The sequence below is a fragment of the Mesorhizobium sp. M0217 genome (assembly GCF_040321955.1).
In the GTDB taxonomy this organism is placed as follows: Bacteria; Pseudomonadota; Alphaproteobacteria; order Rhizobiales; family Rhizobiaceae; genus Mesorhizobium.
On sequence record NZ_JAMYSN010000035.1, the window covers coordinates 1 to 40,895 of the forward strand.

The following is a 40,895-nucleotide window of genomic DNA, read 5'->3' on the forward strand; positions in this document are numbered from 1 at the left end:
GAAGCTGTTGGCCTCCGTGCACAGCGTCGAAGGTGTCGTCAATGTCGAGTACGATCCGCTTCGGCACTTGCCGGAACGAGGCGCAATAGAGATCGGCCATCGCCCGTCCCATCGCGACCAGCTCCCGCACCCCGGGTAGGTTCTCCAGCCGGCACAGCGTCGATTGCGACGCCAGATCCCGACCCGACGGCAGCGCATCCTGGGCCATCTTGAAGACCGGATCGCGGCGCAGCCGGTTGGCGTCGTTGCCGTCCTCGTAGCCGGCGCCGATCATCTTCATGCGAAAGTCGATCATGTCCGCCAGGCTGTGGACGACCTGGTCCGGGCAGCGCGGATCGTCGATGCAACGCGCCAGACGCTCGGCCACCCGCAACCGCTTTTCCACCTCGGCCAAGGCCAGAACGCCGCTGTTGGACGCAGCATGCCGCCGTCGAAACGGGCGACGACGGACTAGCCGCCGACTGATGACAAACCGCTCAGCGGCAGCGCAAGATCGTTCATGGTGCGTGTGATCTCCGGGAAATTTCGGATCGGCTTAAGCAACCAAATCCTACGTCATTTCAACGGGCTTGCGCCACATCCACCAACCCCCATGAATTTTTCAGGCTGGCAGAGAGGGTGCTTGCGGTGCACTCACTGACACGAGATCGCAAATGGAGGCGCGTGACCACCAGAACTGGCGACACCCAAGGTGGTCCGCTGGACCCGCAGGAGGAACCACAAGGTGTCAGCGGGCAGAGCGCAAGCGAGTCCCTACTTCGATCTTTCTAGAAGCGCGCCGGCAGCCTGGGCGGGGGGCTTGGGGGTGAGACTGCCGGCCCACGCCACTCACGAAGAGCGGCCCCTTTTCCTGGTTCGAACGCCCATAGTCAACCCGGAAACGTCAGGATGCCCGCCATGTTACTTTCAGAGCGGCGCGACTTCGCCATGGTGGACGATTCAGCCTAGGAGTAGCCACTCTCGTAGGCCGAGTTGATGCTCAAGCCAGCATCGCCTTGCCGAACTAGGAAGAGTTCGCCGTTAGTCCTTCGTCGCGAGCCGATGCCGTCGTGCACGTTTCGTAGCACTCCGGGCGGCTATATCGCTTTGTTGTTCGGTGAGCTGCGCCAGAAGGCATCGCATCAATCAATCAAGCGTCGACATCAGCCGCAAGCTTCACATCACAACAGCTAGTCCACCCATTGCAGATCATCCGATCTGTTCAGGCGGCGTCCGAAATGTCCAACTCCGACTCAAGAATTCCCACAGGTATGGAAAGCGATTTCGCTATCCGATCCCGATAGCCCTTGCTGTACCTCAGACCTCGCTCGATGTTTTGGATTTCCTCAGCGGCCAGCCCGCACGCGACGGCCAGGTCGTCGATCGAATATCCAAGGTGCTCGCGATAAGCGCGGACGATGTGGGTTCCCTGGGACATAGCCGTCAAGACTGGTTCGGGAATGCGCGAATCCTTCATAAACATCTCCAAGAACTGGGAGCTCCCTCGGAGATTCCTCCCGAGGCGCACACCTAGCAAATAAAAAAAATGGTCGTCCATTCGGCCGAACCGGCCTCATGCATGGGATGGGCCGCTGAATTGGCCGGGCTGGAATATGGCGGCTCACCTGCTTCTGATCAAGTATCAAGACTGCCCGTGCTGAGAGCCTGGTCGGCGTAGCGCATGCGACCTGCGATCCTTCGTGGACCATTCTCGCCGATGGCTTTCTTGAACAGCAACTCGAACTTTCGGCACGGACACTGCTTCCTTCGGCAATCTCCACCGGCGAGGCAGCGAAAGACCCGCTCGTAACCGCTACCGAGTTTCGCAATTGCAGCAAACAATGGTCATCTGGTTTCATCCGGGCTTCGGATCCAGACAAGGGGTACCGCTTTCCTGGAGGCGCATCGCCACCTGTACAGGTTCACAATCATTCGACCGTGACCGATTTTGCGAGATTGCGCGGCTGGTCTACATCCGTCCCCATGAAGAGCGCCGTGTGGTAGGCTAGAAGCTGTATCGGGAGCGAGAAGATCATTGGCGCGATAATCTCGTCGACAACCGGCAGCACGAGCGTGTGCATGGTTTCGAGTTTCGATACGGCTGCCCCTTTTTCATCGGTGATGAGGATAATCCGCCCTCCACGGGCAGCCACTTCCTGCATGTTGGAAACGGTCTTGTCGAAAAGACGGTCATGGGGCGCGATGACGATCACCGGCATGTTCTCGTCTATCAAGGCGATCGGCCCGTGCTTCAATTCACCCGCTGCATAGCCCTCGGCATGGATGTAGGAAATCTCCTTGAGCTTCAGCGCACCTTCCATCGCTAGCGGGAAACTGGTGCCACGGCCGAGATACAGGACGTCACGACACTTTGACAGTTCGCGCGACAAGAACTCGATTTCCGGCTGGATGCTCTCGAGTACGTGGCCCATCACGCGCGGCAATTCGGCGAGGCTCCTGACGAGCTCCTGCAGCTCGTCTTCGGGGACCGTCCCGCGGGCTCTGGCGGCGCCGATGGCGAGTGCTGCTAGAACGGCAAGCTGGCAGGTAAAAGCCTTGGTAGAGGCGACGCCGATCTCCGGTCCGGCAAGGATCGGGAAAACCGTATCGGCCTCGCGAGCGATGGTCGATTCGCAGGCATTGACGATAGCGCCAATTTTCAGCCCACGCTCCTTGCAGTACCTCAATGACGCAAGCGTATCGGCGGTTTCGCCGGACTGCGAGATGAAAAGAGCTGCCGACTGCGGCGGCAACGGGATCTCGCGGTAACGGAATTCGGACGCAACGTCGATTTCAACCGTCAGGCGCGCATAGCGCTCGAACCAGTATTTTCCGATCAGTCCGGCGAAATAGGCGGTTCCGCAGGCAGAGATCGCCAAGCTCGGGACCTTGGCGAAATCAATGCCAGGAACCATGTCGCGACTGTCTATGATGTTAATGTAATGACGGAGAGCATGGGCGATGACCTCGGGCTGCTCGTAAATCTCCTTCTCCATGAAGTGGCGATGGTTGCCCTTGTTGGCCAGATCGGCCGCGGCCGTGGAGATATGGAGCGGACGCTCGACGGGACGGCCGTTGACATCGAAGATATGGGCGCCCGAATTGCCGACAACGGCCCAGTCGCCGTCGATGAGATAGGTAATTTCATTGGTGAAGGGAGCAAGGGCGATCGCGTCGGAGCCCAGGAACATCTCGCCGTCGCCGTGACCGATCGCGAGCGGTGGCCCGTTGCGCGCCGCCGTGATGGTCGACGGTTCATCTTCGAAGAGGATGGCAAGCGCATAGGCGCCCTTGACGCGTTTCAGCATGGCACGCGTGGCCTCTTGCGGCCTCATGCCCTCTCGGCGGTATCTTGCCAAGAGATGCCCAACGACCTCGGTGTCGGTGTCGGTCTGGAACTCGGCGCCATCCGCCGCCAATTCGTCCTTCAGCTCGGTGAAGTTCTCGATGATGCCGTTATGGACTACGGCGACACCGTCGCTAAAGTGCGGGTGCGCATTGCGTTCGGTCGAGGCCCCGTGGGTTGCCCAACGCGTGTGGCCGATGCCGACGTTGCCGCTCAGCGGCTCTTCCTTCAGTCGCCTCTCGAGGTTGACGAGCTTGCCCTCGGCGCGCCGGCGGTGCAAGGCACCCTCGATGATCGTCGCAACGCCGGCGGAATCATAGCCGCGATATTCCAAACCCTTCAACGCGCCGATCAACCGATCCGACACCGGCTGTTGCCCAACGATGCCAACAATCCCGCACATGTTCGTCTCCGCATCTTTGCGGGCAGCACCAGCCCACGCGAGACGGATACCCGTCCGGCCGCTTTAAGTGGCGGCCTTGTAGTAGAATTCCATAATATTGGTAAAATTGATTGTTGTGATAACTACCATCCACCCGATGGATAGGTCGGCCGCTGTGGAGCCACGACCCAAACTTCTATTCGCGCCTGACGCTCTTATGAGGATCGCAGACTCACACCCGCGGCAGGATCACGGCCTCGGAAAGGCCAGGAGGCCTTGGACAGTGGACGGACGACGGGCCTGCGGCCCCTTGTCAGGCAGTCGGCATCTAGGAGCATGGTGCCGCCGACTTGGGCATCGGCGATGGTCTGTCTTGGCGACAGCCTGAGTTCGCTTCAGGACCGTCGTCGTCTCGCGCGGCTGCCGGTGTCAGTTGACGATAACAAATGTCCGCCGGGGGCGAGCGCCTCGCGCACGGCACGTGCCAGCCGCGGTCGGTCCGGGACGCCGTCGAAGGCGTTGGCCGTGAAGACTCACGGGGCGTGACACCAGAGTAGCGAGTTCGTAGCGCGTAGCCGGCGACGAATTCGCAATTGGTCGCGCCGGCGCCGGTCAGCCGGCGCTGCGCGGCCTCCAGCTGGTCGGCGTAGTGCGACGACATGGCGGGTGATCGTGGCGATCGGCACAGCCGCCCCGCAACAGAGGTCGACCACCTCCATGCCCGGCTTCAGCCCGGTTGTCGCAAGCGCCATCTTCGCTGCGGTCGCGCTTGTCATGCTGCTCTTTCCTGGCCTTTGCAAGAACACGAACCTCGGCTTCGGTTGGAATGGCAATGTGGCGAAGGGCGACCCGATCTGCGTCAAGCTCATCGCCAGGGAAGAGGCGAATGATGAGCAGCCCCACTATCGCCTGATCACCACCGGCGGCCGCCGATGTTCCCAGCATTCGCGTTCCAAGGTCGGCATGTCGTGCTCCTCGCTGGCATAGCCAAGGCAGAAATAGCCGATCAGCGTCCATTCGGGCGGCGTGTCGAGAATTTCGGCCATCTCGGTCGCATCGAGGATCGACACCCAGCCCATGCCGATGCCCTCCGCCCGCGCCGCCACCCACAGTGTGTGCACTGCCATGACGGCCGAATAGTCGATGGTCGCCGCCATGGTCATGCGACCGAGCCCATGGCCTTGTCGGGTCGTGCGGTCGGCGAAGACCGCGAATTGACAGGGCGCCTCGTCGAGCCCGGCAAGCTTCAGCCGGGCATAGAGTGCGGCGCGCTCTCCCGAAAAGCGCGTGAGCGCCTCAGCATTGCAGCGCTCGAAGCAGTCTCTCACGGCAGTGCGCCGCTTGAGGCTCTCGACGACTACGAAGCGCCAGGGCTGGCTGAGGCCAACGGAGGGCGCAATGCTGGCGAGCTCGAGCAGGCGTTCCAGCGTACCCTCTGGCAGAGCCGTCGGCTCGAAGCGCCGCACATCCCTGCGCCAGCGCAGCAGCGTGATCAGCTCGGCGCGAAAATCGTCGGTGAAATCTGGAGGTGACGGCATGGCGGTCTCGTTAGGTATGGATTGGCATTAGGGAGTACAGTGTGGACAGCCTCTGCCTATTGCCAAGCTGGCTTGTTGCGTCCGACAATCGCGTCATGCGACCCCGACCGCAAACGATAGAAAAATCTTTCCTCGTGGGCGGCGCTATTACGATGCAATCGACCAAGCCAGTTTCGATCAGCTCGCACCGCGGTGAATCGTGTACCAGGCCGTTGCTAAATGCGCCATTGACACTCAGGCGCACCCGTATCGCTCACCAGGCCTCCGAATGCAGAGAACGTCGGCCTGGAACGCGGAGACAGCGACAGGCATCTCAGCTTGCATATACTCGTTCCTGCCGCATCGCCCGCAACTCAGTTTGCTTCCGACCACGTCGGCCTCGACGTCCCCGAAGATTCCCCAGGTCATTCGGCAGATACCATCGTCTGACGTCATAGCGCCGCAGCGGACAGCACCAGCTGCCCAGTTCCATTTGGTGCATCGCTGAGCTTCCAGTCGCCACCGCAATTTCGTCTTCCACCAGCGTCAGGCATGACCCAAATTGGAGCTCATCCCTCTCACAGTCGATTCGCGCTTGAACTATATGTTCTACTTTCGTTCACTGTTCGGACGGCACATTAGAAAGAGCTGGAATGGAATCTATCATCAGCCCTCGACAGCCGCCAAAGGTGGCCGCTGTTCAAGCCCGCCGAAAAGTTTGGATGCCGTTCACAAGGGGAGAGCATTGGTGGGACCATGCCGGCACCATCTACCTCTTTGTTCTTCTCGGGGAACATCGCCCGGGCCAGTGGTCTCAATCGTGACCGGAGAGTAAAAATAACTGACGCGCATCAGGGCTCGCGCATGTGGAACGAGATGAGCATCCCAGTTACTGGCACATTCTACAATCAGCTACCAATTGACAAAACGTAAGGCAGGAGACGGTTGAGACGTGGAAGGTGTTCGACCGTCGTACCGCAGAGTCGCCATAAGTCGCATTTACGAGGTCCTGATATTTGATGCAAATGGCTGGGAACGTTGCTCACCCTCAACTCGGAGGTGACCGTTACCATCAACAGCGGATGGGCTGGTGCCGTCATGAAGTTGGAGGGCGACTTTCCTCCTCTAGCCGTTTTCGCAACCTATTCCGTCGCCGTCTCGGTCAAGATCATAGATATCGGTGCCTACGACAGAGACCGGCCCGTGTACGTATGCGGGACCATTGCCCTTTCCGGAGGAACAGTCGACATCGCTGGCGATTGGAACACAGGCGCCTGTGTAGTTAGGGTCGCAGGATTCTTGGCCATGAGCGCTGCTGATGAAGGACGCCAGACCCAGAGCGACCGCGCCTAGACGATGAAACCGCATCAAACACCCGCCAGCCAACACCCAAGAAATCTTAGCGGGCATTTTAGCTCCATGCAATATTAGCGCTGGCTTGGGCGCCTATATATCACCACCAAGCTCCAAAGAGATAAGTTATTGCCCCACTGCAATGATCAAGATCGCGTTGAGGGTCGCGCGATGGCGGGCTACTTGATTTCGGTTTGGCAGATGCGCGGCCAAAGACCGACGCGTGCTGCCAGGCATATGCATCTGCGGCGGGGTTTGACTTTTGATATTGCGAGGCAGGAAGGTCGCTTGCTGTACAGAGGAGCTTATTGCCGAGGTCGAGAATCTTAGTGCCGATCGATGGTAGTGCATCCACATCAGTCTGATTTTCGACAGCCGTCGTCGAGCCGGAGTGCGCATCTCCCTCTGCGGTGAGGCCTCCGTAAGCGTCTGCGACGACCGACAGAGTCGACAACCACGCGCTTCGTTCAGCCCCCGAGGTGATCATGGCTGAAAGCGGTCCTACAAGGGCGGGCGATGTTAGCCGTCAAGGCCGACAAAAGGCAAACGCTGTGGGATCGTGTGCAGGGCGAGGTCGGCGTCCCGGTCCCGAATGAGCATAAGAAGGACAAGGCGGAATGGCTGAAGCCGGGACTGGTCGGCCGGGTCAGGAGGTCGAAGAGCGAAGAGAAGCTGCGCCACGCAAGGCTACCGGATTTCTGGGAGGATAACCAAAGAGCGCGGTCAGTCTTGGGTATATTGTACGATTGTTACCCAAGCGGCGGCCGGCATGGAACTCTCATCCTCGTGGAGCTAGGGTTGTGCTATGGCACAGCCCTTTCAATCCGCCCCAATGAGCGCTTCATTTCAGATGATCGTGGACCACTATGAGACAGCGGTTTCACTCCAGGAGCGCATTGTAACTCGCGCTCGACAAGTCGGCTTGGCGACCAAAAGCGATGACGAATTTCTGGAGCATCTGAATGCCGCGTTAGAGCGGGTGCGCCAAAGCTTGGCTCGGGCCGATTAACGTAATTGATTAAAAAATGGGACATCCGCGGTCGGCAGGCATACAGTGTGCCATCGACGGCAACTCTAAGGGCGTCCGTCGGCTGTGAGCGATCAACATGCTTCCGCCCCAATAGGGAGAGGGAGCTATGACAGACTCCAGTTCACAAACTCACACTGCCGCGCAACGCGACACCGGCCAAAATTCGATCTATCGCAATTCGCTGCTGCTACGAATGTGCTCGGCAGATTTGGCATTGCTGCAACCTCATTTCGAAAGCGTCTCCCTTGGGCTGAAGACGCATCTCGAAGTGGCGGGGTCACCAATCAGCACCGTGTACTTCTTCGAGAGCGGTCTCGGGTCAGTGGTGGGCGAGCTGCGGCCTGGTATCGAAGCTGAGATCGGAATCATTGGTTGTGAGGGCATGACCGGCTCAGCGCTTATCATGGGCGATGACCGGTCAACGCACGATTGTTACGTCCAATTAGAAGCCCGAGCCTTTGTTATCGACGCGGGCCTCTTCACCAAGGCGCTTCTGACAAGCCCAACCTTGCGAACCTTTCTGCTCCGCTACGTTCACTACTTTCACCTCCAGGCAAGCTTCACCGCGCTCAGCAATGCCCGGATGAACATAGTCGACAGGCTCTCAAGATGGCTGGTGATGTGTGATGATCGCGTCGACGGGAACAGCTTTGCGATTACGCACGAGTTCTTATCAGTTATGCTCGGTGTCAGGCGGCCCGGCGTCACCATAGCGCTGCAAACCTTGGAGGGCCAAGGTCTGATACGCTCAATGCGAGGAGAGGTAGTCATTCTTGATCGCGCGCGTCTAATTGCGCTGGCAGATGGGTCATATGGCAGGGCTGAAGCCGAATACGCTCGGCTAGTCGGCAAACTGCATTGATCGCAGGCGCCGCGGCGTCCGTAGCGCCGCGACGGTGATCGCCAACGAATGTGCTCGACAGGAGATGGTCGATCTCCTGCATTGGAGTCACGTAAGCCGCCTAGACAGAGCCTTCACCGCCGACGTTGCCGAGCATCGGGATCCAAGACGAAGCTGTCATGCCGGCACCGCTGCATGCGCCCCGCGAGGAACAAACCGCCCCTCGCCTTCGTTCAGGATCCCGAAGCACGATACGGCTGTGCACCACCTTCCGGCCACTCAAAGGAGACCCGAGACGACTTGGTCCGTAAAGGAGGTTTTCGAAGAGCATCTGAGGCTTCGCGCGGCAGGCGATATCGAGGAGGATCTCTTGGGCGCACTGCCATCTAACCTCGATTAAACAGGCACTGATGCGCTGGCTGGAGCAATGGCGAGACTCATTGCACCAGCCAAGTTCAGGGCATGTGCAGACAACCGCTTTTGGCCCGGAACAGATCGATTGGCGGCATAGCCTTATCTTTCCCTCACAACGGGAAGGCTGTTTCGGGACTTTTCGAAATCAGCGGATCACAGGCTCGCCATGGAAGCGGCGGCGCGATGGAGGAGAAACGCCGAAGCCAACTTCCATCATCAGCCGTGGCCTGTGCGACGGCACGGTGCCCATATGGAACCCGAACGGATCCTCGACGAAACCGAAACCGGCCATGCCGGTCAGCGTGACCGGACTCTGCTTGCCGTAGACGTCCAGAATCTCTTGCGCTGGATGGCCGACGACAAGCGTAAATTGGTGCTTGAGGGCACGGCGATCATGGCTGCCGCGAACATAGATATGCGGGCCGGTCCCCTCGTCGACGGGCACCAGATAGAAAAAGAACTTCAGCATCCGCCAGTCGTCCAGGTCGAAGTGGTATTTGCCGAGCGAAGCCAGGTTCTTGTCCGCGTCAGACGCCTGGCCGGTCGGGAAGCTCCACCAGACGCGCGTCGTGATCAGCGTCGCCTGGCCGCCGAGATAGTGCGCCGCGATATCCATGAGCAGCGGATCGTTTTGGATGGCAACGGCCGACTTACAGCCCAGAATGCGCTCGAAATAATGGCCGCTGAGCAACGGACGGCCAAATCGCGCCTCAGCCTCCGCATGCTCCGCCGGCATGAACTCGAGTCGGCGATCGAAATTGCCGAAACAAGGTGTGCACCTGGCGAATGCGGCTACATCTTCAGCCACCATTGCAGGCAGGACAAGGCCGGGAAAAAGCCCATCCATCCGCAGCGCGTCGACAACGTCGTGGCAATTGACACCGGCAAACATCGTGTCCTGGGCTCTTTGCGGCCTTCGGACCGGCTTTGCACCACGCCAGTGCATTCTCCGTGCCGGCATGGTGCGCGCTAACATGAACATGGGCAGCCACGCCGGGTTCTCGCGAATATCCGACAGGTAGGTCGGAATGCGTACGGCTATGCGACGCAGCATGCTGCCGTTTCGCGCGATTGTCTCAAGGCTTGCAGCGCCGGCTTTGTCGGAGTTCATAACGGTCATCGGGGTCCTCAGGTCATGAATGCACTTATCGACGAAGTTGGGTCCCGGTGTTTCGCCGAAACCCGATTCGCCGCGGAAGAACTAGGCGCTTGCCACGTTTTGTGCAACGCACCATTGCAGTGAGAAAATGGAGGTTGCGCGTTCGTATAAGACAATCGCAACCACTCCAATTACCTCAGGAACTGTCTGTAGCCGCCGCCCATCAGGTAGCGGCCGCGTTGGATGGCGCGACGTACCTGATCGCGAAGATGGCCGCCTGGATGACGCCAATCTTCTTCGACACGGCGTCTCCCGAACAAGGCAATGGCGACCTCCTGATGAGATGCTCCCGCCAGCGAGCCATCCAAAGCCTGCAGTACAATACGCAGGCGCGCTCCGCGGTGTTCCGGCGGAAAGCAAGCAGCTGACACGCGGCGGCAATCATTGATGTCGTTCAGGAACTGAAGGGCAGCGACATGGAACTTGAGGTGCTGCGGCTGAAGGATTGCGTCGACATATAGCCGCAACGGGCGGAGGACGGACGCACCGGAAACGGCGATCTGCAGACTCCGGCAGTTCTCCCTCAGCAGCACGTGCTGCATGCCCGCAGCTGTCAGCAGGATGTCCTTGCAGCATGAGAGCGAAGAAAGGTGAAGCGGTTCAAAATCGTGGTCGAGCCCCAGCGGCTCCGCGGCCGCTCGTAGAATACAGGCGCAATCGCGCGGATCCCAAAAGACCCTCGCCGATGTAGCGTCCGACTGTGGCGCGTCCGCGAAAAAGGAGGCTCCATTGTCTTAGGAAAGCTGATTCTGTCGTCAACTCGATTATCTTCATGTCGGCCTGGGTTCCGACGAAGCAGGCGGACGGTGCCATTTTGGCGTGGTCGCGCTGGAATTGTGGATTGCGCCGAAGAAACTCCCAGGCCCAGCCAGTGCGTGGCAATCGTCTGGCGTAGTGGTAAGCGTCCTGGCGACGCCAGTCCGGCCAGCATACAAGGCCGACCGTCGCTTCCTTGGGCAAACCAGCATCCTTCATGGCACAGGTGTCCACAATGGCGCTATGCTGACGGGCCTAGAACCGGTTGCCACAGTACCGGTCCGCTCAGACGTCCCCTGCTGCGGATGCGCAAAAGGCTCGCGTGGGAAATCTCGAGAAACCCAGCCACCGCCTCCGTTTTGCCGACGCACTTGGGTTCTCCGATGCGCGACAATGGCCACGTAGCAAGGCGGAGGATCCGCTCCATGCGCGTGTCCGTCACCGTTACGATCCGGGTCAGATCCTTGGCCAAGCCGAACTCGATCATGCCCGCGAAGAGCTCGTAGGTCGCCTGGGCCAGCCCGCCCGCTGCCTTGGGCGCCGACGGAGGAAGATCGAGCGCGAAACGACTGCTCTCCCATATGTCGGTGGTCGAGGGCACGACGTCAGCACCCAGCAGCACCGGGAAGGTGTCGCGCAACATTGTGGGTCCGGTGCTGGGCAAAAGACGCACGCAACCGCGAATTCGCCAGTCGGATCCTTTGAGGAGCAGATAGACAGGCTTGAGAGCATCAAACGGATCGGATTCCATCTGGTCTTCGGTATCAACTTCCCAATCGAGCCTTTCCTTGAACACCCGAAACCTGAGCCCGTGCATCTCTTTGAGCTCGCCTGCAAAATCACTGTAAAAGTCTGGTGCTATCAGTTGCATCATGGTCGCCTCCATGTGGGATGTGTTCCCGCCATCGAAGGGCAAAGCTGACAGCGATGCAGCCTGTAGAGGTTTACAGGTATCGTGGCTGAGAATCAGGATCTCGTCAGGCCGGAGGCAGCCATTCGTGCAACGGCTTGGTTGATCGTTCGAACGCCAAACTTTGCCTTGGCGTTTTCCAGATGAAAGGTCACGGTGCGCTTTGAGACGCCGAGAAGCTGGCTAGTATCCCAAGCCGACTTGCCGCGCGCCGCCCATTTCAGACACTCGAACTCCCGCGGGGTGAGCGTTACACCATCCACCACGCGATGATCGGCGAGCCTTCGCCGGACATGGATATGAAAGTTGATGGCCACCAGCTGCAATGCTTTTTCGTAACGTGCCAGTGACCGCAACAGAGGCGGACGGGACTCGTCGGAAGCAAAGGTCAGGGCAGCAAACCGGCCGAGATGATCATGCATGGACATCGTCAGGCCGCCGCAGATGCCAAACTCAGCCGCACTCTCTAGAATTTGTTGCTGCGAATTCGGCAGACCGTGCCGAGCGCGATCCACACCCCAATCGAATGTATCCCAGCCTTGCAGCCCGCGCAGGATGACCGGATCGAGACTGTGGTACCGCTGTTGCAGATAACGTGACGTCCAGGATGAAGGATAGTTTGAAATCAATTGGGGGGCGTCGCCGGAGGCTGACGGGTAGGTGAAATAGGCGAATAGCGGGAAGTCGAAGCCGGCTGCAGCGGAGGCCATTGCCTCACAGAGATCGGCAGCATCAACACTTGCAGACAGTTGCTCGACGAAGTTCTCAAACACGCGATGCATGTGTCCTGTGCGTAACCTCCGTAACGCTCAATGCTAGGCAGAGACCTTGTTTTAGATGATCCCGGACGAATACGGCGCGTGCCGAGAACGTGGCTAATCTGTTGAACCAATCCGAAATAGTCTGACGTTGTCTATGAGCCGTGTGCCGCCGAGCCAGGCGGCGGCAAGCAACCGTGCCGGTCGATCGAGGCTTGTTATCGGGTGCAGATCTGCCTCATCGCGAAGTTCCAGGTATTCGACCTCGCGATAGCCTGCAGCCAGAATTGCTGCGCGAGATTCTGCAAGCGTTGGCAGGATGGGTGAGCCGCGCTCAAGCCGCTCAGCCGTCTTGAGCAGGACCGATGATAGCTTGGGAGCAACAGCGCGTTCCGCTGGCGAGAGCCGCACATTGCGCGATGATAACGCAAGACCGTCGGCTTCGCGGACTGTCGGACAGGCAACAATGGTGATTGGAATATCCAGATCCCGGGCCATGCGCCTGACCAGGTGAATTTGCTGAAAGTCCTTTTCGCCAAAGAAGCCGAAGTCAGCGCTGGTCTGCAGGAAGAGCTTGGCGACGACGGTCGCCACGCCGTCGAAATGCCCCGGCCGGAATGTACCGCACAGGCCTTCGCTGACACCGCAAACCGAAACGGTGGTGGCGAAGCCCGCCGGATACATCTCCTCTGCATCTGGCGCATAAAGCAGGTGCGCGCCAACCGGTGCCAGTTTGGCGGCATCCTCGTCCTCGGTGCGGGGATACGCGGCAAGATCGGCCTGGCTGTTGAATTGCTTCGGGTTGACGAAGAGCGTCACTATCACACGGTCTGCCTTCTCGAGTGCAGCGCGCACCAGGCTGAGATGGCCCTCATGCAGGACGCCCATCGTTGGCACCAGGGCTATCCTCACACCTTCGCAGCGCCATGCGGCGACGCTTTCGCGAAGCTGGTCAACGCTCCTGACGATCGGCACGCTCACGCTGCTTCTCCGCTCTTGGTGGCGTCCGTGTCGGCGGGCTTGGGCGCATCGGCAAACACGTGCTCTGCGGCGGGAAACTGGCGCTCCTTCACCTCGCGCGCATAGGAAGCGATCGCAGCCGCAGCCGCCTCCCGGAGTTCAGCATAGCGCTTGACGAACTTGGGCCGGAAGTCGCCGAAGAGGCCCAGCATGTCGTCGACGACGAGAATCTGGCCGTCACAGGCTGCCGAGGCACCGATGCCAATGGTCGGGGTCGCCACCTCCTTGGTGATCCGGCGGGCGAGCGCCTCAGGAACCTTCTCCAGGACGACCGCAAAGGCGCCCGCTTCGCCCACCGCAATTGCGTCGCGCCTGATGCGCTCGGCATCCCCGCCCCTGCCCTGTACGCGGTAGCCACCGATGGTGTTGATGGCCTGCGGCGTCAATCCGACATGGGCCATGACGGGCACGCCGCGTGCGACGAGGAAGCCGATCGTCTCTGCCATCGCTTCGCCGCCTTCGAGCTTGACGGCCGTGCAGCCGGTCTCGGCCATGACGCGCGCGGCATTGCGGAAAGCCTGCTCTGGGCTTTCCTCGTAGGAACCGAACGGCAGGTCGACCACCATCAGCGCCTGCTTGATGCCACGGCGCACCGCCTGGCCGTGCGTGATCATCATCTCCAGCGTGACGCCGAGCGTCGAGGGCAGGCCGTGGAGAACCATGCCGACGCTGTCGCCGACGAGCACCACATCACAATGGGGATCGACAAGCCGGGCGACTGGGGTGGTGTAGGCGGTAAGGCAGACGAGCGGCGTCCCACCTTTGCGCGAACGAATATCCGGCGGTGTGATCGCCCTGGTGTCACCATAAGCGCTCATGGGACCCTCCTTCCCCTACGTTACCAGCTGCGGCTGTCGCCTTTGGCACATTTTTGTGCAGGTGCGAAGAGCAAAAAAATGGCCATGCAGCTGCGGGGTGTTGACGTGCCAATTGGCACGCTTACACTAAATCGATTAAGGTGCCCCCGAGTTGGCCAAATAATGGACGATCAGGCAATAGGACTCAGGAAAGACAGAGCCGCCGGCAAGGCCGACAACGTCAAAGTGGACTTGATCGCCTTTGTGGTCGCCGTAAACGGCAGTCAACCCTGTGTCCTCACCATCGGCCAGGCGGACACCTTGCCCTCCGGTCCCTTTGCGCTTGAGCACCGATCGCTGCAATCCGGCTTGAGGGGGTGGGTCGAGCAGCAAACCGGCCATCGGCTGGGGTACATTGAGCAACTCTACACGTTCGCGGATCGGGATCGCATCGGCGCCGAGCGCCAGCAGCGCGTCATCTCCATCAGCTATCTCGCATTGACGCGCAAGGAACAGGCAGCGGGCTCGCCCAAGTGCGGATGGCAGAGTTGGTATGAATATTTTCCATGGGAGGACCACCGCTCCGGCACGCCTGCGGTCGTGCTGGACGTTCTGCGGCCGCGCCTGATCGAATGGGCAAACGGGGTTGGCGATTCGGCCACGCGACGTGAACGCTGGCAGCGGGCGACGATAGCCTTTGGCTTCGACGACCGCCTTTGGAACGAGGAACTCACGCTTCAACGCTATGAGTTAGTCTACGAAGCAGGCCTGGTCCAAGAGGCCGTAAGAGGGCGGGACGCAGGACCCCCGCCGCTGGTGCCCAGCAAGTCCATGGTCGCCGATCATCGCCGCATCGTGGCGACCGGCATTGCGCGGCTGCGCTCCAAGATCAAATACCGCCCAGTCGTCTTTGAGCTGATGCCGCCGGTCTTCACGCTTTTGCAGCTGCAGCGAACCGTGGAGGCGCTCGCCGGCAGGCTCATCCACAAGCCGAACTTTCGCCGACTGATCGAACAGCAGGAGCTGGTCGAGGAGACCGGAGAGGCCACCACTGAGACCGGCGGCCGGCCAGCGAAGCTTTTCCGTTTCCGCCACGCCGTTCTGGACGATAGGCTCATCGCCGGGACAAAATTGCCGCTGGCGCGGGGTTGACATCCCTTATACTCACAGCAAGTATATGCTGGTTATTTTCAGTTAGAGTATAAGCGGGAGGGGGTCGATGGGCGCCATGCTGCCTACGGCCGCGTTGCTCTACGAGCGCGTCCGACGAGTGATCCCGCCGATTGAATGGCCGGCTTTCGCCGAGGATATCGAGGCGATCCTTGCGCTGAAGCGCGAGCGCAACGCGATCATCCTGGCGCACAATTATCAGACGCCCGAGATCTTCCACTGCGTGGCCGACATCGTCGGCGACAGCTTGGCACTAGCCCGCACGGCTGCGACGGTCGAGGCGCAAGTCATCGTGCTGGCCGGCGTCCATTTCATGGCCGAAACGGCCAAGCTCCTCAATCCGGGCAAGACCGTGCTCATTCCGGATCTCAGCGCCGGTTGCTCGTTGGCGGACTCAATCACGGCAGAAGACGTGCGCTTGATGCGCCAGCGTTATCCCGGCGTTCCGATCATCACTTATGTAAATACGTCCGCCGAAGTGAAGGCCGAGTCGGATATCTGCTGTACATCCGGCAACGCCAAGGCGGTCGTCGAATCCCTTGGGGTTCTCCGGGTGATCATGTTGCCGGACGAATATCTGGCCCAGAATATCGCCGCTCAGACAGATGTGCAGATCATCGCCTGGAAAGGGCGTTGCGAGGTGCATGAGCGCTTTACACCGGCCGACATCCGCGAGTTGCGCGAAAGCCATCCCGGCGTGGTCGTGCTCGCCCATCCCGAATGCCCGCCCGACGTCGTGGCTGAAGCAGATTTTTCCGGCTCGACGGCTGCCATGTCCGACTATGTCGAAAGGCAAAGGCCGCCACGTGTCGTGCTGATGACGGAATGCTCAATGAGCGACAACGTCGCGTTAGCGCACCCAGAGGTCGAGTTCATCCGGCCCTGCAATTTGTGCCCGCATATGAAGCGGATCACGCTTGCCAACATCCGCACGGCGCTCGAGCAGAACCACCATGTCGTAACCGTCGAACCCGGGATCGCCGGGCGCGCGCGGCTAGCGGTCGAACGGATGCTGGCAGTTTGAGCGCCGACCTCCGCAGCTTCTTCGGGCGGCCCATCATCATCGGCGGCGGCATCGCCGGACTGATGACCGCGCTTCAACTGTCGCCGGAGCCGGTGCTTCTTCTGTCAAGGTCGCTGCTGGGAGCTGACAACTCGAGCACCTGGGCCCAGGGGGGCCTGGCTGCAAGTTTCGGCGAAGACGACGATCCGGCAATGCACCTGGCCGATACGATTGCCGCCGGGGATGGTCTCTGCGACAGAGACGTGGCGAGCCGCATCCTCCAAGCCGCGCCCAAGGCCATAGAGGGGCTTGCGGGCTTTGGGGTTCGCTTTGACCGCAGGCCGGAAGGATCACTGTGCCTCGGATTGGAGGCCGCACACAGCCGACGTCGCATCGTTCATGCGCATGGGGACGGCACCGGGCGTGAGATCATGCGTGCGCTGATCGCGGCTGTGCGTTCCACTCCGTCGATAGTTGTCGTGGAGGGCGTGGAAGCGCGCCGGCTCGCAGTGCGAGAGAATGCGATCCGAGGCGTCTGGGCGAGCTGTTCGATCGCACCTTTCTTCTTCGGCTCACGGCGGGTGGTTCTCGCCACCGGTGGCATCGGGGGACTGTTTCTCGACACCACGAACCCTTGGGGCAGTTGCGGACAAGGCCTTGCGCTTGCGGCCCGCGCTGGAGCTGTCCTAGCCGACCTCGAATTCATTCAGTTCCACCCGACCGCGCTTGACGGCCCAGAACGCCCTATGGCGCTGGTCAGCGAGGCTGTGCGAGGCGAAGGTGCTGCCCTGATCGATGAAACCGGCCAGGCTTTTCTCCAGAGCGTGCCCGGGGCGGAACTTGCGCCTCGCGATGTCTTGGCCCGCGCCGTGTGGAACCATCTTGCGGACGGCCACCATGTTTTTCTCGATGCCCGACAACGGCCAGGCCCGGCATTCGCTCGACATTTCCCGACAATCGCATCAGCCTGCCTTGGAGCGGGCATCAATCCCGCGCGCGATCTCATCCCCATTCGTCCGGCCCAACACTACCACATGGGTGGCGTTGCCGTGGACAGCTCGGGCAGGACCTCCGTCAAGGGGCTGTGGGCCTGCGGCGAAGTCGCTTCGACAGGACTGCATGGCGCCAACAGGCTCGCCAGCAATTCCTTGACGGAGGCAATCGTGTGCGCCCGCTGGGTCGCTGAAAGCGTCGCCGGAACGCCTGCGCGCAGAACAAGGCCTGCGTTTGCGAACGTTTACCCACCGCCCGCTCCGATAGCCGTGCGCGTTTTTCTGTCGCGCGCACTCGGCATCGTCCGGGATGGTCAAGCGTTGAAAGCAGCCGCGCGTGCCTTATTGCCGCTCGCCGAAAGCAAGGATGCGGTCTCGGATCCGGCGGCTGTCGGGCTAATGATTGCTGTTGCCGCCTTGTTGCGCGAAGAAAGCCGCGGCGCTCATTACCGGACAGATTTTCCTCATCATGCGACTGCCGCCCGACGGTCCGAAATCACGCTCGAAGCCGCCTTGGCGGCTGCGCGGGAACTCGGACACTCGCCAAGCTCCGAAGGTGCAAAGGGATGATGCTCTCACCGCTCCCCACGGTCCTGCTTGAGCCGCTTGTACGGGCATCTCTTCTTGAAGACCTTGGCAGAGCCGGCGACTTGACCACGGACGCCATCGTCCCGAAGGAATGCCAAGCGGGAACCGTGTTGGTGGCGCGACAGTCCGGAGTTGTCGCCGGCATCGATCTGGCGATGCTCGCTTTCGGCTTGATTGATCCTGGTGTCGAAATCTCCGTGGAGCGGGCAGACGGCTGCAATGTCGTGGATGGAGAGGTCATTGCATCAGTGGTTGGCCCGGCCCGGGCCATTCTCACAGCCGAAAGGACGGCACTCAATTTTTTGTGCCATCTGAGCGGCATCGCCACAGCAACGGCATCGATGGTCGCTGCGGTTCGTGGATATGGCGCGAAGATCGTCTGCACCCGCAAGACGACGCCCGGATTGCGGGCAGTCGAAAAGTATGCCGTGCGCGCAGGTGGCGGGTCCAATCACCGCTTCGGCCTGGACGATGCAATTTTGATCAAGGACAACCACATCGCCATCGCAGGCGGCGTCCGGCCAGCGCTCGAGCGAGCACGAAGAGCGGCCGGTCATCTCGTCAAGATCGAAGTCGAGGTCGATACTCTGGCCCAGTTGGAGGAGGTACTTGGCTTCGCTCCCGATGCGGTTCTGCTCGACAACATGTCCCTCCCCGATCTTCGCCGCGCCGTCGCAATGGTCGGTGGCCGCGCTATCACCGAGGCTTCTGGCGGGATCACGTCGCATACAGCGCGAGCGGTTGCCGCGACCGGCGTTGATCTGATTTCGGTCGGCCGACTCATCCACAGCGCGCCGATCCTGGATATCGGCCTCGACCATCGGGGCTCATGATTGTCTGAGTAACGAACAGGATTGGGTCAACTGTCCTTTCCGATCATCATAGTCAGATAGCAAAGACCCGCAAGACAGACCGGAGGAACAGCATGGAGATGCAAACGGCAAGTTCAACGCAGACACCGCCACAGGCCAAATCTCTTGACCCCCCTGACCCTGGAGCGTGGACCTTGGAGAAGGCTCAGGCACTTTACCATGCCCCCTTCAACAATCTCCTCTTCCTGGCGCAAACGGTGCACCGCCAGAATTTCGATCCAAACAAGGTCCAGCTCAGCCGGCTGCTCAGCATCAAGACCGGAGGATGCCCGGAGGATTGTGGCTATTGCAGCCAGTCGGCGCGTCACGAAACCGGGTTGGAGGCGTCCAAGCTGATGGATGTCAGGCGCGTCATCGCCGAAGCGACCAAGGCGCGTGATGCCGGCGCCACCCGTTATTGCATGGGCGCGGCCTGGCGAAACCCCAAGGCGCGCGACATGGATGCGGTGGTGGCGATGGTCGAAGGCGTCAAGGCGCTGGGCCTGGAGACCTGCATGACACTCGGCATGCTCGATCTTGAGCAAGCCGCTCGACTGAAGCAGGCGGGCCTCGACTACTACAACCACAACATCGATACGTCAGAACGCTACTATAGCGAGATCATCGGTACGCGGAGCTTTGCCGAGCGGCTCGAGACGCTTGACCACGTTCGCAAATCCGGCATCAAGGTCTGCTGTGGAGGCATTGTCGGCATGGGCGAGGAGCCGGTGGACCGGATCGACATGCTGGTGACGCTGGCCAATCTGCCGGAACATCCGCAAAGCGTTCCGATCAACATGCTGATCCCGATCGCCGGTACGCCGCTTGCAGACGCCAAGCCCATTGAGCCGATCGAATTCGTGCGCGTGATCGCGCTGGCGCGCATCATGATGCCGAAATCGCATGTCCGTCTGTCCGCCGGCCGCACCGCGATGACTGACGAGATGCAGGCGCTGTGCTTTTTTGCCGGCGCCAACTCGATCTTCTTCGGCGACACGCTGCTGACGGCGGACAATCCCGGTGAGGACAAGGATACCCTGCTGTTCCGGCGCCTTGGCATCGATCCGATGGAACTCGAGGCGCAATGAACGGGGCGCCGCTTGCCCGTTATGATGCGACCTTGCAGGGGCTAGCGCGCAAGGACCGGCTGCGGACGCTTTCGCCCCGCGCCGGGCTGGACTTCTCGTCGAACGACTATCTCGGGCTGGCCGCGTCCAGAAGACTTGGCGATGCGGTTGTGGCGGCGATTGCGCGGGGCACGCCGGTTGGCGCCACCGGGTCGCGGCTGTTGCGCGGCAATGCACCGGAACACGAGCAGCTCGAGGCAGACGCGGCGGCATTCTTTGGAGCCGACCGCGCGCTGTTCTTCGGCAGCGGCTACATCGCCAACTTCGCTCTGCTGAGCGCCCTGCCGCAGAAGGGCGATCTTTTGGTTGTCGATGAGCTCGCCCATGCCAGCATGCATGAGGGTGCGCAGGCCGGGCGCGCACAGTTCGTGCTGGCCGCGCACAACGACGCCACCGCTGTCGAGGATGCGATTACACGTTGGCGCGTCGCAGGCGGCATGGGATGCGTCTGGATCGCGGTGGAAAGCCTTTACAGCATGGATGGCGACTGCGCGCCTTTGGAGAGCCTGGTCGCACTTGCCGATCGGCACGGCGCATTCATCGTCATTGATGAGGCGCATGCCACCGGCGTCTGGGGACCGGATGGCCGGGGGCTTGCCGCCGATTTCGAGGGCCGCGACAACATCATAGCGCTCCACACCTGCGGCAAGGCGCTCGGCGCATCTGGTGGGCTCGTCACCGGGCCGAGGGCACTGTGCGAATATCTGATCAACCGTTGCCGGCCATTCATCTACGCAACCGCGCCATCGCCACTGATGGCGGTCGTGGCGCGCGAGGCACTCGCAATGCTCGCCGACGAGCCTATGCGGCGTGTTCAGCTGCATGAACGCGTCGCCAGCGCCGGCCGGTTGGTCAATCGCTGGGGTGTGACACCAAGTGGCTCTCAGATCCAGCCCTTAGTAATCGGCGATGTCAGGCGCACCATGGCAGTGGCGGCGCGCCTGCAGGCCCGCGGCTTCGACATACGCGGCGTTCGTCCTCCGACCGTGCCCGAGGGCACGTCGCGGCTGCGCATCTCACTGACGCTCAATATTGGCGAAGCCGACATTTCCGCCATGGTCGAGGCGCTGGTCGAGGTGTTGGCCGAAACATCACCGGAGGCGATATGACCCAACGCATCGTCATCACCGGAACGGATACCGGAGTTGGCAAGACCGTGTTTGCGGCTGGGCTCGCCGGTTTGCTGGACGGCTTTTACTGGAAACCGGTGCAATCGGGCCTCGACGGCGAGACCGACAGCGAGGTTGTCGCGCGGCTTGCCGGCTTGCCCTCAGAGCGCGTGCTGCCGGAAGCCTACCGCTTGCGGAGCCCGCTGTCGCCGCATCGTTCGGCCGAGATCGACGGCGTGGCGATCAAGGCTGCCGATCTTGCTTTTCCCGTCCTACCGACGCCGCTCGTCATCGAAGGCTCCGGCGGCCTAATGGTGCCGCTCAACCGGCGCACAAGGTTAATCGACATCTTCGCTGAATGGCGGCTGCCCGTTATTCTGTGCGCCCGCACCACACTCGGCACCATCAACCACACCTTGCTATCGGTCGAGGCGCTCCGCGCCCGCTCCATCCCGTTGGCGGGCATCGCTTTCATCGGCGATGAGATGGCCGATACGCAACGGACCATCGTGGAATTCAGCGGTGCCCCGCAGCTCGGCAGGCTGCCGCACCTCGATGTGCTGACGGGGAAAACACTGAGGGACGCAATGGTTGCCGGCTTCGCCTTCGCCTCGATTACTGGAGGTGACTGATGTCGCAGTCTCATGTGTGGCATCCCTTCACCCAGCACGCACTCGAGCCTGCGATCCCAGAAATCGTCCTGACTGAGGGCGCCTATCTCCACAGGGCCGACGGCGCCCGCATCCTGGACGCCATCTCCTCCTGGTGGGTCGTCACACATGGCCACCGCCATCCCCGCATCATGAAGGCAATCGAGACAACCGCGTCGAGCCTCGACCAGATTATCTTTGCGGGCTTCACGCACGAGCCGGCAGAGCGCTTGGCCAAGGCGCTTGTCGGCCTCGCTCCCGCTGGACTCGACTGGGTGTTCTATTCCGACAGTGGCTCGACCTCAGTCGAAGTCGCGCTGAAGATGGCGCTCGGTTATTTCCGCAACATCGGCGCGCCGCGCTCGCGCATCGTCGTCATGGAGCACAGCTATCATGGTGACACGATTGGAACGATGAGCGTCGGTGCGCGTGGCGTGTTCAACGCCGCCTATGAACCCTTGCTGTTCGAGGTCGACATCATCCCCTTTCCGGCCGCGGGGCACGAGCAGGAGACGCTGGATCGTTTCGAGGCTGTGACCCGCGATCGACGAGCCGCAGCCTTGATCGTCGAGCCGCTGGTGCTGGGCGCCGGCGGCATGCTGATGTATCCAGCATCGGTTCTGGCCGAATTGAAGAAGATCACTGAGGCCTCCGGCTCGCTGCTGATCGCCGACGAGGTGATGACCGGCTGGGGACGCACCGGAACCATGTTCGCCTGCGAGCAGGCATCGATTTCTCCAGATATCCTGTGCACCTCCAAAGGCTTGACCGGCGGCACCATCCCGCTGGCCGTAACGCTTGTCACCGATGCCATCTTCCGGGCGCACTATTCCGAGGACCGGAAGAAGACGTTTTTCCATTCGAGCTCCTACACCGCCAATCCGATTGCCTGTGCGGCAGCACTCGCCAATGTCGAGATCTGGCGCGACGAGCCAGTGGCCGGGCGGATCACGGCCTTGAGCGTGATGCAGGCCGTCGGGCTGCAACGCTTTCGGGACAATCCATATTTTGCCGACTGTCGAGCCACGGGAACGATCGCGGCGCTCGACCTGCGAACCGGTTCAGCAGGTTATCTCGCCGAGATTGGTCCGAAGCTGCGCGCTTTCTTCCTCGAGCGCGGCCTACTTGTGCGCCCGCTCGGCAATGTCCTCTACCTTCTGCCACCCTATTGCATCGCAGGCGACGAGCTCGAACGACTATATGACGCCATCGAGGAGGCCGGGGAACGCTTCGGGTCAAGGCCATGAGCAAGTCGTCGCGCATTCTCGGACTTGGCCATCGCGTGCCTGGGCGCAAGGTGGCTAATGGCGAGATCGAGAGCAATCTCGGCCTCGAGCCGGGCTGGATCGAAAGGCGTACCGGAATCCGTTCGCGCTTCTGGGCAACGGACGAAGACACGCTGTCGGGTCTTGCCACCCGGGCTGGCGACATGGCGCTGGTGAACGCCGGTATTGCGCGCCACGACATCGGTCTGCTGTTGCTTGCCACCTCGACGCCCGACCATCTTCTGCCGCCAAGCGCGCCGCTGGTCGCACACAAGCTTGGCCTTGGCCGCGCAGGCGCGGTCGATCTGACCGGCGCCTGCGCCGGCTTCATCTATGCGCTCATGTTTGCGGACGGGTTCACCCGCCTGCATGGCAAACCAGCGCTGGTCATCGCCGCCAACATCCTCAGCCGCCGCATCAATCCAGCCGAGCGCGCGAGCTCAGTCTTGTTCGCCGATGCCGCCGGCGCCCTGGTGATCGGTCAGTGCGATGATGCTGATCGGGGCATTCTCGGTGCCTCGGTGGCTTCGGACGGCTCGCGCTACGGGCTGATCCAGATTCCCGCAGGAGGAAGCAACACGCCGTTCCATGGCGACCTCGACCTCGGGCAGACCCGGATGACGATGACCGACGGGCCCGAAGTGTTCGCAAAGGCCGTCGAGATGATGACCGATTGCTCGACAGCCGCGCTAGCCACTGCGGGAGTGCGGCCACACAATGTCGGCCGGTTTGTGCCGCATCAGGCCAATACTCGGATTTTCGGCGCGGTCGGAAGAAACCTCGGCATTGCGGACCAAGCAATTGTCAAGACGATTGCCGAATACGGCAACTCTTCGGCCGCGACGGTCCCGCTGTCGCTCTCGCTCGCCAACCAGATGAAGCCATTCCAGCCAGGAGAGAAAATCCTTCTGGCGGCGGCGGGTGCGGGTCTCAGCGGCGGCGCTCTCGTGGTTGGAATCTAGCCGGCCGGCTCACGCGCGCAGGATTGGTCATGAATGGCAATAGGAGCAACAGAACCAATGCCAAAAAATGGCCTTCTGAAGCTCGACATGACCAAGCTGACGCAGCACGACCCGTGCGAGCCTCTGGATGAGTTCAAATGCAACACCCGTTGCACCAATCGTACCATCTGAATAAAGCTCAATTACAAAGGGTGAGCCGCCCCATATATGTCGGATACCCGACATTGTTCACATAAAAGGCTCGATGCTTACACGCTCTTTGCTGGCTGCTCTTTGCTGTCTTCTCTTTTCTCTTTGCTCTTTGCTCTTCGGTCTTGACTAGCAGGAGCCTGCGGCTTATCTCATTGCCGCGTTAGCACTCGCTTCGGCTGAGTGCTAGGCATGCTCCGGCAACGGAGCACCGTTCAACATCCGCACCAAGGAAATCCAAAAATGGCAAAGTCGAATTTCCGGCCGCTGCATGACCGCGTGGTCGTACGCCGGGTCGAATCCGAATCCAAGACCGCCGGCGGGATCATCATCCCGGATACGGCGAAGGAAAAGCCGCAGGAAGGCGAGATCATCGCCGTCGGCTCCGGCGCTCGCGACGAAGCCGGCAAGCTGGTCCCGCTGGACGTCAAGGCCGGCGACCGCATCCTGTTCGGCAAGTGGTCGGGCACCGAAGTCAAGCTCAATGGCGAAGACCTTCTGATCATGAAGGAATCCGACATTATGGGCATCATCGGCTGATCATCGGCCTCACCGTCAACTGAATTTCGGGCTTGATCGCAAGCCCCTGCCAGGAGCTAAAAAATGGCTGCCAAAGACGTAAAATTCTCCCGCGACGCGCGCGAGCGCATGCTTCACGGCATCAACATCCTCGCCGACGCGGTGAAGGTCACGCTCGGCCCCAAGGGCCGCAATGTCGTCATCGACAAGTCGTTCGGCGCACCGCGCATCACCAAGGACGGCGTCACCGTCGCCAAGGAAATCGAACTTTCCGACAAGTTCGAAAACATGGGCGCGCAGATGATCCGCGAAGTTGCTTCGAAGACCAACGACATCGCCGGTGATGGCACCACGACCGCGACCGTCCTGGCGCAGTCGATCGTCCAGGAAGGTAACAAGGCCGTTGCCGCCGGCATGAACCCGATGGACCTGAAGCGCGGCATCGACCTGGCCGTGACCGAAGTGGTCGCGGCTCTCGGCAACGCTGCCAAGAAGATCAAGACCTCCGAGGAAGTTGCCCAGGTCGGCACGATCGCCGGCAATGGCGACGAGTCGGTCGGCAAGATGATCGCCGAAGCGATGCAGAAGGTCGGCAATGAAGGCGTCATCACGGTTGAAGAAGCCAAGACCGCCGAGACCGAGCTGGAAGTCGTCGAAGGCATGCAGTTCGACCGCGGCTATCTCTCGCCCTACTTCGTCACCAACGCCGACAAGATGGTTGCCGAGCTCGAGGACGTCTACATCCTCCTGCACGAGAAGAAGCTGTCCAACCTCCAGGCCATGCTGCCGGTTCTCGAAGCCGTCGTGCAGACCTCCAAGCCGCTGCTCATCATCTCGGAAGACGTCGAAGGCGAGGCTCTGGCCACGCTGGTCGTCAACAAGCTGCGCGGTGGCCTGAAGATCGCCGCCGTCAAGGCGCCGGGCTTCGGTGATCGCCGCAAGGCCATGCTGGAAGACATCGCCATCCTCACCGGTGGCCAGGTCATTTCGGAAGACCTCGGCATCAAGCTCGAGAATGTCGGCCTCAACATGCTCGGCCGCGCCAAGAAGGTGTCGATCTCCAAGGAGAACACCACCATTGTCGACGGCGCCGGCAAGAAGGACGAGATCCAGGGCCGCGTTGCCCAGATCAAGCAGCAGATCGAAGAGACCACGTCGGACTACGACAAGGAGAAGCTGCAGGAACGTCTGGCGAAGCTCGCGGGCGGCGTCGCGGTGATCCGTGTCGGCGGCGCGACGGAAGTCGAAGTCAAGGAAAAGAAGGACCGCGTCGACGACGCCCTCAACGCGACCCGCGCGGCCGTGGAAGAAGGCATCGTTGCAGGCGGCGGCGTCGCTCTCCTGCGCGCTTCGGCCAACATCAAGGTCACCGGCGTCAATGCCGACCAGGCTGCCGGAATCAACATCGTTCGCCGTGCACTGCAGGCTCCGGCCCGTCAGATCGCTTCGAACGCAGGTGCTGAAGCTTCGATCGTTGCCGGCAAGATCCTCGACAACAAGGGCGCGACCTACGGCTACAACGCCCAGACCGGCGAGTATGGCGACATGATCGCCATGGGCATCGTCGACCCGGTCAAGGTCGTTCGCACCGCTCTCCAGGACGCGGCCTCGGTCGCCGGCCTGCTCGTCACCACCGAAGCCATGATCGCGGAGGCTCCCAAGAAGGAGTCGGCCGGCGGCGGCATGCCTGGCGGCATGGGCGGCGGCGGCATGGGCGGCATGGGCGGCATGGGCGGTATGGATTTTTAATCCAGCCCCTATCAACTTACAGCGGACAGGGCGGCAGCAATGCCGCCCTTTCCTTGTGTGCCGAACATGATCGAAACCTTGGAGTGCGTCCCGAGGATCTCGTTCGAGCCTCACCGCATGGTCGAGAATTAGGATCTTGTCTGATCGAGCAATTCGCGGGCTCAACCTGGTCAAACCGGCGCCCCCTACGAACTGCCCGATCCTTGAGGATTCCGCTGCGCGACAATCACGATGATTCATTCAGTTGGTAGCTATAGGCGGTGAATCATGAGGGGCATTGAGGAGCGTGGCAAGGCGCCCATCTCGGCATTTAACTCCATCGAGCGTGATATCAGGGACAATTCTCTCATCGGAACCGGCGGCTGGCGTTGAAGGACCCGGTGAATCATCCTGATCTATACTGGAGCAGACGCGCTCTGAGCCTCAAGAGCGTTTCCTCCTCTGAGTATCCTTGATCTGCCGCTGGACATTCTCGTTGATATTGCTGAGCGGCTCAGCCCGATGGATCTGCTGAGGATTTCGCACACAAATCAAGAGCTGCGGTGTCGCCGCGATGATAGTCGCAACGCCTCAAGAAAGGCGGATTCAGGTTCAGGCCATCTGTGGCAGCCCTTGCACCGGGCTCCAGCAACGTCTCGTCGTCGTGGCCGAGGGGCCTCGTGACCCCGACGACTGCGCTTCGGCCTTGTGGGGCCTCGGAGCGGGCGTGGCAGCGCTTGCACCCGAGCTCCAGCGGCGTCTCATCCTCCTCGCCGAAGACCACTGCCCTGGAGGGCCTCGGAGCAGGCGTGGGTGGCGGACATAGCAGCCTGTCCCATACCTATGAATACGTTTGGCTGAAGCAGACCGATGGCTGCGCGTCGAAGCCGAAGCCGTCGAGTTCGCGGACAAACGGGAACTGCGCGATCTTGCTCGACATGAGCGTGTCGAGCTGGTCGCGGATCGCCGTCAACTTCAGCCGATCCAGGATTGCGATCAGCAGGTCATGATCTAGGGTCGTCATCACCAGCTCCCTCCGGCCACCGCTCCGTACTCGGCGAGTGGCCGCAGCAAGGTGGCCGGGGGTGATCTTGATCCGCTCGGCGCGCACCGGCCCTTCGAAGCCGGCAACGCCGACAAAAGGCTCTGTCGCAAACCTGGAAATGGGGTTGTGAACGGCCATTTCGGCCTGTCCGTCAGGCAGCGAGGAGATCGAAACAGCGATCGACAGACTTGTAGGCATACCTCGCCTGTCGCTTGCCCATCATGTGGATCATCTCGATGCCGGAGAGGATAACCACGTCGTTCGCATGCGACTTGAAGCCGAGCATGGATCGAATGCGGCTTGATACGCCGGTGATCCTGTTCGATCCGATTGTTGAGATGCCGGCTATTGCGGAGCGGATCGGCTTCAGCGGTCGCCGCGATCGCTGCCGCAGCCGGCTTTCAGCGTCGCAGGAAAGGATTGCTTCGTAATTGGTCTGGCTGCCGTCGATGACGATGCGCTCCGGCCGGCCATGGCGCGTCAGCGCCTTGCGGAGGAAGCGTTGGGCCGCCACCTGGTTACGGTTTTCGCTAAAGAAGAACTCGACCGTATCGCGGAGGATGTCGATAGCGCGGTAGAGATACCGCCGCGGACCTTGATGTACGTCACGTTTGCTGCCGACCACACGCTTGCGCCGGTTGAAGCGCTCCAGCAGCTGCGGCGAGAAGCGGGCGACCCAGCGATGCACAGTGGAGTGGTCGACCTCCAACGCGTTCGGCCATCATCTCTTCCAGATCGCGCAGGCTCAGAGTGTAGGCCAGGTACCAGCGCACGCACAGCAGGATCACCGACTGGTCGAAATGGCGGCCCTTGAACATCACGTGCTCCTCCACAGCTGAGGCGTTTTTCTTGCCATGCTCGCTTACAAAAAGGTTTGCGACAGAGCCGTTCGAACCGCATGCCGACACCATCGTCAAGGGCGGCCGCGGTGTCCATTATGGCCACAAGCTCAACCTGACGACGGCAGGCAGTCTGTTCTTTCAATTTAGACCAACTATGCGGATGCCGCCTCAGTCAATTCAAGAATGTAACCAATGCCGCGCATGGTCGTGATACGTGGCGTTGCACCTGACCTACTCAGGTGTCCACGTAAGCGATAGATTCCGACTTCAAGCGCGTTGGCAGATACCTCGTCGTTGAACGAATAGAGGTGATCTTCCAACTGCGCACGAGGCACGATGCGGCCTGCACGGATAAGCAGATGCTCTAAAATACATAGTTCGCGGCGTGCGATCTTCAGAGGATGACCCGAGACGGAAACCTGTCGGCCGATCGGATCGAAATTGAGATTGCCAAATACAACGATGGGGTCGGTCACCTGTGTCGACCGGCGCAGAATGGCTCTCATTCTGGCGATGAGCTCATCGAAAGAGACGGGCTTGAGCAGAAAGTCGTCCGCGCCACCGTTGAAAATTGCAATCCGCTTCTCGAGATCGTTGATGCTACTCATAATGAGGGTTGGAACTGAATGCCCGTTGCTCCTTAGCTGTCTCAGCCAGCCCAAGCCATCGCCATCTGGCAGAGCCAACTCCAGCAGGAGAATTTCATAGGTTGCGCAACAAAATGCCCTCGACGCCTGTTCCAGGTTGCCAACTACATCAACGGCAAAACCGCTATCCCCGAGCGCAACTCGCACAGCGCGCGTAAGATCCACATGATGATCAATGAGCAGCGTTCGCATTTCACGCCCTATCAAGGTCGGACAGGTCACCGTCCGCTGTAAGACCGGGGCGACAGCGGAAGTCGCGCAACTCTTCGTAGTGTTCGTAACGCTCTTTCCGATGGGTGATCGCGGGAGCATGCAAGCCGCACGCCTGCAATAGTCGGGGATGGAACACGTGAAGACCTGTTGACGGGCTGAAACCGTCGGTCGGCCAGCCCACAATGCCACCGACTCTGCCTGCGATTTCTCTGCGCATCGATCCTCCTATGGGTTGCGTCGCAAACTCCAGCTGAGGTCGCAAGGGCAGGTTGCGGCTTTGTTCATTGAGAGGACCCCCTGGAGGCAATACCAGGAGGATTCCCTATATGGCACTTCCCGATTTACCACCGGTCATTCCGAACCACGTTCGGCGGCTTTGAAGACATTCATTGAGCGCGGCTAGGTAAATCAAGGGTACGACCTGCCGGGTGTCGGTGCCGCTTTTGAAGCAGGCATCGGCACCAGCTCGGTGAGCGTCGCCCGCGCAATGCAGCGGACGCGCTCGATACACCCAGTCGAATCGTGCCGCGACTTGCCGCGCCGACAGGGCGCCCGAAGACTTCAGACTTGTGACCGAAGGTCTACGCCCAGTCCTCCTCCCATTATCCACCTCCCTCAAATCAAAGTGGACGTTCAATCTGAACAAATTACGCCATCGTATCACAAACGACTTACCGTTCCCCGACGTGCTCTAGCCTTAGTGCTTGTTAAGAAGGTCGGCTACTGTCTCTCCGCGTCGCCGGGCATCGGCGGCGAGCCACACCTCCCCCACCTCATACACGTCGCCGTGGGTACTGAACGGCACAATGACGTCAATGGCAGCCGACAGCAGGTCAAGAAGCGTGTGGTCTTCCACAGCAGCTCCTTGCGGGCTGCTCTTGACGAGTGAAAAGAGCTTTTTAAAGCCTTGGACCGGATCCGCCCCATGAATCGTTGATATTGATCCCGCATGGCCGGAGACGACTTCGCTAAGGTAGGCCCAAGCAGCATCATCGCGCATCTCGCCAAGCAATATTCGATCAGGGCGCATGCGCAAGCTGGCTTGCAACAGTTGCTCGGCTGTCACCGCACCTACGCTTGCTCGGTCCTTCGGATAGAGTAATCGGACATGGTTCTCGTGCGGGATTGCAAGTTCGAGCGTGTCCTCGATACTTATCAGCCTCTCTTGCGGGGGTATAGCGTTGATCAAAGTCTTGCTCATTGTCGTTTTGCCGCTTCCAGTAGGTCCGCAAAGCAGCATCGTGAGCCGCCCGCAAACGCATGCTCGCAAAAATTGCTCCAAGTCACCATGGTCGTAGTGCTGAAGAATCGTTTCGTCCTGCCGCTCTTGGCGCTCCTTTCGTGACCGCCATTGATTCCAACGCGAGTATTCGTAGCGAGAAGAAACTTCCTTGAGTTCGGTCACACGACTTGAGGGACGCCGTATCGTCAGGCTTATTGTTCCTGAGGGAACAGCGGGCGGCAAACAGATCTGCAGCCGCTCTCCGTTCGGCAGCTCAGTCGCACAGAGGGGGCTTTGCGGTCCGACATCTTGCTTGCGCAGCGCTCCAGCGAGGATCGCGATGTCCTCCAGATCGTCATAAGATAGCGGTAGCGGATGTTTCGTGAAAACGCCGGCCTGTCGGACAAAGGCTTCCCCAGGCCGGTTGATAGCGACCTCTTCGGTCCTTGGCTCCTCAAGCCATTTCAAGACAGGGTTGAGAAGCAAACGCAATTGAGGGTCAGCCTCCGGTCGCATTGTTGTCTCTCCGGCGTTGGCGATGTTGGGGGGCTGGCGCCACGGCGATCGGTCTAAGATCGTATACATCTGAGAAATCGAGGTCCCGAGCCACAAAGATCGATACAGCATCTCCCTGGTTTTTCTTCAGAGTTGGCGGAACGTTGATCGTTGCTCTAAGGGTCGTGTCAACGGCTTGTCCGGCGTTGCTCTGGAAGCTGTTGATGCCGCTTCCTCCACCTGAGCTGCCAGCGTATTGACCGGCGGCCTGAAACGCGCCTTGAATGACGCTCATGAGCATTGCTCCACCAAAGCGCTGCCAGAAGTGATTATCCACCGTGCCAGGCATTCCGGAGCGGCCGAGCTCGTCAGCGCCCGGCGACGCTAGCGAAACGAGGGCATGGTCAGGCGTTTCGATGCGCGTCCACAGCACGAAGACACGCGCATCCCCCTGTTGGAGACCACGCTGGATCTCGCCAATCACGGTCGTCCCGCGATCCAAAAGCACCACGTTGTTGGTGGCGCCGCGGACGTCTTTAGGTAAGACGCACTTCACATAACCCGGTAAATTTGTGTCGACTGCCGTTTGCAAAATGCAGGGTATTATCGTTCCTTGGGTAATCACGAGATCAGGGTGCGGCAAAAGTGTGGCCCGGCTTGGCTCCTGCATATCTGGCTTCAATCGCCTCGTCAGATCGCCAGCCTCTGAAATCTCATGCGAGGTCGCGGGAGCATCCCTATGGTTGTCTTCGCTCCGCTGACCGTCGTTGGGCATTTGACCGCTGCCACTGTAGGCGAAAATTGGTGTTTCCTCCGGCGGTGGATCAGCTGGCGCCGGAGGCGGCATGGATGGCGCAGGATCTCCTGCCTGCGCCGCCTGTACGGGTGCTGGAGCTTCGGGAGCAATCTCAATCGGCACGGGGCGGAATGGCTCGGCGTCGGCGACAATTGCAGGTTTTGGCTGAGTTGGCTCGTCTTGTGTGCTGGGACGACCGCCGAGCCAGATGAGCGATAGAGATGAGATGAGAACAAGTGCAGCGATGGCCAACTTCTGCAATCCCGAAACATGCCGGCGGGCCGGCTCCGAGACCATCGATCCTGAGGCATGGACATCATGTCCCGACTGTGGGCCGGTTTCATTCATCGGCCGGGCCTTTCAAAACGCGCCACACGTCGGGTGTCACTGTACCGGTCCCTGGCGCTCGTCCCACAGGGTCATAAGCCCTGTTGAAAATGGACAAGACCGTATTGCCATCTCTCAGACGCCATTCCCGGGCGACTGCGGATACTTCAACATAGTCTCCTTTGACCGTGTAATTGGCAGCGGCTTCCTTGCCGTCGGGATTGATAATGTAGAGGGAGGGTATGCGGGAATTGCTTGCGAAGCCAAATACGGTGGTAAAGCCATTATCGAAAACTTCCAGCGGCGCCAGCGATCGATCGCCCTTTGCGACGTAGTGAAAATTGCTTTCGTCCGGACTGGTAGTTGCGGCGGGCCGATTCAACAAATCCTGAACTCTCTCGTCGCGCAGCACTTTCGCCCGGGCCTGACCAAGAATCGAGCGCCTTTCTGCGTCCTTTCTCTGAGCAGCAGCGTCATCAGCAGGATAGGTGAACTGCACACTGTAGTATAGGTCAGGTTGCTTCTCATCGAGTTTTGGCATCGCTCTCGTTGAAATACTGAAGACGTATCTCCGTGTACCGGACTCACTCTCGGCCAGCACAATGACGGGCTGCGGCGGGAGCATCCGGCTAGCCTTAAAAAAGAGATAGTTGGCGCGCGGGAGCGCAGCCAGGTCTTTGCTATTGGAAACGGCCACGGCTGCGACTGTCTCGTTGGCCGCGAATGTGACAACCAGCGTTGCCCCCACTGCGGTAGACAGGCGCACCACTTCGTCAGGACGGTAAGCCAGGTAGCGCATGCGCGCATCATGCTTGCCGGCAAGTGGTGTGTCTTCCGCGGACGCTTCCATCGTTAAGAAGAGTGAACAGACCAGCGCGAGAAACGCTCTTTTTGTCATGGCTGCACATAGCCCAGGTTCGATACGCTATCTTCCGAGCTTTGATAGGAAGCGACGAGTAGACCTCCCGGATTGGTGAGCCTCGATTGCCCAGGCAGACCCGTCAAGCGCTCGTAGCGGATGGTAGCTGTCCAGGTGGTCACTATCGGCATCTGCCCATCGACAACAAGCGTACGTTTGTAACGGATCTGTTGAACGTCCGGACTGATGTCGTTTGAAGAAATATGCCCGACCTCGAGCTTGCCGCGTTTGCCGACCGTGACTTGCGGCGAGGTGGGATTCGGATAGTTGAAGAAATCTTGATATTGCTGTCGCACAGCCGGCGCGCTGAAACTGGATACGAGGTCATAGGCGTATTGGGCTGTATCTGCTGTGTACCCCTCGCGCAGGCGAACATATTCCCACAGCGAAGCATTTATGACGGCTCGGTCTTGGGTTGCCGGCAGTCGAGAGACTGACACTTCGCTGTCGACGGTCCCATCCGGCCGGACCCAGAGGAACACAGGTACGAGCTTGGCCAACGGGACCATGGCAGCAATGGTAAATGCCTGTGCAACATTTCCTAGGACCGCCGCTGCGGCAAAGGCTATCAGGGCCTTTGACAGGCGCCGCGCAGACTTCGCTCGTGAAGTTTGAAACGCTTCCACCTTCTTATAGTGGGCGGCTAGCGTTTCTCTCTCCACCAGAAGGGCATGTTCAGGAACTTTCACTTTGGCTCTTCCGCGCATTCGACCCGAAGATCCTCAGGGGTGGTTTCCCATTGTCCCACGTTCAGTTGGAATGGGGCACCCGCGCATGTCGCAAGCCCATGGCTCGTCTTGCAGGCGGCCAAAGCGAGGATTGACAGAAGTAGGCAATATTTCATGTTTTTGGCACCGAGCTTGTCGATTGATTAAGCACCCGCCGTTTTGGCAAAGTGGCGATTGAGGCTGTTAAGAGGTCGGTTCGCACCTCCCCAAGAGCCGCCGGCGATGCTGCTGGCGATCGTCGGAAGCGCGACGATCAGAGCGTCACCAGCTAGGAAAAGCATGTCGAGCTCGTAAAGCCCGATGATCTTGGCTGCTGTCGTGCCCGAGAATTTGATCATCAAAAGCATGGCTGCCAGCGAGACTGCTTCGGCAGCGATTACTATCGTTGCAACGATGTTGAGGAGGAGAAGCAGCAGCCCGTACGAGAGCAGTTGGCCGATCCATCTGGTGGCTATGTCTCGAGTGTGATCAAAAAGGTAGCCTACAAGGACCAGGGGGCCGATCGTCAAGAGCACCTTCGTCAGAATTCCAACGGCATCGTAGATCTCGAACGCTGTCCACAGCGCGCCGTAGAAAATCCATTGCGCTCCCTCGAAAGCAAGTATGTCCTGGCCGTTCATAGGCCCAATTTCGGAAGCAATCAGCTGAAAGACATACTGGCTTGAAGCAAACATGAGATCGAGCTTCTGGGGGATTCCGATGAAGGGCAAGTCGCTGCCACTGATGTCGTGAGCCAACCTCGGAATCGTGTCGTCGAAGAGCGCTTCAATGTACTGCTGATAGTTGGCCTGCCCTAAGATAAGGGCGACGACAATCGACACCATGATTACGCGCGAGATACCCCCGCGCGCATCGACTTGACCACGCATGACCAGACAGCCTTGGATTATTATCCAGAGCGTGACACACGCAACCAGAGGCGCACTGACCGCCGCTTGGACGTTTTCAAGCACTTTGTGCAGCCCGGACGTGAAGGCCCCATGAAAGATCGTGTGTATAGTCGTGAATGGCGCGGGAATTTTGAAATTCATGGCGTGAGCCTGATGTGTCCCTGATCAGCGCAGCTGAGCCTGATGAACTCTGTGTGGTTTACGGGAGGATGCTAAACATATTAGCGGTGTCCTGATGTTCGCGACGCTGCGTGGCGGCCTCCTCCACGGCGTGAAGGCTCCCTTGTGCAGTGGCCATTGTCAGCAGACTCGTGGCCTGGACATTTTGGATCATCGCATCGTGAATCTGCTTGAGGACCAGACCGTTGGTCACGGTGGCCTGCATAATATTTCCCGAGCGGGAAAGCTGACCAAGCGTGCCGGCGTTATCCTTAAGGCGCTTGTCCATCATGCCCAAAGTGTCGGCTGCAATAGCTGCGGCATTGGCGGCCCCGGCGATTTGTCCCTGTAACAGTTTCGCTTCTGAATCGGTGCCGTTGACTATCCGATTTGGGTCCTTCGCAATGTTACGGGCCATAATCGAAGCTGGCGCCCGAGCATCAAACATCTGCTCCTCCAGCTTATTGCTCGACGGGTAATGATTTCCTTGGTTAAGTGAGCTTAGCAGTCCCGTGACAGCGAATGACGACGTTAGAATTGTCACCATTTCAATCGTGGTAGCGAGCGTCTCGATTGACCTCTCAAGGATCGCCGCATTGGAAAGCGCTGTTAAGGTCGCTTGTGTTTCTGTTACAGGGTCGCTGACGATAAATTGCGAACGGGCCTGTCCGTGAAGCAGAAGGGAAGCAGCAAGGGTCGTTACTGCAAGTTTGGCAAATTTCATGAATATTCCTCCGTCAGTCTTGAACTTCGTGGTACCGGGCCATGAACTTGTCGAGCCACCCACTTGGGGCGTCTCCGTGCTGGTTACGAAGCTGGTCGGCAAAGCGCACTGTGTTGGCCCGCCCCGAGAGTACGGCTACGTACTCGCGCATCTGCCCAAGATCGAATTCGCAAACAATACTCCCGCTATCGCGCTTGAGCAAAAACTTGCGGCTGCCGATTGCCATTCCCTGGCGGATTGCCTCGAACTCCTGCGCAGTGCACTTCAAGCCATCGACATACGCAGAGCGGTCCGCCGTCGGTGATGGGTAGAAAATTTTCGTCATACATTGCGCAACGAGACTAGCTCCGAGAGGCGATTCCAGAACGTGTTCAGGCTGCTGCGTTGCGAGTATCAACATGCCGTTGTTTTTGCGGACCGTGAGCAAGAACTTGTCGATAACGGCCGAGAATTGGGGGTTGAGTAGATAGAATCGAAATTCGTCGCAGCTCATGACGAACCGACGACCATCGACGATAGCGCCCACTCGATGCAGAAGGTATGCGGCGGCCGGTGCACAGACCTCCTCATATTCCAGGAGCTGCGTCATGTCGAAGCCCGTAATGGAGGCATCCAGCCTTACTTCGTCCACGTCGCCGTCAAAGGCCCATCCAAGCGCCCCCCCTCTACACCACCGCTGCAGCCGTGCTCCTGCGCCCTCGGAGGGGCTGTGCAATAGGAACTCGCGCAGGCCCGCAAGTGAGCGCATAGGGGGTTCGAACGAAAGCTGACGAACAATGCCGCGTTCCAGCCGACGGCTTTCCTCCGGCGAGATCGGACCACGGCCGTCACTCTCGATCAGGGCCATCAACCACTCGCGCAGAAAGTCCCGGGAGGCGGAGGTGTTGTCCAGTCCACGCAGAGGGGCCAAGCCGCTCGGAGCGCCTCTGCGCAACGCAAGATATGTCCCTCCCGTGGCTCGCACCAGCAGTTCACCACCCCGATCCTTGTCGAAGAAGACGATCGCACCATTGCGATCGACCAAGCTTTGCTCAAGCATCGCGAGGACAAAGGTCATCAGCGTCGTCTTGCCTTTGCCAACGGGCCCGAATATTGCCGTCATGCCGACGTCATTCTCATGGGGGATGTAGTCGAAAGAAGTTCCACCGTTTGTGCGAAAGCGCGCAACAGCATTGCCCCAGTGGCCGGAACTGGAACCGCTTGGGAAGTTCTCAAATGAGACGAGCCCGGCAAAATTGTGTGAGGTGATCGCCCCCGGGCGCGTGCGCCACCTGTTGTTCCCCGGAAGTTGGGACCAATATGCGGCCTCCATGCCGATGCCCTCTTGGACGATAACGGCGCCCGCGTCGGCCAGCCGTGCGCGGGCACTTGCTGCGCGATCTGCAAGGCTATTGAGGCTGTCGGCATAGACGCACAGGCTCAGATGATGCGAACCCATCACGAATTCGTTGCTTGCCAGTGCGTCCTCTGCCTCGGCAAGTTCATTGATCTGGGTGAGAGCCTTGTCGCCGGCACTCGTCATCTGGCTGGACTTAAGGCTTAGTTTGGCATGAGCTTGTGGGCGAGTGAGGAAGGAAAAGCTCTGGCTCAGGACAAGCGGGAAGTTGGCGGACAGCAAGGAATTTAGCATGCCCGGCCGCGTCGTCGCCGGATATTCACGGAACGAAAACAATGATCCGACGGAGCTATCCCCGGGCCTTCGAATCTCAAGCGCCCGCTTCCCGCAGATGACCTGGTCAGTGTAGATCGAGGCGCCAAGTGAGCCGGTAACCATCGGAACCGGAAGAAACCGGCAAGTCATCATGAGCCGAAGCGCCTCGCCGATTTCCGTGAAGAGCACGTTGCCTTTCTCACGAATGCCCAACCGGCGCAGACCGTAACCGCCGAGTGCGCCAGCAGTGATGTGCCAGAGGTCTTCCAGGCTCCGCATTTGGGTGGCTAGATCGTGCTCATTCCGTCTGCGGGACTTGGCAATCCGCAAGCCGATCTTGCCGATTGCGGTGCGGGGGGACACGATCAAAGTGAGGAAGTGATCGTTGCGAAAGAGCTTTCCCGACAGCACACGACGCTCGTAGGCCTCGCTCAGACTGCCAGCGAATGCACTTTGAAACTGGCGCGGCGCCGGCGCCGGCACATCGTTGTGTCTCACAAGATGAGCGTATATCGAGACATTGTCATCGGCGATGTTGCGCAAGAGAGTGTTGAACGCGCGGCAGCGCGAGTTGCGCATCTCAGCGTCTTCCAAATCAAAGGGCACACCGTTCACATGTGCCATGGCCATGATCGATCCGTCTTCCAGAAGGACAACCTGATCGCTTACGTGACCAACATACGGAAGGTAGATCTCGCCAGACCTCTCGGTCCGGCCGCTGGCGCCGAACATTACACCATTCCTCTTCCGCGTTTCGGCACTCTGATCGGATTGGCGCTGACGCTTGCGCCTCCCCAGACCGGCCCGTCCACGCTTCTGCCGGCCGTCTGCAAATAGAGCAGCACGACGCTTGCCGCGTTATAGTCACGCTCAACAACCAGCCGTGCTCCGAACCAGAGTGGCACGAGAACGATTTCGTAGAGCGGGTTCTGAAGGATAATGATAACAAGCCCAGCCAACATCATGAGCAATCCGGCCAGCGTCAGCGGCACCCCCAGAAACAGTGCGGGGCGCGTCGCCGCCACATAGAGGGTGCTCACTTCCAACCGGTCGCTCATCAGCCGCCGCCTATGAGCGCCTTGCCCAGGAAGCTGGCCCCGAACATGATGACGATCCCTCCAACGACACCCGCAACCAGGCCAAGTGAAGCACGACCGAACATCCAAGAGATACCGATGGCTACGAGCCCGAGCACGGCCAGTGATTGTCCAAAGGGGCCAAGTATGAACGTGCAGATATTCTGGACCATCTTGGCAGGATCCGTCCCTCCGGTCACCTGAGCCGCGGCTGGCCCGCTGTAGAAGACCGTCCACGCCGCGCCTGCAGCAGCGGCCGGTACATATTCAGCCGCCATGCGCAGCATGGAAAAAGGCGAAGGAACACGCGTTTTAAGCGCACGAAGTATCTTGAGTGGCGTCATCATTGCATCTCCATGTTTCAATCGAATACGAGTTTGTTCGGGTTCGAGGGTTCCCGTGCTTTCGCAGCCTGGCTGCCTGTCGGATCGGAGGGATCGGCCCCGGAGCGGTCTGGCTGATACGAGCCCCAGATGTCCCAAGAATCTTGGTTGGGCTGCTTCTTTCTATTGGCCTGTTGGCTCTGCTGGAGCAGAGGCGGCACGGCTTTCCGACCGGGTGCCTCAAGGTGCGGCACATCTCGAGCAGTCGGCTCCAGCGTTCTCTCAAGGAGACTTGAGATGTCCTTTGCGGCCGACTCGACCTTGCGTACATAACCGTTGGCGAAGCCATGCGTGACGTCGCCCGTGTTATAGGCCGAGATGGCACGGCGAAGCGCCAGTTGCTGTGCCACAGCAGTGGTGCCGCCGGCATACCGGCTTTCAAGCAGGTGGGCGGCAGCCGAAAGCGAGGCGCAGGGCTCGAAAGCCCTTTCCGGCGTGAGATTGAGCATGGCAAAGTTCTTGCTGTTTATCTGCATCAATCCAACATCGACAGAATGTTGTGCTTCGAGGCGTTCCTTGATGCCCCGCGTGGCTTCCAGGTGGTCTATCCAGCGAAGCTGCTCACCTGTGGTGTTGTCATGAGCCACCAGCGTTTCAAAGCCACTTTCAATCTTGGCAATCGCGGCCAGGGTGGACGGCGCAACCCAGGGGGCGCATTTGCGCGACAGGCTGCGGAACTCACGCGGAGAAAGTGGCGCGGGCTCGGCTGGGAGTGACATGGATGTCATCAGGACGATGGCCAGCGGCCAAGCTGCAATAAACATTCCCTATCACCTACCTTTCCAAGCCGCCGGACGGGTTCTGGCCCTGTCCGGCACGCGCTTATCGGGGAGGTTTGTTACTGTGTGATGTTCAAGTTCAGCTTTTCGGTTTCAATTGAAGCAAAGACCGTGTTCGTATCAGCGTGGGTGAGCATCTTGCGCATGCGTGGGTGGCGCGGGCCCGATCAGCCAGCGACATCCGGAGCATCTTGGTACAATGACTCCTTTACAGGATTGCTCGTCCCGGCCGTCCGTTGCTCCTGGAGTGTGGGCCGCGACTTTGGCGTCATGGACGGTACTTCTGTCAGCGCCAAGCCAAGGACAAAATGGGGAGCTTGGCGGGCTTGTTCAGGCTCGGGATCACCGTGGGGAATCGACTAAGGCGATAAAGCGGCCCAACTTTGCCGGTATGCTGCCGGTCCTTAAAGAGCAGCCATGCGCGGCCCTGCATACTCAGATCATTGCTTGAGACGCGAGCTCGTCCGCGAAGCTGGCTCGAAGGCGCAAATCCGCGGCGGCGAGGGTCAACTGGGAAGACGTGGCGGCGCAGCCCATCCTGGTGCGAGCCTCGTTCAGCTGTTCGGCCGCCGCCGCCAAAGGGTGGATCATGCACAGTCCCATCGGCAGATAACCGCACGTCATTGACGCAGTCCGACGGCGCAATGGACAAGCATAGTGACACGCTCAAGATGGAGGAGTTGCAGTAACTGAGAAATGTTAGCCCGGACGTTCACCGCAACCGGCGACCTGCCGGTCGCCGAACAGCATTTGAGGCCGCCGGCCACCTTGGACGAAGCCGGCTTGGCAGGAGACACACTATTTTGCACAAGGCCGCTGCAGCGAATCACGGTCTTCTTCCGCCGACCGCCTCTCCGATCAAGCCAAACGCCGCGCTGCTCAACCATGTCCGAGCTGGATCCACGAGCCGGATGATATCGAGATGATCCAGGTCCGCAAACTCCAGGATGACCAGGATGCAAGGGCATAGCAGGAAACTTGGCATCCATGAGGTCGAACTTGAGTGATATTGGCAGGCCTGCACCAACGGGGGAGCTCGAAGCGAAAAAGCGAAGGACCACACGGCAGGGTCATGTCGGCGCTGGGACCTGTCTGGTGGCCACGGGCTGCCTTGGTGCGGTCAATTCGCTGGGGATGAAAAGAACAGGACGAGCACGGCCTCACATTGGCCGCACGCAACGGCGAGTGGTATCAAGGAGCAGCTGTTCTGGGTCGGTGCCCCAGGGTTGCTCGGCAACAGGTTTAGACAAGGGGATTCAAGATTGAAGGTGTGCCGTTGAAACATGTTCTTGTCATTGACGATGATGCCGCAATGCGGCGCCTCATCGCCGAGTATCTCACGATGCATGCCCTGAAGGTAACCGCAGTCCACGATAGCAAGCAGTTTGACTATGTTCTTTCACGTGAGCCAGTCGATCTCGTGGTTGTTGACCTTAACCTAGGCCGGGAGGATGGACTTGCGATCGTCCGCAATCTGGCGACAAAATCAGATGTTCCTATCATAGTGATCAGCGGCGACCGGCTTGATGAGGCGGAAAAAGTGGTTGCACTGGAGCTCGGCGCAACCGATTTCATTCCCAAGCC

36 protein-coding genes and 3 pseudogenes are annotated in these 40,895 nt (G+C 59.9%); 14 read left to right on the top strand and 25 right to left on the bottom strand.

From position 1 onward, the window contains the following. The 4 genes and pseudogenes from NKJ18_RS29965 to bluB form a co-directional block, all read right to left on the bottom strand. Positions 1–501 (bottom strand): annotated as a pseudogene (locus NKJ18_RS29965) (transposase); the annotation flags it as partial. Between the two features lie 700 nt (positions 502–1,201). Then, complete coding sequence (locus NKJ18_RS29970) at positions 1,202–1,456, bottom strand: helix-turn-helix domain-containing protein (protein WP_031197535.1); 255 nt, start codon at positions 1,454–1,456, stop codon at positions 1,202–1,204. A gap of 451 nt (positions 1,457–1,907) precedes the next feature. Further along, on the bottom strand, positions 1,908–3,728 hold the full coding sequence (gene glmS / locus NKJ18_RS29975) for a glutamine--fructose-6-phosphate transaminase (isomerizing) (protein WP_352756085.1): 1,821 nt from the start codon (positions 3,726–3,728) through the stop codon (positions 1,908–1,910). Between the two features lie 881 nt (positions 3,729–4,609). Then, complete coding sequence (gene bluB, locus NKJ18_RS29980; protein WP_023713007.1) at positions 4,610–5,245, bottom strand: 5,6-dimethylbenzimidazole synthase; 636 nt, start codon at positions 5,243–5,245, stop codon at positions 4,610–4,612. Between the two features lie 1,017 nt (positions 5,246–6,262). Here bluB and NKJ18_RS29985 point away from each other — a divergent pair. After that, the gene (locus tag NKJ18_RS29985; RefSeq protein ID WP_023707027.1) at positions 6,263–6,577 is read left to right on the top strand and encodes a hypothetical protein; all 315 of its coding nucleotides are present in this window, start codon (positions 6,263–6,265) and stop codon (positions 6,575–6,577) included. A gap of 1,136 nt (positions 6,578–7,713) precedes the next feature. Further along, on the top strand, positions 7,714–8,469 hold the full coding sequence (locus NKJ18_RS29990; protein WP_023731597.1) for a Crp/Fnr family transcriptional regulator: 756 nt from the start codon (positions 7,714–7,716) through the stop codon (positions 8,467–8,469). Between the two features lie 538 nt (positions 8,470–9,007). Here NKJ18_RS29990 and NKJ18_RS29995 read toward each other — a convergent pair. From NKJ18_RS29995 to panB, 7 genes are all read right to left on the bottom strand, one after another. Next, a complete protein-coding gene (locus tag NKJ18_RS29995) occupies positions 9,008–9,973 on the bottom strand; it encodes a hypothetical protein (protein ID WP_023820363.1) in 966 nt (321 codons plus the stop codon). 179 nt (positions 9,974–10,152) lie between these two features. Further along, positions 10,153–10,563, bottom strand: coding sequence for a DUF2285 domain-containing protein (locus NKJ18_RS30000; protein ID WP_023673629.1), 411 nt, complete (start codon positions 10,561–10,563; stop codon positions 10,153–10,155). 58 nt (positions 10,564–10,621) lie between these two features. After that, positions 10,622–10,996 carry a transcriptional regulator domain-containing protein gene (locus tag NKJ18_RS30005; protein ID WP_352461172.1) on the bottom strand — a complete coding sequence of 125 codons (375 nt, stop codon included), beginning with the start codon at positions 10,994–10,996 and terminating at the stop codon, positions 10,622–10,624. 22 nt (positions 10,997–11,018) lie between these two features. Next, a complete protein-coding gene (locus tag NKJ18_RS30010) occupies positions 11,019–11,651 on the bottom strand; it encodes an acyl-homoserine-lactone synthase (protein ID WP_023707030.1) in 633 nt (210 codons plus the stop codon). Positions 11,652–11,743: 92 nt separating this feature from the next. After that, positions 11,744–12,469 (bottom strand): LuxR family transcriptional regulator, encoded by a 726-nt coding sequence (locus NKJ18_RS30015; protein WP_023673631.1) that lies wholly within the window; start codon positions 12,467–12,469, stop codon positions 11,744–11,746. A gap of 93 nt (positions 12,470–12,562) precedes the next feature. Continuing rightward, entirely contained in the window at positions 12,563–13,426 is an 864-nt protein-coding gene (gene panC / locus NKJ18_RS30020) for a pantoate--beta-alanine ligase (protein WP_023740408.1), read from the bottom strand. Continuing rightward, the gene (gene panB, locus NKJ18_RS30025; RefSeq protein WP_352756080.1) at positions 13,423–14,283 is read right to left on the bottom strand and encodes a 3-methyl-2-oxobutanoate hydroxymethyltransferase; all 861 of its coding nucleotides are present in this window, start codon (positions 14,281–14,283) and stop codon (positions 13,423–13,425) included. The genes panC and panB overlap by 4 nt, the downstream gene beginning before the upstream one ends. A 162-nt stretch (positions 14,284–14,445) precedes the next feature. On the opposite strand from panB, the gene NKJ18_RS30030 reads away from it, so the two are divergent. From NKJ18_RS30030 to groL, 11 genes are all read left to right on the top strand, one after another. Further along, positions 14,446–15,414 carry an NUDIX hydrolase gene (locus tag NKJ18_RS30030; RefSeq protein WP_023673634.1) on the top strand — a complete coding sequence of 323 codons (969 nt, stop codon included), beginning with the start codon at positions 14,446–14,448 and terminating at the stop codon, positions 15,412–15,414. A gap of 67 nt (positions 15,415–15,481) precedes the next feature. Beyond that, positions 15,482–16,456 (top strand): quinolinate synthase NadA, encoded by a 975-nt coding sequence (nadA, locus tag NKJ18_RS30035; RefSeq protein WP_023673635.1) that lies wholly within the window; start codon positions 15,482–15,484, stop codon positions 16,454–16,456. Continuing rightward, positions 16,453–17,997 (top strand): L-aspartate oxidase, encoded by a 1,545-nt coding sequence (locus NKJ18_RS30040; protein WP_023673636.1) that lies wholly within the window; start codon positions 16,453–16,455, stop codon positions 17,995–17,997. Before nadA ends, NKJ18_RS30040 begins: the two co-directional genes overlap by 4 nt. After that, entirely contained in the window at positions 17,994–18,848 is an 855-nt protein-coding gene (nadC, locus tag NKJ18_RS30045) for a carboxylating nicotinate-nucleotide diphosphorylase (protein ID WP_023673637.1), read from the top strand. The genes NKJ18_RS30040 and nadC overlap by 4 nt, the downstream gene beginning before the upstream one ends. Before the next feature lie 92 nt (positions 18,849–18,940). Beyond that, entirely contained in the window at positions 18,941–19,954 is a 1,014-nt protein-coding gene (bioB, locus tag NKJ18_RS30050) for a biotin synthase BioB (RefSeq protein WP_031203143.1), read from the top strand. Beyond that, entirely contained in the window at positions 19,951–21,102 is a 1,152-nt protein-coding gene (locus NKJ18_RS30055) for an 8-amino-7-oxononanoate synthase (protein ID WP_352761168.1), read from the top strand. The genes bioB and NKJ18_RS30055 overlap by 4 nt, the downstream gene beginning before the upstream one ends. After that, positions 21,099–21,734 (top strand): dethiobiotin synthase, encoded by a 636-nt coding sequence (gene bioD, locus NKJ18_RS30060; RefSeq protein WP_023673640.1) that lies wholly within the window; start codon positions 21,099–21,101, stop codon positions 21,732–21,734. The genes NKJ18_RS30055 and bioD overlap by 4 nt, the downstream gene beginning before the upstream one ends. Further along, positions 21,734–22,999, top strand: a complete 1,266-nt coding sequence (locus tag NKJ18_RS30065) for an adenosylmethionine--8-amino-7-oxononanoate transaminase (RefSeq protein ID WP_023673641.1) — start codon at positions 21,734–21,736, stop codon at positions 22,997–22,999. Before bioD ends, NKJ18_RS30065 begins: the two co-directional genes overlap by 1 nt. After that, positions 22,996–23,979 (top strand): 3-oxopimeloyl-[acyl-carrier-protein] synthase BioZ, encoded by a 984-nt coding sequence (gene bioZ / locus NKJ18_RS30070; RefSeq protein ID WP_023673642.1) that lies wholly within the window; start codon positions 22,996–22,998, stop codon positions 23,977–23,979. Before NKJ18_RS30065 ends, bioZ begins: the two co-directional genes overlap by 4 nt. A gap of 432 nt (positions 23,980–24,411) precedes the next feature. Further along, complete coding sequence (gene groES / locus NKJ18_RS30075; protein WP_019863563.1) at positions 24,412–24,708, top strand: co-chaperone GroES; 297 nt, start codon at positions 24,412–24,414, stop codon at positions 24,706–24,708. A 63-nt stretch (positions 24,709–24,771) separates the two neighbouring features. After that, positions 24,772–26,436: a chaperonin GroEL gene (gene groL, locus NKJ18_RS30080; RefSeq protein ID WP_286460910.1), complete on the top strand. Its 1,665-nt coding sequence runs from the start codon at positions 24,772–24,774 to the stop codon at positions 26,434–26,436. An 844-nt stretch (positions 26,437–27,280) separates the two neighbouring features. Here groL and NKJ18_RS30090 read toward each other — a convergent pair. From NKJ18_RS30090 to NKJ18_RS30155, 14 genes and pseudogenes are all read right to left on the bottom strand, one after another. Continuing rightward, a pseudogene (locus tag NKJ18_RS30090) lies at positions 27,281–27,439 on the bottom strand (ATP-binding protein); the annotation flags it as partial. A gap of 172 nt (positions 27,440–27,611) precedes the next feature. Further along, positions 27,612–28,148: a DDE-type integrase/transposase/recombinase gene (locus NKJ18_RS30095; protein WP_352761171.1), complete on the bottom strand. Its 537-nt coding sequence runs from the start codon at positions 28,146–28,148 to the stop codon at positions 27,612–27,614. Positions 28,149–28,454: 306 nt separating this feature from the next. After that, entirely contained in the window at positions 28,455–29,141 is a 687-nt protein-coding gene (locus NKJ18_RS30100; RefSeq protein WP_023679590.1) for a response regulator, read from the bottom strand. A gap of 718 nt (positions 29,142–29,859) precedes the next feature. Beyond that, positions 29,860–30,900: a P-type DNA transfer ATPase VirB11 gene (gene virB11, locus NKJ18_RS30105; protein ID WP_023673699.1), complete on the bottom strand. Its 1,041-nt coding sequence runs from the start codon at positions 30,898–30,900 to the stop codon at positions 29,860–29,862. Beyond that, positions 30,884–32,023, bottom strand: coding sequence for a type IV secretion system protein VirB10 (virB10, locus tag NKJ18_RS30110; protein ID WP_023707034.1), 1,140 nt, complete (start codon positions 32,021–32,023; stop codon positions 30,884–30,886). The genes virB11 and virB10 overlap by 17 nt, the downstream gene beginning before the upstream one ends. Next, positions 32,016–32,900, bottom strand: coding sequence for a TrbG/VirB9 family P-type conjugative transfer protein (locus NKJ18_RS30115; RefSeq protein ID WP_023690639.1), 885 nt, complete (start codon positions 32,898–32,900; stop codon positions 32,016–32,018). The genes virB10 and NKJ18_RS30115 overlap by 8 nt, the downstream gene beginning before the upstream one ends. Then, positions 32,897–33,610 carry a type IV secretion system protein VirB8 gene (locus NKJ18_RS30120; protein ID WP_023707035.1) on the bottom strand — a complete coding sequence of 238 codons (714 nt, stop codon included), beginning with the start codon at positions 33,608–33,610 and terminating at the stop codon, positions 32,897–32,899. The genes NKJ18_RS30115 and NKJ18_RS30120 overlap by 4 nt, the downstream gene beginning before the upstream one ends. Next, a complete protein-coding gene (locus tag NKJ18_RS30125) occupies positions 33,607–33,765 on the bottom strand; it encodes a type IV secretion system lipoprotein VirB7 (RefSeq protein WP_081726271.1) in 159 nt (52 codons plus the stop codon). Before NKJ18_RS30125 ends, NKJ18_RS30120 begins: the two co-directional genes overlap by 4 nt. A 27-nt stretch (positions 33,766–33,792) precedes the next feature. Further along, a complete protein-coding gene (locus NKJ18_RS30130) occupies positions 33,793–34,680 on the bottom strand; it encodes a type IV secretion system protein (RefSeq protein WP_023673703.1) in 888 nt (295 codons plus the stop codon). A 58-nt stretch (positions 34,681–34,738) separates the two neighbouring features. Next, a complete protein-coding gene (locus NKJ18_RS30135) occupies positions 34,739–35,422 on the bottom strand; it encodes a TrbJ/VirB5 family protein (protein ID WP_023673704.1) in 684 nt (227 codons plus the stop codon). A gap of 13 nt (positions 35,423–35,435) precedes the next feature. After that, positions 35,436–37,805, bottom strand: coding sequence for a type IV secretion/conjugal transfer ATPase VirB4 (gene virB4, locus NKJ18_RS30140; protein ID WP_023685155.1), 2,370 nt, complete (start codon positions 37,803–37,805; stop codon positions 35,436–35,438). Then, positions 37,805–38,131 (bottom strand): type IV secretion system protein VirB3, encoded by a 327-nt coding sequence (locus NKJ18_RS30145; RefSeq protein WP_023673706.1) that lies wholly within the window; start codon positions 38,129–38,131, stop codon positions 37,805–37,807. The genes virB4 and NKJ18_RS30145 overlap by 1 nt, the downstream gene beginning before the upstream one ends. Continuing rightward, on the bottom strand, positions 38,131–38,436 hold the full coding sequence (virB2, locus tag NKJ18_RS30150) for a pilin major subunit VirB2 (protein ID WP_023673707.1): 306 nt from the start codon (positions 38,434–38,436) through the stop codon (positions 38,131–38,133). The genes NKJ18_RS30145 and virB2 overlap by 1 nt, the downstream gene beginning before the upstream one ends. A 74-nt stretch (positions 38,437–38,510) precedes the next feature. Beyond that, the gene (locus NKJ18_RS30155) at positions 38,511–39,296 is read right to left on the bottom strand and encodes a type IV secretion system lytic transglycosylase VirB1 (RefSeq protein WP_023673708.1); all 786 of its coding nucleotides are present in this window, start codon (positions 39,294–39,296) and stop codon (positions 38,511–38,513) included. Positions 39,297–40,587: 1,291 nt separating this feature from the next. Here NKJ18_RS30155 and virG point away from each other — a divergent pair. Then, a pseudogene (virG, locus tag NKJ18_RS30160) lies at positions 40,588–40,895 on the top strand (two-component system response regulator VirG); the annotation flags it as partial.

Coding starts and splice junctions, on each gene's coding strand:
- NKJ18_RS29970 (WP_031197535.1), bottom strand. CDS start 1,456: ATGAAGGATTCGCGCATTCCCGAACCAGTCTTGACGGCTATGTCCCAG.
- virB10 (WP_023707034.1), bottom strand. CDS start 32,023: ATGAATGAAACCGGCCCACAGTCGGGACATGATGTCCATGCCTCAGGA.
- nadA (WP_023673635.1), top strand. CDS start 15,482: ATGGGCGCCATGCTGCCTACGGCCGCGTTGCTCTACGAGCGCGTCCGA.
- NKJ18_RS30010 (WP_023707030.1), bottom strand. CDS start 11,651: ATGATGCAACTGATAGCACCAGACTTTTACAGTGATTTTGCAGGCGAG.
- NKJ18_RS29995 (WP_023820363.1), bottom strand. CDS start 9,973: ATGAACTCCGACAAAGCCGGCGCTGCAAGCCTTGAGACAATCGCGCGA.
- NKJ18_RS30115 (WP_023690639.1), bottom strand. CDS start 32,900: ATGACAAAAAGAGCGTTTCTCGCGCTGGTCTGTTCACTCTTCTTAACG.
- bioZ (WP_023673642.1), top strand. CDS start 22,996: ATGAGCAAGTCGTCGCGCATTCTCGGACTTGGCCATCGCGTGCCTGGG.
- NKJ18_RS30000 (WP_023673629.1), bottom strand. CDS start 10,563: ATGCAGCACGTGCTGCTGAGGGAGAACTGCCGGAGTCTGCAGATCGCC.
- groL (WP_286460910.1), top strand. CDS start 24,772: ATGGCTGCCAAAGACGTAAAATTCTCCCGCGACGCGCGCGAGCGCATG.
- NKJ18_RS30125 (WP_081726271.1), bottom strand. CDS start 33,765: ATGAAATATTGCCTACTTCTGTCAATCCTCGCTTTGGCCGCCTGCAAG.
- NKJ18_RS30030 (WP_023673634.1), top strand. CDS start 14,446: ATGGACGATCAGGCAATAGGACTCAGGAAAGACAGAGCCGCCGGCAAG.
- NKJ18_RS30065 (WP_023673641.1), top strand. CDS start 21,734: ATGTCGCAGTCTCATGTGTGGCATCCCTTCACCCAGCACGCACTCGAG.
- NKJ18_RS30145 (WP_023673706.1), bottom strand. CDS start 38,131: ATGAGCGACCGGTTGGAAGTGAGCACCCTCTATGTGGCGGCGACGCGC.
- NKJ18_RS30155 (WP_023673708.1), bottom strand. CDS start 39,296: ATGTTTATTGCAGCTTGGCCGCTGGCCATCGTCCTGATGACATCCATG.
- glmS (WP_352756085.1), bottom strand. CDS start 3,728: ATGTGCGGGATTGTTGGCATCGTTGGGCAACAGCCGGTGTCGGATCGG.
- bioD (WP_023673640.1), top strand. CDS start 21,099: ATGACCCAACGCATCGTCATCACCGGAACGGATACCGGAGTTGGCAAG.
- bioB (WP_031203143.1), top strand. CDS start 18,941: ATGGAGATGCAAACGGCAAGTTCAACGCAGACACCGCCACAGGCCAAA.
- groES (WP_019863563.1), top strand. CDS start 24,412: ATGGCAAAGTCGAATTTCCGGCCGCTGCATGACCGCGTGGTCGTACGC.
- NKJ18_RS30055 (WP_352761168.1), top strand. CDS start 19,951: ATGAACGGGGCGCCGCTTGCCCGTTATGATGCGACCTTGCAGGGGCTA.
- NKJ18_RS30130 (WP_023673703.1), bottom strand. CDS start 34,680: ATGAATTTCAAAATTCCCGCGCCATTCACGACTATACACACGATCTTT.
- NKJ18_RS30135 (WP_023673704.1), bottom strand. CDS start 35,422: ATGAAATTTGCCAAACTTGCAGTAACGACCCTTGCTGCTTCCCTTCTG.
- NKJ18_RS30015 (WP_023673631.1), bottom strand. CDS start 12,469: ATGCATCGCGTGTTTGAGAACTTCGTCGAGCAACTGTCTGCAAGTGTT.
- bluB (WP_023713007.1), bottom strand. CDS start 5,245: ATGCCGTCACCTCCAGATTTCACCGACGATTTTCGCGCCGAGCTGATC.
- nadC (WP_023673637.1), top strand. CDS start 17,994: ATGATGCTCTCACCGCTCCCCACGGTCCTGCTTGAGCCGCTTGTACGG.
- virB4 (WP_023685155.1), bottom strand. CDS start 37,805: ATGTTCGGCGCCAGCGGCCGGACCGAGAGGTCTGGCGAGATCTACCTT.
- NKJ18_RS30100 (WP_023679590.1), bottom strand. CDS start 29,141: ATGCGAACGCTGCTCATTGATCATCATGTGGATCTTACGCGCGCTGTG.
- NKJ18_RS29990 (WP_023731597.1), top strand. CDS start 7,714: ATGACAGACTCCAGTTCACAAACTCACACTGCCGCGCAACGCGACACC.
- virB2 (WP_023673707.1), bottom strand. CDS start 38,436: ATGCTGCGCATGGCGGCTGAATATGTACCGGCCGCTGCTGCAGGCGCG.
- virB11 (WP_023673699.1), bottom strand. CDS start 30,900: ATGCGACCGGAGGCTGACCCTCAATTGCGTTTGCTTCTCAACCCTGTC.
- NKJ18_RS30005 (WP_352461172.1), bottom strand. CDS start 10,996: ATGAAGGATGCTGGTTTGCCCAAGGAAGCGACGGTCGGCCTTGTATGC.
- panB (WP_352756080.1), bottom strand. CDS start 14,283: ATGAGCGCTTATGGTGACACCAGGGCGATCACACCGCCGGATATTCGT.